Here is a 56,817-nt window from a genome sequence, read left to right as displayed (position 1 = left end):
GCACGCTCTTCGCCTCGATCGTCGCCTTCCCGCTGTCCTTCGTCGCCGCCCGCAACATCACCCACAACCGGCCGGTGAACCAGGTGACCAAGCGGTTCTTCGACTTCCAGCGCTGCGTCGACATGCTGATCTGGGCGCTGTTCTTCATCCGCGCCTTCGGCCCCGGCCCGCTCGCCGGCATCTTCGCGATCTTCTTCACCGACACCGGCACGCTCGGCAAGCTGTACTCCGAGGCGCTGGAGAACATCGACGACAAGCAGCGCGAAGGGCTGAAGTCCGTCGGGGCGGCGCCGGTGCTGGTGCAGCGCTTCGGCGTGCTGCCGCAGGTGCTGCCGATCTTCGTCTCGCAGTCCCTCTATTTCTGGGAATCGAACACCCGCTCGGCGACGATCATCGGCGCGGTCGGCGCCGGCGGCATCGGGCTGAAGCTCTGGGAGGCGATGCGCACCAACGCCAACTGGGAGAACGTCGCCTATATGGTGCTGCTGATCCTGATCGTGGTGTTCATCTTCGACGGCATCTCCAACGCCATCCGCAGCCGGCTGATCAAGCCGCAACGCTGAGCGCGGGCGGCCTTTCTCGGGAGCTTCGGCCGGCATGCGTGGACGCCGGCCGTCCGGAACGGACCGACAGGCATCGGCTGATCGGGGGCGCCCACGCGCCGACGACGACCCTTCGCGCCCAGACTCGCAACGTGGCCGGAACACTTCCGTCGAGCCTGCCGCAACCTTCGACCGCGACGGCCTCTGGTGCTGCGCCCGGCGATCGCATCCGCGCTTCGGACCACGTCGGCGCCAAGGTCTGATCCATCGGCGGCCGCTCCGATCTGCCGTCACAGGATCCGGCGAAGCAAGCCTGTCAGGACACCGGCCGAGCCTGGCCGAGGCGATCGATGAGGGTGTCGCTCGATATCGGGCCTCGATCGTGATCGACCAACCGTTTCACATTTGCCATTGCAACCGCGCGATGCACCATGCTCCACTGAGCTTCCCGGCTGAACGGAGGCGTCCGCGTGAATGGTTTCAGGCTCTTGATGCTCTTCTGCGTCTTCGCGGCGCTCATGCTCGGCCAGTCGGCCGGCGCGCTTGCCGCCACGCGGACCTTCGGCCCCTTCTCGACCGACAATGCCCAGCCCGACGTCATCACCATGCACGGCGCCATCGACGCCGGCGCCGCGCTGAACTTTCGCCGCGCCCTCGATGCCGCACCGAATGCCAAGCTCCTCGTCCTCGACAGTCCCGGCGGCCTCGTCGCGATGGGGCTGAACGACGCTCTACAACCGCTTCACGCGCTGGCGGGCCGCCGGCGTTTGGGATCGCCTTTTGGCAGCGGTCTCCGAAGCTTACGACGGCGACATCGTCATGATCGACTCATCCTGCGTTCGGGTCCACCAGCATGGTGCGGGCGGTAAAAAAAGGGATCTGCCGATCCTTGCATGGGACATTCCCGTGGCGGCCTGACCACGAAGATCCACGCCCTCGTCGATGCAGAGGGGCGCCCGGTCCGACTCGAACTGACGGCCGGACAGGCCGGCGACGCGCCGATGGCGACCAAGCTGCTCCACGCCGTCGCGCCGGGAGCGACCGTCATTGCCGACAAGGCTTACGACACGGACGGCATCCGTTCCTTCGTCGCCAGCCGCAAGGCCTGGGCGAACATCCCGCCGCGCTCGATCCGCAAGGCCACTTTCGCCTTCAGCCGCTGGGTCTACCGCCAGCGCAACCTCGTCGAGCGCTTCTTCAATCGCATCAAGCAGATGCGAGGCCTTGCGACACGCTATGACCGCCGCGCCGACAACTTCATGGCCGCCCTCAAGCTCGCTGCCATCCGCATCTGGATCAATGCACAATGAGTCCGCGCCCTAGGCTGGCGAGAATCCCGTCCGGTCTCGCAATGCCGCATTCTGGGGGCTCGTCAACAGCCGCACGAGGGAGAGGGCCGCTTCGGGATCGGCCGCGCGGGCCGCGACCGCGGCGGTGTAGGTGGTCACGAGACCGCACGGATCCGGAAGCGCGCCGCAATAGACGACGCCCGGCGTGTTCAGGATCTCAGTGACTTGGGTGCATCCGATCGGCTGCCGATCCGCCGCGGCCGCCATCTGTGCCATCGCCGTCTGGCCGTTCGGAAATGGCCGCAGCCGATCTTTCAGGGCTTCGGCTACTCCCAGACGTTCGAGCACGCGTGCGAAGTGGATGCCGGCCGTCGCCCTTCCCGGATCCGGGAGATAGACCGAATCAGCCTCCGCCAGTGCGGCCTTCAGCGCCTCCGGCGTGCTCACGTCGACCACGGGCATTCCCGCGCGAACGGCCACTCCTGTGACCACGTTGCCGACATCGGTGATGCTGTCGGCATCGACTGCCCCCTCCTCCGCCAGAGCTTCAATGACGCTCTTCGTGAGGATCAGGACGTCGACCGGCTCGCCTGAACGGACACGATCCCGCATGGCGCCGACCGCGCTGAACTCACCGGCGATGCCGTGACCGGTCAACGTCGTGAAATGCTGCGTCAGCGCGGAGACGAGCCCGTTCGCGGCCCCGCCGCTCAAAAGCTTGATGTCCATCATGTCTCTCCCATTCGATGCTATCTCTTGTCAGACGAGCGCGGCGATGATCCTGTCGCGCGTCAGCGGAAGATCGCGGACGGGAACGCCGACCGCCCGGTATACGGCATTGACCACTGCGGCCGCCGTCGGTCCTTGCGCCGCCTCCGCGCAGCCGAGAGGCGGCTCCTCGGGCCTGTCGACCAGCCGGACGATCACCTCCGGCACTTCGGAAAATGTCAGGATGGGATAGTCGTCCCAGGTCTGCGTGGCGACGGTTCGCCCGTCGAAGCGCACGGCCTCCTTCAGCGTCCAGCTGATCGACTGTAGGATGCCGCCCTCTGTCTGGTTGACCGCGCCGTCCGGATTGACAATCTCGCCCATGTCGACTGCGGCGTGGACATGCGTGACGCGGACGGCCTCCTCGACCTCGACCCGCACCAGGATGGCGCAGTAGGCCGCTGTGTTCTTGTAGCGGGCGAAGCCGAGGCCCCAACCGCCACCATCGGCCTCATTCGGCTTGGCGAATGGGTGTCCGGCGCTCTCGTCGGCAGCTTCGATGACCGCGCGTGCGCGTGCGTCGTCAAGATGCCGCAACCGGAAGGTCACAGGGTTCTCGTCCAGCGATCCCGCCATTTCGTCCATCAGGCTCTCGATGGCAATGACGTTGACGAAGCCCCCGAGCGCACGGAGCGACGAAGTCCGGTACGGCAGGTCGTGGACGATAAGCTTGCCGATCGAGAGGGCCGGGATCGCATAGCCGGGGACGGCGTTCCGGTCCGCGCCGCCGCCCGAAGACAGCGGAACGTCGCCGGACCTCGGGGGCGGAAACGGCGTCGACAGATAGGCCGCCGCCCGCAGGTTCGGACCGCCGCGACCCGGCCGGTTGCCGTGCGGGGCGCTGCTGGCCAGCACGTTCATCGCGCCGATGCGGCCGTCCGGCCCGAGAATCGCCTCGGCCGTCGTCACCATGGCCGGTCCGAGCGGGGCATAGCGGAATTCGTCCGCCCGGCTCCAGGTCACGAGCACCGGCCGGCCGGGCACGCTCTTCGCCATCAGCGCGGCATCCAGAGCCACGTCGTCGGCACCGTTGTGGCCATAGCATCCGGCGCCCGGACGATGATGCACGTCGATCGCCGAAGCGTCCATGGCGAAGACCTCGGCCAGCGCGGCGCGGAGCGGAAAGACGCCCTGGCTCTGGGTCCAGACCGTCAGGCGCCCTGCGTCCCAGCGGGCTGCGGCAGCGGATGGTCCGATCGACGCATGGCTGAGATAGGGGCGCGAAACTTTCGTGCTGAACCGTTCTCCCGTCACCGTTCCGGGCTCACCGGCCGCATGGACGATTTCGATATCCTCCTGCGACCGTTCGATGGCCTCGACGGGATCCGACGGCGCTTCCCCGGCCTCGGACCATTCGGCCCGGGCCGCAGCCCAGCGCGCCGCCCGGATCGCCTCGAACTCGCCGGCCGCGACGATGCCCACGAAGGACCCGTCTTGCGCGAGCGCGACGACGCCCGGCCTCGCTCGCAGCCCCTCCATGTCCAGCGAAAGAAGCCTTGCCGACATCGAAGGCGGGTGGATGGAGCGGCCGAAGAGAAGTCCCTCGAGCGCCAGATCCTGGACAAACGGGTGGGCCGCCACGCGTTCGCGAAGGTCGATGCGCGCCAGCGGGCGGCCGCCAAGCCGCCGCTCGCTCGCCGGCTTCGGCGCTGCATAGTCCACGACCGGAACCGCAAGGTCGACGCGTTCCGCGAGCCGCCACAGATCCAGGTCTGCATCCATTCCGCTCCGCACGATCCGCCCGGACTCGATCGAGAGAGCCGATGGATTCTCCTGCAGGAGCCGCGCGGCCTCGGCCAGAAGAATGTGGCGGGCGGCCGAGGCGGCGTAGCGCAGCGCAAGGCCGCCGACGGCGATGGACAGGCTACCCGATGTGAAGCCCTCGTCGGGCGTCAGCGTCGTATCGCCGCCGATGATCGAGCAGACGGCGGGATCGACGTCGAGTTCGTCCGCCGCGACCTGAAGCAGCGCCGTGAGATTTCCCTGGCCAAGTTCGACGCGGCCGGTCAGTACCTGGACGCGCCGGTCGGCAAAGCCGATCCAGTCGGACACGAGCGGCGCCTTCACGAGTGGCAGCGGAAGGTTCATCACTCGTCTCCCGCCAGCCGAGCCGCGGCCGTCTCGATCGCGCGCAAGATGCGCAGATGCGCCCCGCATCGGCACAGGTTGCCGTCCAGGGCTTCGGCGATCTCAGCCCGGCTGGGCCTCGGGCATTCGTCCAGCAGCGCCTTGGCGGACATCAGAATGCCCGGCAGGCAGTAGCCGCACTGCGCCGCCTGCTCTTCGACCACCGCTTCGATCAGCGGCGATCCGGCTTCGACGAGCCCCTCGAGCGTCACGACCGCCTTTCCGCCGACCGACCACACCGGCGCATCGCAGGAGCGGATGGCCTTGCCGTCGACGAGGACGGTGCAGGCCCCGCACATGCCGACGCCGCAGCCGAAGCGCGCCGAGCGCAAGCCGAGGTTGCCGCGCAGCGCGTAGAGCAGCGGCGTGTGGGGATCGGAGTCGATCGAGGCCGGGCGCCCATTCAGGGTCAGCTGGATCGGATCGCTCGCCATGGCCGTCCTCCTCTTCCCATTTCCTATCGTGCGAGAAACCAGATCGTCAGCGTCAGGCCGAGCCCGGCGACCGCCAGGCGCAAGAGCCAGTCCGGGACGAACCGCAGCAGGCGACCGCTCGCATAGCCGCCGATGAGCCCTCCCAGCAGGACCGTCGGCGCCGCCACCCAATCGACATGGTGCGAGAACGCCAGTGGAACGACCGCCGTCGAGTTGATGCAGAAGGCGAAGACGTTCTTGCGGGCGTTGGCATGGTGCAGATCGCCGGTGGTCGTGGCCGACAGCACCGCCAGGAGCATGAACCCCATGCCGGCGCCGAAATAGCCGCCGTAAAAGCCGATGCCGAAGAGAAGGACGACGGTCACCGGCATCATCGCGCCGCCCGGGAACAGGTGCCGCATCAGCTTCGGCAGCTGGCGGCCGAACAGGATCGCCGTAGCGGCGAGGGCAAGCAGCACGGGAACGGCCGAAAGAAACGACGCTGCCGGCAGGCTGACCAGGACAAGCGCGCCCGTCAGCGCGCCGAGCATGGCAGGCAGAAGCAGGACAAGCAGCGGGCCGCCGGCGGCAAGCTCGCGCCGGTAGAGCCAGGCCGCCGGAAGCGTCGCGGGCCAGAGCGCGACGGTGCCCGTCGCGTTGGCCGCGATCGCCGGAAGGCCCGACGCCAGCAGCAGCGGAAACACGAACAGCTTCGCACCGCCGGCTGCCGCGTTCACCACGCCTCCGGCTAGCCCGGCCAGGAAGAACAGCATCAGTTCGCGGAGCATCAGGACGGCCGGCTCCAGTTGGCGACGAGAGCCCGCTCCGTCCGCTGGAAATGGCCGCGCGTCAGGTCGCAGGCCCGATCCGCATCGCGCGCGAGCACCGCCTCGGCAATCTCGGCATGTTCGGTGTTCAGCTTCCGCTCGCCCCGATCGCTGCCGATCGAGGCGCGTCGATAGCGCTCGCACTGGTCCTGCAGGCTGTTGCGCGCGTGCAGGAGCCATCGCGATCCGCACGCCGCCACTGTTGCCGCATGGAAGGCCGCATTCGCCCGCTCCCAAGAATCCGTAACGCAGCCGTCCGGAGCGGCGAGCGCGGCATCCTCCTTCTTCATGATGTAGGCAGCGGCGACCACCGCCGCCTCCCATGCGTCGCCGCCGTGGGCGATCGAGCGCCGGAGCGCTGCGAGCTCGACCTCGGTGCGCGCGACGTTGAGGTCGCGGAACTCCTCCAGATCGAGGGGCGCGACGGTGAAACCGCGGTTGCCCTCCGTCATGACCAGCCGCTCCGCCGAGAGCTTCTGCAGAGCCTCGCGAATAGGTGTCGGCCCGATCCGGTAGATCTGCTTCAGCTTCTCGATCCGAAGTCTCTCGCCGGGCGGGCGCACGCCTCGGATTATGTCCACGCGCAGGGTCCGATACGCGAAGTCGGTCAGGGTGCCGCTGTCGCGCATCGCGTCGTCATCGACGTCCGGGTTTCGCATCCAGGTCTCCGCCAACCTCTCGTCTCCCCTGATCCGGCAGTCCTGCCTCGCGTCGTTTGACAGCCGGCTTTCGATATGTATTGTGCTTCTATCGATAAAAAGCGCGGATGTCGAGAACATGAAAATCGTAACCGGCCGGTCCGATGGCGAACTGATCGCCGGCTATGTGGACCACGACCAGGTCGTCGTCTGCGAAAGAGGCGATGACGCCGCCGAGGCGGTGCAGAAACTCGTTGCGTCCGGTTCGGGGGCCGATGCGTGGGCGCAGAAGGGCCGGACGGGAGCGCCGCGCCTGCCGCTCGCGGACGTGCGGCTGATGGCGCCCATCCCCAATCCGCGGCGCGACATCTTCTGCGTCGGCAAGAACTATTACGAACACGCGGCCGAGTTTCACTCGAGCGGCTTCGATTCGAGCGGCAAGGAGGCGACGCCGAAGGCCCCAATCATCTTCACCAAGGCGACGACCAGCGTCGTCGGTCCGGACGACACCGTGATGGGCTCGTACGATCCGACGGCGAGTGTCGACTACGAGGGCGAACTCGGCCTCGTGATCGGGCGCCGGGCGTTCCGGGTGAGCAAGGACGCGGCCTACGACCACGTCTTCGGCTATGTCGTCATGAACGACGTGACGTCGCGAGAGCTTCAGCGCAAGCACAACCAGTGGGTCATCGGAAAGGGCATCGACACCTTCTGCCCGATGGGCCCATGGCTGGTGACGGCCGACGAGGTCGGCGACGTGAATGCCCTGGAACTGGTGACGACGATCAACGGCGAGGTCCGCCAGTCGGCCAGGGTCGCCGACCTGATCTTCGACATACCGACCCTGATCGAGACGCTGTCGGCGACGATGACCCTTCTGCCCGGCGACATCATCGCGACCGGCACGCCGGCCGGCGTCGGCATCGGCTTCGACCCGCCGAAATATCTGGCGAAGGGCGACAGGATGAGCGTCGCGATCACCGGCCTCGGAGAACTCGCCAACACGATCGCCTGAGGCCGGTCGCGTCCGGGAGGCGGACGCGACCGGCCGGCAACCATGGAGGACCGGCCCTGCGGCCGGACATCAAAGGGAGGAGAACCCAATGTTCAGGACTGTGAAGCTGTCGCTGCTGGCTGCCGCGGCCGCACTGGCATTCGGCGCGCCGTCCGCCTCGGCGGTCGAGACGCTCAACACCGTGACCGCGCTGCCCACGCAGCACACGCTGTCGCAGAGCTACATCAAGCACTTCGTCGAGCCTCTGAACAAGGCCGGCAAGGGCGTGATCCAGATCAAGCTGCTCGGCGGCCCGGAGGTGACGCCCGCCGACCGTGCGCCGCAGGCCATGCAGCGCGGCGTCATCGACGTCCTGTTCACGCCCGCCGCCTATGTCGCGGGCGTCGTCCCCGAAGCCCAGGCGATGATGCTGCAGACGGTCGGGATCGACGCACTGCACGAGAACGGGGCGTTCAAGACATACGACGACGTCTTCTCGAAGCGGCTGAACGCGCATCTTCTGGCATGGTCGGAAACCGGCGAAGGCTCCGGCTATTACCTTTACACGACGAAGAAGCCGCCCATGAAGGACGGCGTCATCGACCTCAGCGGCATGTCGATGCGCACGACGGGCGCGTATCGGCCTCTGGAGGAGGCGCTGAACGCCACGACCGTTCAGATCCCGTCCGGCGACGTGCCGACCGGGCTGCAGCGCGGCGTCATCGACGGCTTCGGCTGGCCGACGGTCGGCCTGAAGTCGATCGGCCTGGCGGACTCGGTGAAGTATCGAGTCGAGCCGGCCTTCTATCATCTCGCCGACGTCGTCCTGATCTCCAACCGGACCTGGAACGGCCTTTCCGACAAGGCCAAGAAGATCCTGACCGACACGGCCCGCGAGTACGAGAAGACGTCGGTCCAGGAGATCATCGATCGCAACAAGGACGACATCGCGGCCGGCGACAAGGCCGGCGTGAAGCCGATCACCATGACCGGCGAGGCCGGCGACAAGTACCTCTCGATCGCAAACGACGCGATGTGGAACCGGGTCACCGACAAGATCGGCAAGGACGAGCTGAAGTCGCTTCGCGGGATGCTCGACAAGACCAAGTGATACCCGGCGGGCGAGGATGCCGCTGCATCCGCCCGCTGCAGACATTCCGGTTTTCGCAGCCCAGCCAAGGGCCTGACGAAAATCACGATGCGGAGCCAGGGGGCATGTCCACGCCTCCTGGCCTGATCCCCACAGCCTGACGAGGAACCGCCGTGATGCTCGCGTTGCTCTGGCGTCTTTACAACTTCATCCTCATCGGATGTCTCGTGCTCGCCGGCACGCTGATTGCGGCGGCCATCGCCTTGGTCGTCGTCGACGTCTCGATCCGGGCGCTCGGCTTTCGTCCCTTCGACTTCACCGTCGCCTTCGTCGAGTACATCCTCCTCTACTTCGTCCTTCTCGCCGCGCCGTATCTCGTCCGGGAAAAGGGCCATGTCTGCGCCGAGGTCGTGTTCTCGCGGCTGCGCGGAACACCGCGCTATGTCTGCGAAAAGTTCGTCTACATCCTGTGCATCGTCGTCTCGCTCGTCTTCGCCTGGACGGGCGGCGTGCTGTTCGTCGAGGCGATCCAGTACGGCTATGTCGACGAGCGCTCGGTCGATGTCCCGTACTGGGCGCTATACCTGTTCTATCCCCTCTCCTTCACGCTGATCGCGATCGAGTTCGCGCGGTACCTGATCGGCGTCGATTCGATGTACGCGCGCCACGAGCCGATGGAGTCCATGTAAGATGGCGTGGTACGATGCGCTCTTCCTGCTGATCGGCATGGTCATCGGCCTGATGGCCCTCGGCGTGCCCGTCGCCTTCGCCTTCATGGCGACCAATCTCGCCGGCGCCCTGATCTTCATCGGGGGTGAGAGCGCCATCCTGCAGGTCGTGGACAATTCCTCCTCGCTGATCACGCGGTTCCAGCTGGCCCCGGTACCGTTCTTCATCTTCATGGGATCGCTGTTCTTCCATTCGGGGCTGGCGATCCGGGTGTTCGACACCCTCGACAAGTTCTTCGGCCGGGTCCCCGGCCGGCTGTGCTACGTGACCGTCGCCGGCGGGACGATCTTCTCCACCCTGACGGGGTCTTCCATGGCCAATACGGCCATGCTGGGCTCGCTGATGGTTCCGGAGATGCAGCGCCGGGGCTATCACTGGCGCATGTCGCTCGGCCCGATCCTCGGCACCGGCGGCCTCGCCATGATCATACCTCCCTCGACGCTCGGGGTTCTCCTCGCCTCGCTCGCCGGCATCGACGTCGGCCGATTCCTGATCGCAGGCATCATCCCGGGGTTCATGCTCGCCTGCTTCTTCGCGGTGCTCATCACCGTGCAGATCTGGATGAACCCGAAGCTGACGCCGAACTACGAGATCGAGCGGGTGTCGCTGCGCCGCGGCCTGAAGCTCGCGGTGACGAACATCGCGCCGATGGGCCTCGTCGTGTTCATGGTGATCGGGCTGATCATCTTCGGTGTCGCGACCCCGACGGAGTCGGCGGCCTTCGGCGTCGCCGGCGTCCTGATCCTCAGCATCATCTTCCGCCTGTTCTCGATCAAGGTCGTCAAGGATTCCATGCTCTCGACCATCAAGGTCAGCGCGATGGTGTTCTTCATCATCCTGAATTCGAGCATCTTCAGCCAGCTCTTGGCCTACTCCGGAGCAAGCGCCGGCCTTCTCGGCTTCGCGACCTCGTTCGATGTCTCGGTCGGGGCCGTGCTCGTGATGATCTTCCTGGCGCTGCTCCTGCTCGGCATGTTCATGGATCCGGTGTCGATCATGCTGATCACCATTCCGATCTTCTTTCCCCTCGTCCATGCGCTCCACATCGATCCGCTCTGGTTCGGGATCCTGATGCTGATCTCCCTGGAGATGAGCCAGACGACGCCGCCCTTCGGACTGCTGCTCTTCGTCATGCTCGGCGTCGCCCCGAAAGGCACGACGCTCCGCCAGGTCGCCTTCGCAGCCGCGCCGTTCCTCGCGTGCGACCTGGTGCTCGTCGGCCTGATGACGCTTTTCCCCGCGATCGTGCTCTTCCTGCCGGGGCTGATGTGAGATCATCCACTCGCCGGGACGGCCCCCGGGCATCGTCGGCCGGCAGTCGGCGCCCTTTCAACTCCTGCCTGGCAGCCTAACGTAATCCCTCGCCTGCAAAGCCGCATGGGAAGCATACTACCCGGCGGCCTTCCCGGACGACGGGCTCCGGCGAGATGCGGTCACCCAGCGCCAGACCGTGAACCGATCGCGCCAGAGCTTGATCCGCGATCGTATCCGCCGTTGCTCTGGCATCTTCGTCGATCCGGCCGAAGACCTCCGATGCGTTGAAGGCGGGCGTGCATAGCTGGCTTCACCGCCAGCTGCAGATCGCCACGGCGAGCTACCGTGCGACCCGCTCGGCTTGCTTGTGCCCGCCGGATCGAGGAGGAGCGCCTTTGCGCAGGGGTCGGTCAGGGTGAACTCGAACTCGTCGGCGCGCAAAGCAGGATCGAGCGGAGCCGTCGTCGCGCAGGGCGCGGGCGTGCCGAACGTGATCGTCCCTCTCCGGGCCGTCGGGCGGAACGATCGCCCCGCGGCCGGCTGCCCTTCGTCGGTCGGAAGAGCAGTCAGCGCTCGTATGACGGATCAAAAGATCTCGTTCGCGGCGCGCAGGTTCACAGTTGATGCGCGGCGCTCGTGCCGCCGCGTCGACGCGAGGCCTTCAGCAACGGCGGCAGGATCAGTGTGGCGGCGAGCATCATCCAGAGGATAATCGCGATCGGGGAGGAGAATAAGATGCCCGGATCGTTACCGGATATCCGCATCGACAGCAGGAACGACTTCTCGATCAGCGGCCCGAGGATGACCCCGATCAGGATCGCGGCGACATGGTAGCCGGTCTTGCGGGCGACATAGCCGATGACCCCGAAGACGACGGCGATCGCGATGTCGGCGACGAAGCCGCGCGGCACGAAGGCTCCAAGAAGCGTGAAGGCGACGATCAGCGGCGCCATATAATAGTTCGGGACGACCGTGATCCGGGACAGGTAGCGGGTTAGCGGAAAGATGACGATCAGCATGAAGAGGTACGACACGAACATCGACATGATCACGCCGTAGGCGAGCAAAGGGTCGGCGGTGAAGAGGCGGGGCCCGAACGGCACCCCCTGGAACTGCAGCACGATCATCATCACGGCGGCGGATTCGCCGCCGGGCACGCCGATGGCGAGCAGCGGCACGAGAGTGCCGGTCGTGACGCCGTTGTTGGCGGCCTCCGGCGCAACGACGCCCTGTTCGTGCCCCTGCCCGGGACGTCAGCCCGTTCGAGATCATGGAGACACGCATTCTGGTGGAGCCCTGCCTGGCCACGCCGGTCGTCGCGCGGGCAAACAGCGCGGATCTTCCGATCATCCGGGGAGCGATGGACGAAGCCGCCGGGGCCCGGGAATTCACCGCCTTCGAGCACTGGGACGGCCAGTTCCATCAGGCGATCGCGAACGCGACTCACAATCACCCTCTGATCGAAATCTACCGCACGATCACGGCTTCGCGCGAATACGCCGAATGGGGAGAGATGAAGCGGAATTCGATCACCGAGGAGCGTCGGGCGAACTATGTCGCGGAGCACGCCGAGATCATGGCAGCGCTCCAGGCGCGGGACGCCGCCCGGGCCGAGGCCGCGATGCGCGCCCATCTGGTCACGGTGCGGCAGAACCTGCTCGGCGCCGGTTTCGGCAGCTCGGCCGAATGAGCCTGCCGGCGCTTCTGTTCTTCGTCTGCCTGGCGATCCTCACGTCTTTCCTCGCCGGCATCTTCGGCATGGCCGGCGGCATGATCTTGATGGGCGGCCTGCTCTATATCGTGCCGGTCGGCGACGCGATGATCCTCCACGGGATCACGCAGCTCACCTCGAACGGGTGGCGCGCCATCCTCTGGCGCCGCTACATCCGCTGGAGCATCGCGGCCCGATACGGCATCGGACTCGTGGCGGCAGGCGCACTGTTCTCCTCGCTGAGGATCATGCCGCACGCCTCTCTGGTATTCCTGCTGCTCGGGCTTCTGCCCTTCGTCGGCCGGGTGCTGCCAACGAGCTGGGCGCCTCCGGTGAACAAGCCCTGGGGCGGAGCTCTGCGGCTTCGTGAGCACTACGTTCCAGCTTCTCTCCGGCGCGTCGGGGCCGCTGCTGGACATCTTCTTCATCCGTTCGCCGCTCGACCGCCGCGCCATCGTGGCAACCAAGGCGACCTGTCAGGTCATGACTCACCTGTCCAAGCTTTTGTATTTCAGCCTGGTCGTCGTCACGGAAACGACCGGAGCGATCACTCCCGTGGTGCTGGGACTTGCCATTTTCGCCGCGATCACCGGAACGACCCTGAGCCGCGCAGTCCTCGATCGGCTGACGGACGCCAACTTTCGTCGCTACACGTGGTGGCTCCTGTACGCGATAGGTGGCCTCTACCTTTGCAAAGCCGTTGCGGGGGCTGCAGGCTGGTGAAGGACTTTTCGCCGGTCGATCCGGCACTCTGGGCCGAGCACAACCTGCTTGAGGGAGGCGGTGCGACCCCGGCTCCTTATCCGCTTCGCTCCGGCATGAATGCGGCGGACTTCGGTGAAGCCCGCCGCTCTGCGAAATCCGTCGTGCTCTTCGCCCTGCCTCAGTAGGCCGGGTTTTCCCGGAAAGACGGATCGTGGATGTCGTAGGTGAAGGCGTGCGCCGCCCGCTTCTTCATGTAGGCGTCATGGTCGAACGGCACGAGCTTCTCGACATTGATGTCGTCATGGTTGAACGGGATCACCGAGACGAACACCGCCTTCTTGTACTTCTCGCCGGCAAAATAGGCCTTGATCTGCTGGTAGGCGATGTCGGCTTCGAGCGTCGCGGTTTCGTTGACGTCCATCGTGGTGGTGCCGTCCTTCACCCACTTCCACGACTTCTCTTTGCCGTTGCTGGAGCCGAGCCAGTACTTGCTCGGGTCGAGTCCGGCTTCCTCCATCGCCTGCAGGGCACCGGCCATCATCTCGTCGTTTTCGACATAGGCGCCGTCGAAGCCATCCGGGCCGAGACTGGTGATCGCGTCCTGCATCACCTTCTTGGCGGGATCGGCGAACCATCCGCCCGAACCCCAGAAGACCACCTGCAGGTCCTTGCCCCCGGCGCCCTTTACACCGACACTGTCGGCGAGGTTGCCGATGTCCTTGCCCTTGTCCTTGTAGGCCTGGAGGAAGCCCTGGGTCTGGCCGGCGGCCGTTCCCTGCCCGAGCTTGCCCTCGATCATGATGACGCGCTTGACGTTGTGCTGCATGGCGGATTCGCCCGCGAGCCGGCCGATATAGACCCAGTCGTAGCCTGCGAAGCCGGCAAGGCCCGGCTCGTTCGGGGGATTGTGGGTCAGGTGGAACTCCGGAATGCCGGCGTCCTTGGCGAGCTTGAGCGTCCGCGACGTCGTCTCCGGCGAGTTCTGCACCACCAGCAGCGCGTCAACGCCCTGGGTGATGAAGTTCTCCACCGCCGAGATCTGGTCGGGCGCGGTGCCCTGCCCGACGACATCGAGAACCGTCCAGCCCTCGCGCCCGGCGAGCGTCTTGAACACCTCGAAGCCGGCTTTGTAGAAGTCGTCGGAATTGTCCATGTAGTATCCGATGACCTTGCCCTTGCTGCTGGCTGCCCAGCTGCCGCCGGTCAGCGCAAGCGACCCCAGTGCGGTCGCGGTCATCAGCATCATCGTGCGTCTGTTCACGGTCTTCCTCCCTTTTCGTTGTCCATGGTCCGGAGCGGTGCTTCGCTGTCAGGCCGACAGGTCCTGCAGATCCGCCCGGCCTCCTCCCTGTTCGCCCGCCTCCCGCCGCTCCTTCGGCGGCAAGACCGTGCGCATGTTCGCCCGCTCGCGTCTGAGAGCCAGGAACTCCGAGATCCGCGACGAGACGTCTCCGGCCGACACCGCGATGATCACGACGAGGCCCTTGGCGAGGAACTGCACCTCCGACGGCAGCCGCAGCATGTTCATCGCGTTGGCGATCGAGCCGAGGAAGAAGACGCCGATCAGCGTGCCGACGATGTTGCCTCGCCCGCCGCTGAGCGCCGTTCCTCCGATGACCACCATGGCGATCGTGTCGATCTCCAGCCCCTGGCCGAGCGTGATGATCCCGGTGTTGATGCGGGCGAGCAGCATCGTCGCGCCGATGCCGACGAACAGGCCCTGGATGACGTAGACCGACATCCGCATGTTCCTGACGTTGATGCCGGCGAGATAGGCGGCGCGGGGATTGGTGCCGACGGCGTAGATCCGCCGCCCGTATTTCGTGAAGGTGAGCAGGAGCCCGCCGATCAGCGCGATGACGAAGAACAGGATCACGTAGGGCGGCACCCGCAGGAGCAGCCCGGTGACCGGATCGCGCATCCGCTCGAAGAGGTTCGTGGTCAGGAAGTCGAGCTCGCCCTTCATCACAACTTCGCGCGAGTTGCACAGAAGCAGGGCGATCCCCTGGAACGAGATCATCCCGCCGAGAGTGATGATGAAGGGCTCGACGCTGGTCCGCGAGATGATGAAGCCCATGATCGCTTCGAGAACGACCGCCGAAGCGATGCCGAGGGCGATCGACGCGCCGACGCCGAGGCCCCATTGCGACACGCCGAGGGCGACGACGATCGAGACCAGCGAGGCGAGCATGCCCACCGACAGGTCGATGCCGCCGGAGATCATCACCATGGTCATGCTGACGGCGATGATCCCGGGCACCGCCACCTGCTGCAGGATGTTGAGGATGTTGACCGGGCTGATGAAGGTCGGAAACTTCGTGCCGCCGGTCGAGATCAGCTGCAGGACGACGATGATGACGACGAAGCTGACGAAGATCGAGAGCACCCTGAGGTTCGGGTACCGCCGAAACAAGGATTCCTCGCGCTTTGCCGGCACCGTGGCTTTCTCGGGCTCGTTCACTGCAGTGTGTCTCCGATCGACAGGCTGAGGATGTTCTCCTCGGTGATGTCCGCGCCGCTGAGTTCGCCGGCGACTTCGCCTTCCTTGAAGACCAGGATGCGATCGCTCATGGAGATCACCTCTGGCATGTCCGACGAGACCATCAGGATCGCCTTGCCCGCCCGCAGCAGTTCGACCATGACCCGGTAGATCTCCTGCTTGGCGCCGACATCGATGCCGTGCGAAGGCTCGTCGAAGATGAAGATCTCGCCGTCGGTGTTGAACCACTTGCCGAGCACCACCTTCTGCTGGTTGCCGCCCGACAGGTTGCCGACGCGGGCCTGCGTGCTTGGGGCCCTGATGTTCAGCCGCTCGACATAGGTCTCGGCCACGGCCGCATCCGCCGCGGGACGGGCGAGCAGCTGATGCGTGTTCACCATGTTCGCCACCGCGATGTTCTCGGCGATCGACTGGGTCAGAAACAGGCCTGTCGCCTGCCGATCCTCGGTGATGAAGCACATCTTGTTGAGGATCGCGCTCTTTGGGCTCGAATGCCTGACCGGTCGCCCGTCGATGCGGATCTCGCCGGAGACGAGCGGCGCGGCGCCGAACAGCACCTCCATCAGTTCCGACCGGCCGGATCCGACCATGCCGGCGAGACCGAGGATCTCGCCCCGGCGCAAGTCAAGCGAGACGTCGTGGACGCCGTTGCCGGACACGTGGCGCGCTTCAAGCACCACCTCGCCGGGCTCGACGCGTTCGCGATCGTAGAAGGTCGAGGGATCGCGGCCCACCATGTCCTTGATCAGAGTCGTCTTCGTCAGCCCCTCGATCGGATACATGCTGATCCTGCGGCCGTCCCGCAGCACCGTCGCGCGGTCGCCGATCTCGAATACTTCCTCGAGATGATGCGAGATGTAGATGATCCCGACTCCATCCGCCCTGATCCTGCGCAGGATGTCCAACAGCGTCTCCACCTCGCGCGACGAGAACGAAGCCGTCGGTTCGTCGAGGATGATGACGTTGCTCCGGAACTCCAGAGCCTTTGCGATCTCGACGATCTTCTGCTGACCGCTTGTCAGGTCGCCCATCGCGGCTTCCGGCGACAGATCGCTCTTCAGGTAGTCGAGGACGCGGCGGGTCCGCTCCCGCATCGCCTGCCGTTGCATAAGGCCGAAACGGGTGATCTCCGAACCGGCGAAGATGTTCTCGGTGATCGTCAGATCCGGAAACACCACGTGTTCCTGGTAGATGGTGTGGATGCCCAGCTTCAGGGCCGCGCGCGGCGTCAGCGACACCTCCTTGCCGTCGACGAGGATGCGGCCGCCTTCGTCCGGCTGGTACGCGCCTGCGAGGATCTTGATCAGTGTCGACTTGCCGGCGCCGTTCTCGCCGCACAGGCAGTGGATCTCGCCGCGCAGGAGGTCGAACGAGATGTCCTGCAACGCCTTGACGCCCGGAAAGGTCTTCGAAATGTGCGACAGGCGCAAGATCTCGCTCATAGTCTCCCCGCTCAGGCGGACGCGGCTCAGCGCCGGCCGAAATCCGGCACGGCGACAATCTCGCCACCCCGAAGCGCCGATTGATGGGCGCAGATGCCGACGGCGGTCCAGTTTGCCGACTGTTCGGCGTTCGGGAACGGGTCGCGGTCCTCGAAGAGCGCGCTCAGGAACTCGTTGACGAGATGCGGATGCGAGCCGCCGTGCCCCCCGCCTTGGATGAAGGACAGATGCCCCTCGTCGGCGACGCCCCGCGTGAACTTGCGGATCGGCTCCGGCAGGCGATGCGCGAAGTCGGGCACCTCGACCCGCTCGGCGATCTCCGGCTCCGGCCGCTTCGCCGTGTGGAGGACCGGGTTCTCGCCCTCGATCAGCGGCCACTCGAAGGACTTCTTGGAGCCGTAGACGTCGATGCTCTCACGATACTGCCGCGCGGTGTCCCAGAGGAAGCGCCAGACATGAGCGGCGACGTCAGAGTCCTTGATCTTGATGTGGCAGGATTCCACCGCGAAGCGCGAGCCCGACCGGCCGGCGCACTCATCATTGATCGTTCCCGATCCGAAGCAGCTGACATATTCCGCCATGCCGTCGACGATGGCCATCAGCGGGCTGACGACATGGGTGGCATAGTGCATCGGCACCATGTCCTTCCAGTATTCCGGCCAGCCTTCCATGTCCTGCGGATGCGAGGCCTGCAGGTACTGGATCTTGCCGAGTTCGCCCTTGTCGTAGAGGTCCTTGATGAAGAGGTATTCGCGGCTGTAGACGACCGTTTCGGCCATCATGTACTTCAAGCCCGTCTCGCGGACGAGGCGGACGATCTCCTGCGCCTCGTCCAGCGTCGTCGCCATCGGCACGGTGCAGATGACGTGCTTGCCGGCCTTCAGGGCCGCGATCGTCTGCGGCGCGTGGTCCGGGATCGGGCTGTTGATGTGGACAAAGTCGACGTCCGGATCGGCAAGCATGGCGTCGAAGTCGGTGTAGCGCTTGTCGATCCCGAAGCGGTCGCCCACCTCGTCCAGTCGGCTCTTCGTCCGCTGGCAGATCGCCGCAATCTCGGCTCGCGGATGCGCCTGGTAGATCGGTATGAACTCCGAGCCGAACCCCAGCCCGACGAGTCCCACTCGCGCCCGTTCCATGTGTCGTCCTCCCCAGAACTCCCAAAGCCACTATCGGAGGGCCCAAAGAACTTGAACATGAGGAATGACGCGGAATTTCTGAGATTTTTTCCCACCGCAGCGCAGCATTACATCTGCGGGGACAAGTACATCATGCGGCGCCTGCTCCTGCCGGCGCGCCCGCGCATGCCGCGCCGGCCGGCCGTCATGTGGCACGTCGAGGCAAGATGCCCTCGCCGAGGTCAGTCCTGCGTCCGCAGCAGCGCGCGCCCGCGCACCTGATCGCGATATTCCCGCGGCGTCAGGCCGGTCTCCTTCTTGAAGAAGACGCTGAGATATTCGGGATGCTCGATGCCGAGCGCCTCGCTGATCTCCGACAGCGACATGTCGGTTTCCAGGAGAAGCTCGCGCACCGCATTGGTGCGCGCCCGCAGGATCTCCTGGTGCGGCGTGCGGTTGAGCGCCTGCCGGAACCTTGCTTCCAGCACCCGGCGCGACAGCGGCACGACCTGCAGGACGTCCTCGACCCGGATGTTCTTGTGAGAGTGCTGGCGGATGAAGGCGACGGCCCGCGCAACATGCGGATCGGCCACCGTCAGGACGTCGGTCGAGACGCGCTTGCGCACGCCGAGCGGCGCGATCGAATGCTTGCGCCCCTCGATCTGGCCGCCCCGCATCATCCGGTCGAGCATCTCGGCGGCATACGCCCCGGTGCGGAGCGCGTTCGGAATGACGCTGGACATGGTCGGATTGGAGAGCTCGCAGAGGAGTTCGTCGTTGTCGACGCCGACGACCGCGATGTCCTCTGGAACCATGAACCCATAGTACCGACAAATGTCGAGAAGCTGCAGGCCGCAGGCGTCGTAGCAGGCGAAGATGCCGACCGGCTTCGGCAGGCTCTCCAGCCATTGGCGGATGGCATCGCGCTGTGTCCACCAGCGCACGGCCGGCTCCTTGCGGACCGGCAGATTGAAGATCCGGGAGGCGACGATGTCGGGCCGATCGAGCAGGCGTTCGAAATTCTGCTGCCGCCAAACCGACCAGTTGTAGAACGGATCGCCGAAGAAGGCGAAGTTCTGCAGGCCGCAGTCGCGCAGGTGATCGAGCGCCAGCTGGGTGATCGCCGCGTCGTCGGTCTCTACCCAGGGAATGCCCTCGATCAGCCGTGCCGCGCTGACGTCCACGGTCGGCACCTTCATCCCGCTGATGATCCGGGCCATCTGGTCGGTCTCGATCCGCGCGATCGCCCCGTCGAACGTCCAGTTGCCGGCGAAGGATTCGTCGATCTCGTGTCGCCCGTGTTCGGTGAGGTACAGCGTCCAGCCGTGGCGCGTGCGGGCGTATTCATGGATGCCACGCAGGACGCCCCGCGCATAGCTGTTGGAGGTCTCGACGATGACCGCGACGTTCTTCTCGTCCATGCTTCACCTGCTCGCTCCCCGCCTCGTCCGGCACGGCCTCGCGCCGGACGGGCGCCACAAGCGCTTATACGGGTGAAGCGCCGCCTTCCAACGTCGCCGCGTTCGGGCGGCAACGGGAGGGCGCGGGCATTTCGCTCCGGCGCGGCCGCCCCGGAGCGGTGGCGACGAGGCTTCCAGCGGCTCCGGATCGAGGTTCAGCCGAGCAATTCGCGCAGAAAGCGGCCGCCCTCGCTCGCCAGTTCGTCCTGCGAGGGGGCGAGCGGGCGCCAGATCGATGCCGCCTTCGCGATCTCGACCGCGCCGGGCGTGAAGGATTCAATCACCACGGCACCGTCATAGTCGACCTCGCGCAGGGCATCGCGGATCCCGATCCAGTCCTGATGGCCGGTGCCGGGCGCACCGCGATCGTTCTCGCAGGCGTGGAAATGTCCGAGCATCCCCTTCCCGAGCTTGCGGATCGCATCCGGAATGCTCTTCTCTTCGATATTGGCGTGGAATGTGTCGATGTGGACGCGAAAGGCCGGGCTGCCGACGTCCCGCACCAGTGCCGCCGCCTGCTCCGTCAGGTTGATCATGTCGGTCTCGAAGCGGTTCAGCGGCTCGACGCCGACCGTGACGCCGGCATCCGACGCCACCTTGCCGAGTTTTTGCAGGTTCTCGACGCACCAGGCCCATTCCCGCTGCTTCTGACCCGCGTCGACGAGACGGGTCTTGCCGACGGCGGAGTAGACCGGCCCCGAGAAGACCCGAGCACCCACCGCCTCGGCGAACCGAATGCCGTCCCGGATGTAGTCGACGCCTGTCTGGCGCACCGCCTGGTCGTCATGGCTGATGTCCCGCGACGGCCCGAATGCGCCGCAGACGGTCACCGCGAGCCCGTTGTCCTCGACAATCTTGCGCAGGAGAACAGCATCGACGAGCGCGGGATCGTCCAGCGCGACTTCCAGCACGTCGAAGCCCATCGCCTTGATCTTCGGGACCAGTCCGAAGTCGTTCGTCGTGAATGGAGACGTCCAAACCCACGTGTTGACGCCGATCTTCATCGCTTTCGCCCTCCCGGAGATGCCGGCCGGACGGTACCGAGAGCGGCCGACTGGCTTGATGATGGCGGTAAGTCTCCACGAGGGCCATGAGCATCGTAAAGGAGCAATCGCGTCAGAAAGTTGAGATTTTTAACCGGAAGAATGGTGTGCGAGGCCAGCACGAGCGTCAGAAGTGACACTCAAGGTTCACCGCCGCTCCTGTACCAGCCGTTCCGCGACGCGCCAGGCGTTGGCCATGATCGTCAGCGTCGGGTTGGCGCCCGTCGCAGTCGGGAAGGGCGAGCCATCGACCGCGTAGAGGTTGTCGACCTCGTGCGCTCGGCACCAGCGGTCCAGCACCGACGTCTGCGGGTCGTCTCCCATTCGGGCCGTACCGTGCTGATGCGAGCAATTGCCGGTGATGCGATCGGCATACACCTTGCGGATATTCGACGCGCCGCTCGCCTCCAGGATGTCGGCACCGCGGTCGATGAGAAAGCGCCCTTGGGCGATGTCGTTTTCGTGCGGCTTCAGCGTGATGCGCGCCACCGGCAGGCCCCAAGCGTCGACGACCGCTTCGTCGAGATCGACCCGGTTGTCGTGCTGCGGCATGTCATGGAGCACCATCGCCACGGCCAGCGAGTGGTTGAAGTAATCGCGGTCGATCCTCTTGGCCTCGGCACCCCAGGTCGGGGCGCCCGGCAGGTGCCAGTTGATTGGCAGCGGGATGCCCACCCCGGCGACCGCCAGATGTCCCCCGGAGACGAACCCGCGCGAGGCGTCGTGCTCGTAGTGCTGGAAGGTAGAGGCGCTGACATAGCCGCCGCCGGCCCAGGCATAGATGGGATCGTCATAGGTGCCGACTGCAGCGGAATATTCGTGGAAGGTGACGTTCCGCCCGACGAGGTCGCTGCCGTTGGCGAGCCCGTTCGGGAAGCGGCCGGACCGCGACAGGAGGAGGAGCCGCGCCGTTTCCACTGCGCCACAGGCGAGGATGAAGACGTCCGCCTCTTGCTCGACAACGTCGCCGTCGCCGTCCTCATAAACCGCAGCTCTAACGCGCCCGTGCCCATCGAGGACGAGTTCGCGCACGACACATTCCGGCCGGATCTCGTAGTTGCCGGTGGCCAGGGCATCCGGCACGAAGACGTTCAGCGCCGACGAGCGGGTGCCGCTGGGATCGCCGTGCTGCTGCGCGAAGGCGCTGACGACAGTGGCCTTGCGGCCGTTATAGGGGCGAGAAAGGGCCGCCTGCGGCATTGGGAAGGAGTTCCAGCCGAGCGCGGCGCAGCCCTTGTGGAACTTCTCGACATAGCGCGAGACCGGCATCGGCGGGCACGGATAGCCGCCGGAGCGAGGGGATTCGAAGCGGTTCGCCCCAGCCTCGCCGGAGACGCCGAACGCCCATTCCACCTTGAGGTAATACGGCTCCAGCTCGTCATAGGTGATCGGCCAGTCGGCAAGGCTCGCGCCCGGCAAATCGCCGGCGATCGTGCGCAGGCGAAAGTCGTTCTCGGTGAAGCGCGGTAGCCAGCCCTGCCAATGAACGGTGCCGCCGCCGACCATCTGCGGCACAGGGCAGAACAGGTTGGGCGTCGCCGCGTCGGCGGCCGTCTCCCGCCACGTCCGCGGATTGAGCAGCGGGTCGGGCCAGAGGTTGTAGCGGTTGATATTGGCGAGTTCGTCGCCGCCAAAGCTTTCGCGCTTACGCCACGGCCCCTTTTCCAGCGCGACGACCTTGATCCCGGCCTCGCACAGCACCTTGGCGGCAGCGGCGCCGGAGGCGCCTGCGCCGACGATGACGACGTCGGTACGCTCGGGCTTGCGCTTAGAGACCATCGTGGAACTCCCGGACCTTCTCAGCCTCGCCTTCGGCAAAATACTGAAGCGTGGTGTAGCGGCCTTCGTGCACCGCCTTCAGCGAGGTCGGGCCGTCGAAGCCGATCGTCGTCCAGCCGGCGCGATCCCGGTTGCCGCCGTAGATCGGGTCGCAGTAGTAGCCCTGCCGCGTGTGGGCGACGAGGAGCGGGAAGAAGTCGAGATCGATCTCCGTCGAGGTCTGCTGCAAAGCAGGCTCGGCCGCCTCGGCCGTCCGGTCCAGCGCCGCTGTCGTCTCGGCGGGAGACCGCCCCGCCTCGAGCGCGCGAAGGATCGTTTCCTGCTGCTCGGGGTGAAGCTCGCTGAAGGGCGCGGAGAACGTCGCTCGCGCGCGTTCGTCGAGATCCGCGACCCCGTCGACATAGCGCCGGCGCAGGATGTCGATCCGGCGTCGCCAAGCGTCCGCGGCTCGACCGGTCAAGGTCTCGAAGCCCGACCCGTCGGGCTTGGCATAGATGAAGCCGATACCGGAGAGATAGCGGTCGACGAAGTCGATGCAGCCCGCCTCGCGCGCCCCAGGCATGTCGTCGGTCGGGATGATCCGGGCCATCGCAGCCGCGATCGTGGCGCGCTGGTGCGGGTTGAAAAACGTCTCGTCCGCCATCTGGTCTCCTCCCGTGAATACTTGCCCGGTCGCTCCCCCCAGGCGGCGCCGCGTTCTATGCGCCCGCTCGCAGGCGCCTCAGTCCCCGGCCGCTTCTCCCGCGACGAAGGCGAAGCTCTCCCTTGCTCCGCCGGCGGGGTCCGGCCAGCTGTCCAGTTCGTTGCAGATCCAGCCCTCGTAGCCGATCTCCTTCAGGGTCCGGATCACCGCGGCGTTGTCGCAGTCGCCCTGCCCCACCGGCACAAAGGCGAAAGGGTCGCGCCGCAGCCCCTTCAGGTGCACGTAGGAAATGCGCTCGGCGTGTTCGCGCACCAGTTCCGCCGCGTTTCCGCCGGCGGCCGCCAGATGCGCGGTGTCGGGGCAGAAGCCGATCTCGGTCTTGGCGAAGATCCGGCGTACTTCCTCGGGATTTTCGACGATCGTCGACAGATGCGGGTGATAATGCGCCGCCAGCCCGCGCTCGGATGCGATCGCGTCGACGCGGTCGAGGGCGCGCGCCAGCGCGTCATAGTCGGCATCGCGCGTCCCGCCGAGGCGCCGCGCGCCGCCGCCGACGACGAGATGCTCGGCCTCGAGCGCCTGTGCCGCGTCCGCCGCCTGTTCGACACGCGCGAGTTCTTCCTCGAGAATGTCCGGGAAGATGAAGTTGCCGCCGGAGTAGACAGCGACGAGCGCAAGCTTGGTCTCGCCGAGCAGCCTACGCATGGCCGCATAGCCGTCGTCGTGCCCGTCGAGGACGTTCCCGTCGAAGAACTCGATGCCTTCGTAGCCGGCCGCAGCGATGTCGCGTGCCGCCTGCCTCATGTCGCCGAAGGTACGATAGGTCAGGCGACCGATCGAGGTAACGCCCACAGGGTCGCCGCCGAGCGGTCCCCAGCAATTGGCATGGTAAGCCATCCTCCACTTCGCCATGGCTCTCCTCCCGTCTGTCCTATCGCCGCGCCAGTGCGACCGCGCCGATGATGATGGCGCCCTTGATGATCTCCTGGATCGAGGTCGAGAAGCCCATCACCAGCAGGCCGAAGCCAACGATTCCGATGAAGATCGCCCCGACGACGGACCCGACGATGCTGCCGCGGCCGCCGAACAGGCTGGTGCCGCCGATGATCACCGCGGCGATGACGTCGAGCTCGAGTCCGGACCCGAGGCTGGGATTGCCCGCGGTGCTGCGGGCCGCGAGCATCAGGCCGGACAGCGAGGCCGTGAAGCCCGACACGGTGAAGGCGAGTAGCTTGATGCGGTCGGTGCGGACGCCCGAGAAGCGGGCTGCCGTGACGTTGCCGCCGGTCGCGAAGACCCGCTTGCCGAGCGGCGTCAGGTGCAGAACGTAGAAGCCGACGATGGCGATGGCGATCGTCCACACGATCGGCACCGGCACGCCCGCCACCGATCCGTCCCACAGGGAGCCGGTGAAGTGGTCAGACACGATCGGCACCGAGCGTGTTCCGGTGATCGTCAGCGCGACGCCCGACAGGATCGACAGCATGCCGAGCGTGACGAGAAAGGAGGGAATGCGCAGCCACGTCACCAGAAGGCCGGAGAACGCCCCGACCGCGGCCCCGAAGAGCAGCGTCAGCAGGATCGCGGAAATCCAGCCGTAATCGGCCTGCAGCAGGAGCGCGCCGATCATGCCGGAGAGGCTGGCCATCGATCCGACCGAGAGGTCGATCTCCGCGGTGATGATGACGAAGGTCATGCCGACCGCCATGATCGAGACAATCGCGGTGATCCTGAGGATCGCCTCGGCCGTGCCGAGCGTGGCGAAGCTCGGCGCTGTGAATACGAAGTAGAGCGTGACCAGGCCGAAGATGAGGTAGGTGATGTGGTCCCGCAGGAACCCCGTCACGGCCAGATGTCTCGGCTGCAGGCCGGACCTCGATGCGTCGCTCATTGTGCTGTCCGTCGTTCGATGGTCTCGATGTTGCCGCCGAGAAGCAGCGCCTGGAGCTGGGCCGGATCGACCCCGTCCGGCGCGGTTCCGACGATGCGCCCCCGCTCGAGGAGAAGGATGCGGTCGCAGAGCGAGACCAGTTCATCGAGTTCCGAGTTGATCAGGAGAATGCTCAGGCCGTCTTCGCGGACAGCCTTGCGCAGCGCCGCGCCCATGTCCGCCTTGGCGCGGATGTCGACGCCTGCGGTCGGCTCGTCGAGGATCAGGAGGCGCGGCCGGCTGGCCAGCCATTTCGCGACCACGACCTTCTGCTGATTGCCGCCACTGAGCTGGGCTGCCGGCTGCGACGGCCCGCGCGCGACCAGCGCGAGACCTTCGGTGCCGCGCGTGAAGAGCTCGCGCACGCGGCTGTGCCAGACCATCCCAAGCGGACCGCCCGTCGAGGCGTGGCGCAGATTGGGCAGGGCGACGTTGGCCTCCAGCGCATGATCGATCACCAGGCCTTCGAGCCGCCGGTCCTCCGGCACGAAGCCGAGACCCTTGCCGAGGACGGCGTGGGGCCGTCCAGGGCGGATGCGCGTGCCGCCGAGCTCGATCGTGCCGTGAACGTCCGGGACGAGACCGGCGATCGCCTTGCAGAGGGTCGAGCGGCCGGAACCCACCAGACCGGCGATCCCAACGATCTCCCCCTGCATGACGGAAAGGTCGATGTCCTTCAGCGTCCGGGCCGTCGTGACGTTCTGGAGGCGCAGGACCGGGGGTTGCGCCGAATCGATCGCGCGTTTCTGCCCCAGCGGCTGATCGGCCTCCGGAAGCGCGCGCGACGTGCTGCTGAGTTGCGCGGAAATGTCGTCGATCCGGGCGTCGGCGATCGGGATCGGCGCGCCGCTGAGGCCGTCGCGCAGGATGGTGATGCGGTCGGCGATCCGCATGATCTCGCCCATGCGGTGGCTGATGTAGACGATGCCGTTGCCGCGCCGGGTGAGATCCTCGATCAGCTCGAAGAGCTTTTCTTCCTCGCGCGCAGTCAGCGCCGAGGTCGGCTCGTCCATGATCAGGACGCGGGCGCCGAACGAGGCGGCGCGCACGATTTCGACCACCTGCCGCTGGGCGAAGGGCAGGCTCTCCACGCGGGCATCCACCGGAATGGTGAAACCGTACTCCGCCAGAAGGTCGCGGGCCTTCGCCCGCACGGCACGGCGGTCGATCCGGAAGCCGGCGCGCAGTGGCTCGCGGCCGAAGAAGATGTTCTCGGCGACCGTCAGGTTCGGCAGCAGGCTGAGCTCCTGGAAGATCATCGCGACGCCGCGGCTGAGGGAGCCGCGGACGCCGGCGGGCGCGACCTCTTCCCCGTCGACCCGGATCTGCCCGGAATCGGCGCGGTGCACGCCCATCAGGATCTTCATCAGCGTCGACTTGCCGGCGCCGTTGCCGCCGAGGAGCGCGTGCACCTCGCCCGGGCGTACGTCGAAGCCGACTCCGCGCAGGACCTCGTTCTCGCCGAAGCGTTTGCCGATGTTGCACATCTCGACCAGTGGCGGCGCATTTGCAGCGACGACCGGCCGTTCAGAAACGGGAGTTGCCATGTTCATCGACCTGGACGCGACGGCGGAGATCCCCCGCCGCCGCGCGACCTCTTAGTAGCATTCGCCGTTGCAGAGCTTGACCACCGATTTCGGAGGCGGCTCCTTGGTGACGATCTTGAGGGCGCTGAGGAGGTCGAGTTTCTGAACGCGAAGGGTCGGGACCTCGATGTAGGGGGGCACTTTCTTGCCGAGCAGACCGAGAGCGGCGGCCTTCGCCTCGGCAACGCCCTGATCGTAGGGGCGCTGCGCACCGACGGCGTAGAAGTCGCCGCGAGCAACGTTCAGCGCGCTGTCCTGCGCGAGGTCGTTGGTCGTCACGACGATCTTTCGGCCGAGCGTCTTGGCCGCCGCAACCACCTGCTGGGCAGGCGTATCCCAGGCGACGAAGATGCCCTTGAGGTTCGGGTGGGCGGTGAGCATGGCGGTCGCGACACTGTAGGCCTTTTCCGGCGCAGTGAAGGTGCCGACGTCCACCAGCTTGATGTCCGGATGCTCCTTGAAAGCCTTCTCGGCGCCGACCTTCCGCGCTGCGACGGAGTAATAGTAGTCGTAGACCAGCGTGATGATGCCGACCTCGCCCTTGCCGCCGATCGCCTTCACCAGTTCCTGAGCGGCGTAGTAGGCGTTCTTCTCATTGTCCGACGCGACGACGGTGAGGTAATCCTTGCCGGGCGCGAGACCCTTCGGCACGTTGTCCATGAACACCAGCTTGATGCCGGCATCCGCCGCCTTCTTGTAGGCGGCCGCTTCGCTCTGCGGGTCGATCGGGATCGAGAAAATCACGTCCGGCTTGCGGGCGATCATCTGCTCCAGATCGCTGATCTGCGTGCCCGGCTCGAACTTCGCGTCAGTTACGCCGACGACCTTGATGCCGTACTTCTCCAGCGTCGTCTTGATGCCCGCGACCTGCAGTGTCGGCCAGCCGGCGTCCATGGTGTGCATGACGATGCCGGCCGTGAAGTTCTTCGACTTCAAGGTGGCGATTTCCTGGTCGGTGAGCTTCAGTACGTCCGGTGAGGACGCTGGCGCACCGTCTGGATAGCCCGGCACGACCTGACCGGTCGGCGAGATCGGCAGCGGCTCCAGAAGCTTGGCGGCTTCCGGCGGGATGGTCTTGGAATCCTGGGCCAGGGCCGGGGCTGCGAGCATGGCCGTCAGAGCCGTCGCAAGTCCGAGCGAATGCAGCATTTTCATCGTTGGTCTCCTCCCATAGCGATGATGATGAAGCGGTACGGCTAGCCGCCGTAGGGCATCAGGGCGCTTGTCGGCGCACCGGAATAGTTCACGTAGACGGTCTTCTTGCGCAGATACGTCTCCAGACCGTGGCTGCCGTCGTCTCCCCCCAAGCCACTGTCGTGGTAGCCGACGTGGAAGCCCTGCAGGCTCTCCGGGCCGACCCGATTGACGTAGATCTCGCCGAAGGCCACCTCGTTGACCGTCCGCATGATCTTGGCGATATCGTTGGTGAACAGGTAGGCGGACAGCCCATAGCGGCCGTCATTGGCGTGGCTCACCGCCTCGTCGAAGCTGTCGAACGGCATGATCGGGACCACCGGGCCGAAGACCTCGCTCTTCAGGATCCCCATGCCCGGCCGCACGCCGGTGATGACCGTCGGACTGTAGTAGAAGCCGCCGGGATGCGGCGGGTTCTCCGGCCGGCCGCCCCCGATGACGATCTCGGCGCCCTCCCCCACGGCTTCGGCGACGCGTGCCTCGACCTTCTCAAGTTCGGCCCGGCTGATCTTCGGCCCAAGGTCGGTGCTGTCCTCCATCGGATCGCCGATCCGCAGCGCCTTGCTGGCTGCGACGAACTTCTCGACGAATTCGTCGTAGACCGAGCGCTCGACATAGGTCCGCTCGTTGCAGATGCAGACCTGCCCGCAATTCATGTAGCGAGAGGTGACGGCCGAGCGCACCGCCATGTCGACATCGCTGTCGGCCATAACGATGAAGGGTGCCTTGCCGCCGAGTTCCAGTGAGACCGGCGTCAGGTTCTTCGCGGCATTGCCCATGATCCGCTTGCCGGTCGGCACGCTGCCGGTCATGGTGATGAGGTCGAGGTCGGCGCTGTTGCACAAGGCCTCGCCGACTACGGCGCCGGTGCCGGTCAGGATGTTGACGACGCCCGCGGGAAGGCCCGCCGCCTGGAAGATCCGCGCCATGGCGAGCGCCGATAGCGGCGTGTCTTCGTGGCTCTTCAGGACGATCGTATCCCCCGCGATGAGGGCCGGCGCGACCTTCCGCGCGACGAGCGCAAAGGGATAATTCCACGGGATGATCGCGCCGACGACGCCGATCGGCACACGCTGGATCCAGATCTGCTCGCCGGCATGATCGGAAGGCAGGATTTCGCCCTGGATCCGCCGGGCATACTCTGCGAAGAAATCGAAGAAGCCGGCCGCGCCGTCCACCTCGCCGCGCGCCTCGTTGATCGGCTTGCCCTGCTCGCGCACGATCAGGCGGGCATAGGCCTCAGCCTCCGAGCGGATGGCGGCGGCGATCCTGCGCATGTAGCCGGCGCGTTCGAGCGGGGCGAGCGCCCCCCAGGCCGGCTGTGCCCGGCGCGCCGCAGCGATCGCCTCGGCGGTCATCGCGGCATCGGCGAGCGCCACCTCGGCGAAGGCTTCGCCCGTCGCAGGATTAATGACCGGCCGGGTCTCCCCGGCGTCACGGAACCGGCCGTCGATAAGCATTTCGCGCGACGGAATCGTGTCGTTCATCATCGTCCTCCCCAATTCTTCAGTCTTCCGCCGTGCTTCAGACTGCTGCCGCGGCGCCGTGTCGCGAACCCGCCAGCGCCACGGCGTAGTCGATGGCCTCGACGAGGCTGTCGGCGTTGGCAATGCCGGTGCCCGCGATGTCGAAGGCCGTTCCGTGGTCGACGGAGGTGCGGATGATCGGCAGGCCGAGCGTCACGTTGACGCCGTTCAGCGCCTCCCAGGCGCCGGTCTCCGGATTCGTGTGGAAGCCGAGCAGCTTGACCGGGATGTGCCCCTGGTCGTGGTACATCGCGACGACGGCATCGTAGCGCCCGCCGCGAAGCTTCACGAACACCGTGTCGCCCGGCAACGGCCCAGAAACGTCCTCGCCCTGGTCGCGGTAGCGCGCCACGATGGGGGTCGTCACATCGATGTCCTGGCGGCCGAAGATGCCGCCCTCCCCGGCATGCGGATTGAGCGCCGCGACGCCGACGCGCGGCTTCTCGATCCCGAGTCGGCGAAGCGCGTCCAGCGTCAGGCCGATGGTGTGGGACAGCCGCTCGGGCGTCAGCAGCTTCGGCACGTCGGCCAGCGCGACGTGGGTGGTCAGATGCGTCACCCGGAAGCCGCCATGCGCGAGCATCATGACCGAGCCCTTCACGCCGGTCAGATGCGCCAGCATGTCGGTGTGGCCGGCGTAGGCGTAGCCGGCAAGGTTCAGCGCTTCCTTGTTCAGCGGCGCTGTGACGATCCCGTCGATTTTGCCCGCGAGCGCGAGTTCCACGGCCTTCTCGATCGCGAGATAGGCATGCCGGCCCGCCGCCGCGCTCACGACGCCGATCTGAGGGACTTCGCCGCCCGGCTCGATCGGAATGACGGCAGCGCCGGAGACGGCGTCAAGGTCGTCCGCACGCGGAAGGCGCGGCTCGCCGAGGGTGTCCGCCGCGATGTCCAGCGCCTCCGCGCAGCCGATGGCCAGAAGTCGCAGCGAGCCGTCGTCCAGGCGATCGCGGCAACGCGCGACAGCCTTGATGACGATCTCCGGACCGATGCCGGCGGGATCGCCGACTGTGATGGCGAAAGCGGCCACGTCGCCTCCTCGACTCTGCGCGACCGCGGTCGCGGTCTCATGACGTGACACGACACTCGCAGAAACTTTCAGAAGCTGTCAATACGCATCAAACGAATTCAAACCTCGTCAATCACCAACTGAACGAGGAGATCGACCGCCCCAAAGCCCCCGGACTTGGAGATGACCGGCAGCCCGTCCCAGACTCCGCCCAGGAAGCGGCTTGCCGGTACACCGGCGGCAACCTGGCCTTCGACCAGGAGCCCTTTCGCGCCGAGAGCCTGCGTCAGCACATCGAGGGTCTCGCCGCCGGTGACGAACAGACTGCCCGGGCGCGGCAGTTCGTGGACGGCGCGGCCGATCCAGAGGGCGATTGCCGCCGCGATCGCCTCCGCCTCAAGCCCGGCGGGCAGGCGCGGCGTAATCAGCTGGCTTCGCCCGTCGGCAAGCGCCATCGCCACATCTGCAAAGGTCGCCGCATCGGTCGCGACCGGCCGGTGGATGCCCGCGGCGCGCGACGAAACCCGTGCCACCTGGCGCAGGGTCTGCGGGTGTGCCGTTCCCGCGATCAGCAGCATCGGCGGTGTGAAATCGGCTATGCGGGGCGGCTGTGATATGCCGAGCGCGCGGGCCAGCGCCGCCGCGAGCCCCGAAGATCCGCAGAGGATGGCACCGGGACGCGCCAGTGCAGCCGCAGCGATCCGGTCGAGATCGGCGTCGATTTCGGCATCCCACAGGCTGATGCCTTCGGGAACTGCCGCGCAAGCCGACGAACATAATTCAACCGTCTCGCCCAGCGCTGCCAGTTGTCGGCTGATGTCGGCTGGTTCTAACGCCCAAGCCATGGCGGCGCTATCACGGGAGTAGAGGCGCCCGGATCGCATGATCCGCTGCTGGACCGGAAGTGCCGGCGCAACGACGATCGGTCGGTCTGGCGCCGCCCGGCGGACGGCGGCAATCTCGTGTGCCGCATAGCCGCGCAGCCGGCTGTCCAGCTTGTGGAACGGATGACCGACTGAGAGCAGCCACGGCAGGCTCTGCACGAAGACTTTTGCAGCGGCCTCGGCGGCCAGATCCCGTGCGCCGCTGGAACAGCCGAACACCCCGTCGACCGGGCTGGACCGTGTCACCAGCAAAGCCTTGTGGCCGCCGGAAAAGCAGACCGCCGTGTCGAGCGCGCCGGACAGGTCGTCCGCAAGGATCCGCAGATCGTCCACGCGCGGCGCTATTCGGACGGCGCGAGGGTCAGCTTGACGCCCATCGCCTCGTATTCCCGTCGTGTCGCGTCTGGCAGCCGGTCGTCGGTGACGATCTCGTCTACAGCGCCGACGGCGCAGATTTCGCAGAAGCTCTGGCCCCCGAACTTGCTGGAGTCGGCCAGAACGATGACCTTGTGGGCCGCAGCGATCATGCGCTTCTTCATCGCGGCGACCTCCAGCGAGGTCTCCGTAAAGGTGTCGCCGGAGATCGCATGGACGCCGATGAAAGCGATGTCGACGTGGATGCCGTGGAGAAATTCCTGCCCGGGGGAACCGACCAGCGTCGTCGATCCGGGACGGATGGCGCCGCCGGCCACGATCGTGTGGATGGCCGGAGCATTCGACAGAAGCAGGGCACAGGCGATGTCGTTGGTGACGGCTGTCAGCGGGATGTCGAGACCGCTGATCACCCGCGCCGTCTCGCGCACCGTGGAGCTCGCATCGAACAGGACGCTCTGCCCCGGCGACAGCCGCCGGGCCGCGATAGTGGCTATAGCGGCCTTCTGCCCCCGCGCGGTCTCCGCGGCAATCGACGCCTCCGGTTCGAAGCGCGTCGTCGGCACGCTCGGAATGACGGCACCGCCATGCGTCCGCTCGATATAGCCGCGCTCGGTCAGGTAATCGAGGTCGCGCCGCACGGTGGACGACGACGCGCCGAGCACAGCCGCCAGATCCTGAATCGAGGCGGCGCTGGCGATGCGCAGGCGCTCGAGGATCAGGGCCCGCCGCTGTGCCGGCAGAATCTCGACCCGCGAATTGCTGGACCGGTCGCTCATCCGACCATCGCAAGGTTGTTGATCATGGTTCCATGCATGGCACAGTCTTACATCCTTTGCCAAGATTTGCAGCTTTCTGACGCATACCTGTTGCTGCGGGGGAAAGCCGAAGGGACAAGCGGCGGCGCGCAAGGCGTTTGGTCAAATGGCTGTCGGCTGGCAACATGGCGGATTGCCGACTAATGGAGTTGTCCGGAATCCCATGACGGCGGCCATCGACCGAGCACGATCGATGGATCAACGCAGCGATCGGTGTCGAGCCCCTTCTTTGATCCAGGAAAGAATCGAGGCATCGATGACAGGCCACGCCCGTCACCACCTGGGGAAGGACGTCGGCATCCGGCGCGCAGGCTTGGGCTGACACCGGGTTCACGAAAAACTGCAGGCGGTCCAGCCCTGCTGCTTCGGAGCCTGTCGACAGACGGTGTTTCGGCGCGGCGGCATGCCCCCGGTCGATGACTCCCTCCGCTGCGCTTTCAGAGGTTTGTCAGCGTGACCCCACGCCGATCGGCGCCGGGACCCCGTTCCGATTCACAATGGCCTGGGATCACGGGCGGCAATGAAAAACAGCCCGTCCGGTAGCCGCCTCCAGCACGCGTTCCGATGTGCGATCTTCCACCATTTCATCGGACATACCGAAAGTCTTCACGGCATTCCGTTCCAGTCAGCTTGCACTTGTTCCTGGTGGCGGGCTATCAGCCTGTTTCTCTTATAAATGAGGTCCGAGGACCGCGATATGAAGCCGCCGAAAGACTCCGCGGACCGCGTCAACCGGATCTGCTCGGCCATCCGCCGCGCCATCATCGAGCGGGCGCTCTCCCCCGGCGACAAGCTGCCGGAAGACACGCTGGGCGAGCGCTTCGGCGTCAGCCGCACGATCGCCCGGCAGGCACTCGGCCAGCTTGCCTCGGAAGGACTCGTCGACCTCCGGCGCAACCGCATCGCGATCGTGGCAACCCCCACCTTCGAGGAGGCGCGCGACGTCTTCGACATCCGGGTGGAACTGGAACGGCTGGTCGTCAGGCATCTGGCGGGACGGCTGACAAAGGATCAGATCGCCGCCCTGCGCGCCCATGTCGACGAGCAGGAAAAGGCCTCGGCCGGGCCGGAGGCGACCTCGATCCGGCTCGCCACCGATTTCCATGTGGTCCTCGCCGAGATGACCGGCAAGCCGATCCTGATCCGCTACGTCAGTGAGGTCGCCTATCGCAGCGGACTCTCGCTGTCGGCCTATGGCAGGCCGCATTCGCCGGAATGTGCGGTCAGCGAGCATCGTCAGCTGCTGAAGGCGCTGGAGCGGGGGGATGCCGAGGCGTCTATCAAGCTGATGTCCTCGCATCTGGCCTCCGTCGCCGAACGCGCCTCGCTCGCGAACGGCGATTCGAAAAGCCGCGATCTGCTCGCGATCCTCGCGCCCTACGTCGAGGAATAGCGACGGGCCCGGAGTGTGAAGGCTCACGTCCGGCGGCCCCCTCTTCGCCCGATGCCGCTCGCGGCGTGGCTTTCGCATTCTCCGCTATCAATCAGTACCGCGCGTATGGAGACGCCGGGTGGCCGTGCGCGGTGCACGGCCGGCGAGCGTGCCGGCCGGCGGAGCGGACGCCGCGGCCGCGCGTGGGCGGCGCAAGAACGACAAAATCGTCGATCGGGCTTTCCCTGCCGACCCGGATCGCATACAGTTTCACTATAAAAGTGCATGCACTTTTTATCGGCACTTGCATGCCGACTTCTTGGGCGCCGTCGGGGAGAACGGGGGCGGCCGGCCGGGGCAGTTCGAACGCATCCGCATGACCTATCCGAACCCACACGACAGGAGATCTGGAATGTTTCGATCGACACTCATCGCAGCGGCTGCCGCCCTGTTGCTCGGCGCTGCGCCGACCATGGCGAAGACGTTGACCGCAGGCGCCAATATCGGCAACGTCCCGTGGGAGTTTCAGGATCAGAACGGCGATACGGTCGGCTTCGAGGTCGATCTCCTCAAGGAGGTCGCGAACCGGCTCGGCTACGACAAGGTCGACATCCAGAACATCCCCTTCAACGGGCTGTTTTCGGCCGTCCAGTCCGGCCGCATCGACGTCGCGATCTCGTCCATCACGATCACCGACGAGCGGCTGAAGTCGGTCTCCTTCGCGCAGCCCTACTACGACAGCGACCAGTCGCTTTCGACCAAGACCGATTCCGGCATCAAGAGCACCAAGGACCTGAAGGGCAAGGTCGTCGGCGTCGACACCGGTTCGACGGGCGACATGTATGCCACCCAGCGCAAGGACGAGTGGGGCCTGTCCGACATCCGTCGCTACGAGGGCCTGAACCCGGCCATGCTCGATTTGGCCGCGGGCCGCATCGACGCCTACGTCTCCGACATCCCGGCCGTCGCCTACTATCTCAAGGACAAGCCGCAGATGAAGGTGGTCGAGCGGCTGAAGACCGGCGAGCAGTATTCGATGATGTTTGCGAAGGACAGCCCGCTTGCTTTGAAGGTCAACGACGTCCTGACCACGTTGAAGAAGGAAGGCTTCATCGCCAACCTCCACAAGAAGTGGTTCGGCTCGATGCCGGAAGACACGACCAGCAGCGTCGCGGTCATGGACATGCCGAAGCCGAAGTCCTGACGCCTTGAGACCTTCAGAAGGATCCGCGCGCCCGCGCGGATCCTTCGCCTAACAAGCGAAGCTCCAGCGGACCGCGATGGACATCGTCTCGACCTTCTTCAACATCGACGTCCTGTGGCGCTACTATCCGCTGCTGCTGGAAGGGCTGTGGCGCACCCTCGCGCTCGGCGCCCTGTCGATCGTGCTCGGGCTCTTGGGTGGGCTGCTGCTCGCTCTTGTCCGTCTTTACGGAACGTCGGTGCTGCGCTTCCTGGCGACCGCCTATATCGACGTCTTTCGGGCCATCCCGGTGCTGGTCTGGCTGGTCATCGTCTATTACGCGCTGCCCTTCGTCGGCATCAGCCTGTCCGCCTTTGCATCGGCGACCGCGGCGCTGACGATGATCTCCAGCGCCTATACGGCGGAAATCTACCGGGCCGGCATCGAGGCGATCCCGCGCGGGCAGTTCGAGGCGGCGCAGTCGATCGGGCTCGGGCAATGGTGGCTGATGCGCGACGTCGTGCTCCCGCAGGCGATCCGCATCGTCATCCCGCCGCTCACCAACAACTCGATCAACGTGCTGAAGGATACCGCCCTTGCCTCGGTGGTGGCGCTGCCGGACCTTCTGAAGCAGGCGACACAGGCACAGGCCCTGGCGGCCAATCCGACGCCGCTGATCGGCGCGGCGGTACTCTATCTCGTCATCCTGTTGCCGCTGGTGCGGCTGGTGGCGCTGTTCGAGCGCCGTTACGCACGCCGGAGTGGACGCTGATGACGGCGGAGCGGCCCCTGATCGAAATGCGCGGCGTCGGCAAGCGCTACGGCGAGTTCGAGGCGCTGAGGGGCATCGACCTCACGGTGCAACAGGGCGAGGTGGTCGTCCTGCTCGGGCCGTCCGGCTCCGGCAAGTCGACGCTGATCCGCTGTATCAACCTTCTGGAAGAATACGACTCCGGCGACGTCGTGGTCGACGGGATCCGCGTCGAGAAGGGCAAGCGGCTCCTCAGCGTTCGCCAGGAGGTCGGCATGGTGTTCCAGGCCTTCAACCTCTTTCCCAATCACACCGTCCTCGACAATGTCGCGCTCGGCCCGGTCCGCGTCCGCAAGCTCTCCTGGGAAGAGGGCCGCAGCCGTGCCCGCACGCTGCTGGCCCGGGTGGGCATTGCCGAACAGGCGGACAAGTATCCGATCCAGCTCTCTGGCGGCCAGCAGCAGCGGGTTGGGATCGCCCGGGCGCTGGCGATGGAGCCGCGCATCCTGCTCTTCGATGAGCCGACGTCGGCGCTCGACCCGGAGATGGTCGGCGAGGTCCTCGACGTCATCAAGACGCTCGCCGGCGGGGGCGTCACCATGCTGCTCGTCACCCACGAAATGGGCTTTGCGCGGCAGGTGGCGGATCGCATCGTCTTCATGGAGGCCGGCGTGATCAAGGAGATCGCGACGCCTGACGTCTTCTTCACGAATCCGCAGAACGAGCGCGCCCGCGCCTTCCTCGATGCGGTTCTCAATCACTGACGCGCCGCGCACCGGCTGCAGCGGCCATTATTTTCTGAAAGGCACGACATGACCCTCGATCTCGACTTCGTCCGACGGCAGTTTCCCGCGCTCTCCGGCGACTGGGTGTTCATGGACAATGCCGGCGGCAGCCAGGTTCTCAGCCGCGTCGCCGATCGCATTTCCGACTATCTTCTCACCTCGAACGTCCAGACCGGCGCGACCTACGAGCCGAGCCAGCGCTCGACGGAGCGCGTGCGGAAGGCGCGCCGGGCCTTCGCGGGCTTCGTCAATGCGGCCGATGCCGGCGAGATCGTCATGGGCGCCTCGACCACGATGCTGATCCGGCTCCTGTCGGAGGCGATGACCGGACGCCTGCAGCCCGGCGACGAGATCATCGTCACCAACACCGATCACGAGTCCAATATCGGCCCGTGGCTGAAGCACGAGGCGCGGGGCGTCGCCATCAAGGTCTGGCGCTGCAATCCCGAGACGCTCGAACTCGAACTCGACGATCTCCGCGGCCTCCTCACCGAGCGCACGCGGCTGGTGGCTGTCACCCATGCCTCGAACATCCTCGGCACGATCAACGACATTCCGGCGATCGCGGACGTCGTGCACCAGGCCGGGGCCGAACTCTGCGTCGATGCGGTCGCCTATGCGCCGCACCGCGCGATCGACGTACGGGCGCTCGGCTGCGACTACTACATCTTCAGCGCCTACAAGGTCTTCGGGCCGCACTTCGCGGTGATGTGGGGGCGGAAGGAAAAGCTCGCCGGTCTCGACAACATCTACCACTACTTCTTCAGCAAGGACTCGGTGCCGCACAAGCTCGAGCCGGGGAACATCAACTACGAACTCGCGCATGGCTCGGTCGGCGCCATCGACTACGTCGCCGAACTCGGCCGGATGGCCGGAGCAAACGAGGGAAGGCCGGCGATCGAGGCCGGATTTGCGGATATCGCCGAGCAGGAGAGGGCACTCACCGAGCGGCTTCTTGATTTCCTGAAAAGCCGCAATTCGATCCGCATCTGGGGCCGTCCGGGAAGCGGCATCGCCGAGCGTGTCGCGACCGTCAGCTTCACCGCGGGCGAGCGGAACTCCAAGGAGATCGTCGACCGGGTTGACCCGCACAAGATCGGCATCCGGCACGGAGACTTCTATGCGCGCCGGCTGGTCGAGGATCTCGGCCTGATGCAGCAGGCGGGCGTCGTCCGGGTCTCGATGGTCCATTACAACACGTTGGACGAAGTCGACCGGCTGATCGCCGCGCTCGAGCCGGCGCTCTGACCGCGCCCCAGGGCTCTCGCTCGACCTTTCCCCCGCTGCTCAGCCTTTCGAGGTGTCCATGCCCTTCGACCTCCTGATCCGGAACGGCACCGTTGCGACTGCGTCGGACGTCTTTGCGGCCGATGTCGGTATCAAGGACGGCGTCGTCGTCCAGATCGGCCGCGACCTCGGCGAGGCCGCGGAGACGATCGACGCCTCAGGTCGTTACGTCCTGCCCGGCGGCATCGACAGCCATGTGCACCTGTCGCAGCCCCAGGCACCGGGCATCGTCATGGCCGACGACTTCGAGAGCGGCACCCGCTCGGCCCTTTACGGCGGCAACACCACCGTCCTGCCCTTCTGCCTGCAGGAAAAAGGCCAGTCGCTGCGCGCGGCGCTGACCGCCTATCACGCACTCGCAGCGGGCAACTGCTACACCGATGTCTCCTTCCACATGATTGTCTCGGACCCGACCGAGGCGGTGCTCGGCCAGGAACTGCCGGCGCTGGTCGAGGACGGCTACACCTCGTTCAAGATCTTCATGACCTATGAGGGGCTTCGGCTGAACGATGCCGAGATCCTCGCCACCATGGACTGCGCCCGGCGCACCGGGGCGCTCGTCATGGTCCACTGCGAGAACGAGGACGCGATCCGCTACCTCATCGGCCGCCACGAGGCGGAGGGCGACGTCGCGCCGCGGGCGCATGCGACGACCCGGCCGGTCGCGGTGGAGCGTGAGGCGACGCACCGGGCGGTCTCGCTCGCCGAGGTCGTCGACGTGCCCGTCGTGATCGTCCACGTCTCGAACCGCGAGGCGATGGAGGAGATCGAGCGGGCGCGCCGGCGCGGCCGCAAGGTGATCGGCGAGACCTGCCCGCAATATCTGATGCTGACCGCCGACGACCTCGGCGGCATGGACTGGGAGGGGGCGAAGTTCGTCTGCTCGCCGCCGCCGCGCGACGCCGCGAGCCAGGCCGCCTGCTGGGAGGGGATCGAGCGGGGCGTCTTCGACCTCTACTCCTCCGACCACTGCCCGTTCCGCTACGACGACCCGCAGGGCAAGCTGAACCCGAAGGGCCGCACGAGCTTCCGGCACATTCCGAACGGCATTCCCGGCGTCGAGACGCGGCTGCCGATCCTGTTCTCCGAAGGCGTCATGAAGGGCCGGATCGATCTGCCCCGCTTCGTCGCGCTGACCGCGACAAATCACGCCAAGACCTACGGCCTCTACCCCCGCAAGGGCACGATCGCGATCGGAGCCGACGCCGACATCGCAATCTGGGACCCCAACGAGACCCGCACGATTCGTCACGCCGACCTCCACGACGCCTCGGACTATTCGCCCTATGAGGGGCTGGTCGTGACAGGCTGGCCGACGACGGTCGTTCTCGGCGGCGCCGTGGCGATGCGTGACGGCGCCCTGACGGCCGGCGCGCGCGGCGGTCGCCACGTGGCGCGCGAGCGCTCCCCCCTGGCGGTGCCGTCTTCGATGGCCTGAGATATCGAATACCTCAACCGTTTTGACGAGACCGCGTCTCCTCTCCATCCGAACATCCGCAACACGGCGAGCGGCCACCGGCGTCTCGCGTCCGCTCGACCGACAAGGATCACAACATGACCAAGCTCAGGATCACCGCCGGTCCGTTCACCTTCGACGCCCGGCTGGAAACTGACCGGGCGCCGCAGACGTGCGCCGCCTTCGAGAAGATGCTGCCCTTCGAGAGCCAGATCGTCCACGTGCGCTGGAGCGGCGAAGGCGTCTGGATTCCGCTCGGCGACACCGACTTCTCCGTCGGCTACGAGAACCACACGAGCTATCCGGTGCCCGGCCAGATCATTCTCTATCCCGGCGGCATCAGCGAGACCGAAATCCTGCTCGCCTATGGCGGCGTCCATTTCGCCTCGAAGATGGGGCAGCTGGCCGGCAACCACTTCATCACGCTGACGTCGAACCTCGACAAGCTCGCGGAACTCGGCCCCTACGTCCTCTACAAGGGCGCCCAGCCGATCCGTTTCGAGCTGGCCAGCGACGAGGCTTGACGCGGGTGGGCCGGCGGATCCTCTCGGAGCAGCCGGAGCAGCACCTCAGCCCGGAAGACCCGGGTCCAGCGGGCGCCGGCCGCCTCACCGGGCCGGCCCTCAACGGGCATCCTGTTCCATCGCCTTTCGGGAATAGGCGCGGCCGAAATGCGCCTCGATTCGCGTCTGGACAAGATGCCAGACCGTCGTCATCTGTCATTCGACGCGGCGTGGTTACCCTACTCGATCTTGCTGAAACAACAGCTTATCGCGCCGATCGGCGTCGAGCCCCCCACGCCGATCCACAGAAGGTCCAGCCCGGTTTCTCGGCAGGGCCCGCAGAGCGGACTGACGACACGCCTGCCGGCGCCAAAATCGGGTGCCGATCTATGACAGCTGAATCCCAACCATCGTTCGTTTGGATCAGGGTGACTGGGCAGGCGTATTCTGCCGGCGCTCCGCGATCCCGCCGATGAAGGCTCGGAGGAAACCCTGCAGCTGTGGTTCGGCAGGGGACAATCGCTCAAGCGAGTCATGGCTCTCGTCGGACCGAGATGGCTCTCAGGCCACGATCTCGATCTTCAGCATGCGGGCGATGTTCTGCAAGTGAAGCCGCATCGTCTCCATGGCGGCATCGGGATCTCTGCTCTGCAGTGCTGCAAGGATTTGTCGATGATCATCGGCCGATTGGCGCCGCAGTTCCTTGTCCACCTGGGCGCGGCGGATATCACCCCACGCCTGCTGCCGACGGGCAGCGATGAGGGTTTCGGTGAGCGCCAGACTGATCGGGTTGCGCGTCGCTGAGCCCACCGCCCGATGGAACGCGCTGTCCCAGCGGCTCCAGCTGTCATCGTCCGTGGCCTCGGCGTTCTTGCGCACGCAATTCTCGATGACCGAGAGATCGTAAGGCGTCGCGCGGACTGCCGCCGTGGCCGCGATCACCGGCTCGAAGCGAAGGCGGGCGTCGAGGATCACGTGCGGGCTGAATTGCGAGGGGTCGGCGACCAGTCCGGTTTCCGAGCCGATCGGTTTCAAGCCAAGAAACGTTCCCTGCCCGACGCCTCTCCAGATCCGGCCGTCGAGTTCCAGCGCCAGGAGTTGCTGCCGCAAAGCCCGGCGGCTGATTCCGAGTCGCGCCGCCAGTTCGCGCTCGGGCGGCAGTCGATCGCCGTCCTGCAAGCCACTAGCTCCCAGGAACTCCAGCAACGGATCCATCGGGGCTCCGCCTCCACAATTTCTCGAACCAATAAACATTGGTTCCAACAAGTGATAGCCCTTCGGAGACAAAAGCGCAAATTCTAAGCAGTTTTCGTTTTACTATTGACATCAAGGCTGGATCGAACGGAAATTGGTCCCACGCAATCTCCCATAAGGATCAGCGATGGACAGAAGAACATTCCTCTCCCTGACGGCCGGATTGTCGGCAGCCTCGGTTCTTCCAGGAACGATCGGAGCGTCCTTCGCCGAGACAAAGCCCGATCATCTGACGGTGATGACCTGGGGCGGCCTGTGGGGCGACGCCATCCAGAAGAGTGTCGCCGATCCCTTTACGCAGAAGACCGGCGTTCCGGTCATCGAGGACCGCGGTTCAAGTCCGGTCCAGCGGATCACGAAACTGAAGGTCGGCCTCGATGAGCAGGCCTTCGATCTCGTCCAGCTTCATGACGGCCTATTCCCGCTGGCCGAGGCGCAGGGCGTTCTGGAGCCCATCGACAAATCGTCGCCGCGGCTGACCAACCTGCCCCATGTTTATCCGCAGTTCGTCCACGACCAATGGGTGGCGCAGATCTACTCGGCGATCGGCATCGCCTACAACTCCAAAGAGATCGAGACGCCGCCCACTTCGTTTGCCGACCTTTGGAAGGAAGAATACCGGGGACGGATCGTGCTGCCGGAAATCGCCCATTCGATCGGCACCTATATCATCCCGATCGGAGCGATCGCTGGCGGCAAGAAGCCGACCGATCTCGAAGCCGGCTTCCAACAGTTCCGCAAGATGGTCGACCTCGAGCCGATCTTCGTGGGCGACACCGATTCCATCATGAACGCCTTCGCGACCGGTGAGGCGGTGATCGGCCTTTTGTACAAATCGCAGACGATGACGGTGCAGCGGCGCAACAAGGCCGTTGAGTGGGTCTTCCCCGAAGAGGGCGCGATCGCGATCTCCTGGGGAACGGGCATCGCCAAGAACACGCCGAACAAGGCGCTGGCGGAAGAGTTTCTCAATCTGACACTGGCGCCGCAGGGTCAGATCGCGCTGACCCAAGCGTTCAACTATCCCGGCACCAACAAGAAGGCGCTCGATCTCCTCGATCCCGACCAGCGGCAGGCCGTCGAACTCACCGATGCACAGCGCGACAGCCTGATCCAGCTCGACCACAAGTTCATGAACGACCATCGGACGGAGATCGTCGACCGCTGGAACCGGATCGTCGCCGGCCAGTAGCGATGCGAGTCCTGCAACAGGGGAACGGCCGCCCGGCCTTCCCCATCGAATCGCATGCCGTGCGAATGGCCGCCGCGGGCTACGGGCTGCGCGTGCTCGCGACGAATGATGCGGCATTGCCGGCAGGGACCCTTCTTGCCGAGGATGCCGCCGCGCACCTCCTTCCCCCCGATGCGCCGCGTGTCGAAGCCGGCGAGGCGCATGACATTTCGCTTCCGAAGATCGCGCTGCTCCGGGGGCGCGGCTCTGCCTATCCGTATTGCGGCTACTACGCGCATGCTCTTGCCGCGCTCGGATATGTCTTCGACGTCGTGAACGGTCCCGACATAGCGTCGGGCGCGCTGGACGGCGTCGATCTCTTCGTGCTGCCGGGCGGCTTTTCGACCTGGGGCATCGATCGTTGCGAGAACGTCGCGGGCGCGGATGCCGCGGTCCGGCGCTTTCTGTCCGCCGGCGGGAGCGCGATCGGTTCATGCGGCGGCGCGTTCTACCTGTCTTCGGGACGGCCAGGATGGCTCGCACTCGCAGAGGCGAGTCCGCGCTACTCGCACGAATATCTCAAGAGCGGCGCCGGTATTGTCTCGATCGCCATGCAGGACGACGGCCTCGGCGCCGGAGTCGCCCCCTTGGTCGAGATGCCCTACTACCACGGCCCGATCTACGAGGCTGTGCGTGCACCGGTAACGGTACACGGCCGGTTCCGGTCGCTGTCAATGCCGGCCAGAATCCCGATCGACAATCCGCTCAGCGAGTCGCGCTTCGATCAAGAGATGGCAGGACGCACAGCGATCCTGTCGACGGCCGGCCCGAACGGACGCGCGGTTCTGTTTTCGGCCCATCCGGAAATGGGCGATCTCGTCCGGAAATATGTCTCTTTCGCCAGCTACATCGAACGGTATCTTCCGATCCGCGGCAGCACGGTCATGGAGGAGACGCTCGACTTTTACGTGCCGAACGCCGCACCATCCTTCCGCCTGATCTTCAACGCCGTTCAATGGTGCGCATCGGCCGGCGGTTCGCGGCGCTCCACCGGCGGGCAGGCGCTCGACAGGCAGCCGACGGACGTGTCCGAGCGCGTCAAGACGGCGGTGCTCGATGCGCTGCCCGCGATCGACTGCGGGTCCGGACCGCTGCAAGCGCTCTTCGAGCGCGAACGGATGCGCCTGACGAATATCATGCGATGCTTCGAGGCCGGTGAGCTGAATCCGGATCGCGGCATGACGATCATGCTCGAGGACGCAGCCGCCTCCCTAGCGACGCCGGCGCCGCTGTCCGGGACCGCCCAGCGCCTCCTCGACGCCGAACTTGCCCTACGGCTGCTGGAGGTGACGCGCCATCGCGACGCACTGGCCGCGGCTTTCCATGAGGATGGACGAACCGAATGACCGACGACACCAGCGATGTGCGCTTCGCGAGCGCCAGCAAGCGCTTCGGCCGGACGATGGCAGTCCGCGATCTCTCGCTGGCAATTCCGAGGGGCGCGTTCTTTGCCCTACTGGGGCCGAGCGGATGCGGCAAGACGACGACCTTGCGCATGATTGCCGGGTTCGAGACGCCGACTTCGGGCAACATCTTCATCCGCGGAGAGAACGTCACCCGAGTCGCGCCCTATCGGCGCAGCTTCGGCATGGTGTTCCAGAACTACGCCCTGTTCCCGCACATGTCGGTGGCCGAGAACGTCGCCTTCGGGCTCAAGATGCGGCACATCTCACGGAGCGAGCGCGAGGAGCGTGTCCGGGAGGCCCTGGCGATCGTCCAGCTGAACCAGATGGCCGACCGTTACCCCAAACAGTTGTCGGGCGGCCAGCAACAACGGGTCGCTCTCGCCCGCGCGATCGTCATCAAGCCCGCCGTTCTGCTTCTGGACGAACCGCTCGGCGCGCTGGACAAGCTGCTGCGCGAAGAGATGCAGGTCGAGCTGCGAAGCCTGCAGAAATCGCTCGGCATAACCACGGTCTTCGTGACGCATGATCAGGAGGAAGCCCTGGCCATGGCCGATCAGGTCGCGGTCATGCGCGCCGGCGAGATCGAACAGATCGACGCGCCCGGCGCGATCTACGAACGCCCGGCGACCGAGTTCGTCGCCAGCTTTCTCGGAGCGAGCAACTTTTTCGACGGTGAAATTCAGAGCGTCTCGGGGGATCGGGTGCGGATCGACATCGGCGGGTCGGTCATCGAGCTCCCCGCGGTCGGGGTTCCCCGGTCCGGGCGGGTGAAGCTCGCGATAAGGCCCGAGAAGATCAAGCTCGCACCAGCCGGCCAGGGACGCCCCGGCCAGACCATCGCGGCGGTCATTCGGGAAGTCGTCTACAAGGGGCCGACGACGCATGTGATCATGGATCGTTCCGGCACCGCGTTCTCCGGACTGCTGCAAAACGACGCCACCCGCGACTGGTCGCCGGCGCCCGGCATGGTGGTGGACTGCGCCTGGGCCGAGAGCAGCCTCGTTCCGATGAAGAGCGCCTGAGGATGCGGGAGAGTTCGGGAATGCGAATGCTGCGACCGACGCTCGTCGTCCTCGCCCTTCCTCCGCTGCTGATGATCTGCGCCTTCTTCGTGGCGCCGCTGGCCTTCCTCTTCGTCATCAGTTTCATGACACCCTCCCCGGAGGAGCTCTTTCAGTACCAGGTGACCATCGGAAACTATCTCGCCCTTGCGCAGGACAGTTTCTACTGGCTCATCCTGCAGCGCACGCTCGTCACGGCGCTGATCGTCCTCGGCACCTGCCTGCTGCTTGGCTATCCCGTCGCCGTGGTGGTCTCGCGCATGACGCCGCGCAAACGCCTCGTCATGCTGATGGTGCTCCTGTTCCCGCTGATGGTCAGCAATGTCGTGCGGGCCTATGGCTGGATCACGATCCTCGGACGCGAAGGACTGATCAACGTCACGCTCGTCGACATGTCGTTGATCCCCTACCCGCTGCGGATGTTGAACAGCGCCGGCGCGGTCGGCGCGGGGCTCCTGACCATCCTTCTGCCCTACATGATCATCTCCGTCGCCAATACGCTGGCGGGCCTCGACAAATCCTATCAGGAGGCGGCCCAATCCCTGGGGGCGGGCCCGGTTCGCAGCTTCATTCATGTCACATGGCCGCTGTCCAGCCCGGGCGTCGCAGCCGGGTTGTCGCTGGTGTTTTTCCTGACGCTGAGCGCCTATGTGACGATCACGCTGCTCGGCGGGCCGCGATTCAAGCTCCTCGTCAGTCTCGTCTACGATTCGGTCACCACGCTACAATGGCCGAAGGCGGCGTCTCTGTCATTCGTCCTCCTGGCGTTCGCGCTGATTGTCGGCGCCCTCATCCAAGCCGGGCTCCGGCCCCAGCGCGTGCAGGGAAAAGGCTGATGCGGGCGATCAACGCAATCCTCTATGCCGTCACCGGCGTGGTCCTGCTGCTGATCATCGGACCGCTGGCGCTGGTCGTCCTCGCCTCCTTCTCGTCCGGCGACTACTTCAGCTTTCCCCCGCCAGGCCTGTCGCTTCGCTGGTTCCAGGAGTTCTTCTCGCTGCCCAACATGCGGAGCGCCTTTCTCCTCAGCCTGGAGCTCGCCGTCGGCACGTCGGTTGTCTCGATCGTGCTCGGCGTCATGGCCGCGCTCTACGTCTCCCGCCGACGCGGCCGCATGTCGGGGATCATGCAGTCGCTCTTCATGGCGCCGCTGGTGTTCCCGACGATCATTCTCGGCCTGGCCCTCCTCCTCTGCTACAGGCTGGTCGGCATGCCGATCCTGCCTGGCCTGGCGCTGGCCCATATCGTCGTCGGGCTGCCCTACTGCTTCCGCGCGACGCTCTCCAGCCTGCAGAGCTTCGATGTCTCGCTGGAAGAGGCGGGCAGCAGTCTCGGCGCCTCGCCCATGCGCGGCTTCCTCCTCATCACCCTGCCGCTGATCTGGCCCGGCGTCGTCTCGGGCTGGCTCTTCGCATTCATCGTGTCCTTCGGCGAATTGAACACCGCGCTCTTCCTGACCGGCCCGGGCGTCACCACGCTTCCGATCGAGATCTTCAGCTACCTGCAGTTCCAGGGAAGCCAGCTGGTGATTGCCGCGGCATCGACGCTTCAGGTCGCCATGATCTTGCTTCTGGTCCTCCTCGTCGAGCGCGCCATCGGCCTCGGGCGGATCGTCCGCTCCTAGAACCCAGCAGCCATCGGAGAATGTCACCATGAATTTCACCACCCGTCCGGAGTTGGTGGGCACGTTCGGCATGGTATCGACCACCCACTGGCTCGCCAGTTCGTCGGCCATGGCCGTTCTGGAGAAAGGCGGCAACGCGTTCGATGCCGCAGGCGCCGCGGGTTTCGTCCTTCAGATCGTCGAGCCGCACCTCAACGGCCCCGGCGGCGAAGTTCCGATTCTTCTCCGCAGCGCGCAGGAGGGCAAAGTTCGCGTCGTCTGCGGGCAAGGCGTCGCGCCACGGGGCCTTTCGATCGCGCACATTCGCGGACTCGGCCTCGATGTCGTGCCCGGGACGGGCCTTCTGCCGGCGGTCGTGCCGGGCGCCTTCGGCGCCTGGATGTTGATGCTGCGCGATTATGGCAGCCTGCCCCTTGGCGACATCCTCAGCTATGCCATCGGATACGCGGCCTCCGGTTTCCCGGCAGTGCCGCGGATGTGCGCCTCCATCCTGTCGGGGCGCGACTTCTTCCTTTCCGAATGGCCGACGTCGGCGGAGGCCTGGTTGGTCGACGGCGACGCGCCGCGCCCGGGCCATCTCTTCCGCAGTCCGAAGATCGCGGCGACGTTCCAGCGCATCGTCGATGAAGCGCAGGCGTGCGGTCCAGACGTTGCGGCGCAGATGACGCGCGCGACGGAGGTTTTCTACAAGGGCTTCGTCGCCGAAGCAGTCCACCGGTTCTTTCAGCAGGAGGCGGTGCTCGACACGTCCGGCAGGCGCAATCGCGGCGTCATGGATGCCGACGATCTGGCGTCCTGGCAGGCGACATACGAAGAGCCGGTCAGCTATCGCTATGCCGGCCACGAGGTGCACAAGACCGGTCCGTGGGGGCAAGGGCCGGTGTTTCTCCAGCAGCTCGCTCTGCTGAAAGGCTTCGATCTGGAGGCCATGCCGCCGACGAGCCCCGATTTCGTCCACGTCGTGACGGAATGCGCCAAGCTCGCCTTCGCCGACCGGGAAATCTTTTACGGCGATCCAGATTTCAACGAAGTTCCGATCGAGACGTTGCTGAGCGATGCCTACAACGACGCGCGCCGCAAGCATGTGGACATGGCGAGCGCCTCCCATGAACTCCAGCCGGGACGCATCGAGGGGATGGAGAGCCGGCTGGAATTTCTCCTGGCGAATGCCGGCAAGGGAGACGTGTCGACATTCGGCACGGGCGAGCCGACTTTCGCCGTCCTGCCGGAGATGCGCGGCGACACCGTGCATGTCGATGTCGTCGACAGGTGGGGCAACATGGTGTCGGCGACGCCTTCGGGCGGCTGGCTGCAGGCCTCTCCGACCATACCGGATCTCGGCTTCTGCATGACGACGCGCGGCCAGATGTTTTGGCTGGATGAGGCGATGCCGTCCGGTCTTGCCCCCGGCAGACGCCCGCGCACGACCTTGACGCCGACCCTTGTGACACGCGACGGCGAGGCGGCGATCGCCCTCGGCACGCCGGGCGGTGATCAACAGGACCAATGGTCGGTTCAGCTGCTTCTGCGTCACCTCCATCACCGGATGAATCTGCAGGAAGCCATCGACGCGCCCACGTTCCAGACGGCGCATTTTCCCGCCAGCTTCTATCCCCGCGGGATGCGGCCAGGCCATCTCGCGGTCGAAGCGCGCTTCCCTGCCGAAACCATCGAAGCTTTGCGCGATCGAGGTCATCTCATGGACGTAAAGGGCCCGTGGGATCTCGGACGCCTATGCGCCGTGGGACTGCGTGACGGTCGGATGTTCGGTGCAGCATCCCCGCGATACATGCAGGGCTATGCGATCGGGCGATGAACTGTCACGGGAAATCCGGAGCGGCTCCCCGCCCATCCCTCACGCTCCGAATACGTGATGATGGCACCGCGCAATCGTGCCGGGCCAGCGCTACGATTGCCGCGGGCTGGTGATGTTGGGCGTGGAGCGGCGGCTTGGGATCTCAGCGCCGATCGGCGCGCCTAGCCTTCGCTCCCACTTGGGCGGATGGGGGCGTCATGTGGTGCCGAAAGACAGTCGATTTCAGCGAGCGCATATCAGACTGCCGCGGCGGCGGCGGCTCTTGTGGCCGAACTGCGCAGCATCGTGGCGGCGTCGCCGGTGGGTGGCGCCGAAGACCTTGGCGTGCAGTCGCCAAGGCCCTCGTGGTTGTGAGCGACGACCATTGGACTTGCCTCGGAAAACTGGAGAGCTCTTCTGAGTGTGTGAATCGGCGCTGGGGTTCGACGCCGATCGGCGCAGGGTCACACCGATAAATATCTGGATCAGCAGCAGAGCGGATTATGAACCGGGGTCATAAAGGGGATCTGACTCACATAGGCGACCCGCAGCCGGCGCTCGACCAATTCCTGGTCCACGGTCTCGGCGACGCTGATGCGCGCCCCGAGACCCAGGCGCCCTTCCAGCAGAGCGACCAGCTTCGTCGCCTGCCCGAGGTCCGATGCATCCACGCCTCCGGCGCCCGCCGAGACCGCACCGAGAACGATTTCTTCCGCCGCCCGGCCGGCCAGATGAACAGCAAGCTGCGCGCGCAGCTCGGACAGGACGAGTTCGGTTTGCTCGCGCTCGTGCACCACCCTTCCCCCACCGGCGCAGGCGATCGAAAGGCTGTTTGGAACCCTGCCCTGGCGCAGGACCGCGGTAGCATGGCCGGCCTCGTGAACAGCGATCCGCCTGCGCACCGCTTCAGGCCGTGTGTCGGGTGGAACGGCGGCCGCCATCAGGTCGGCGGCCGACACGTCACGGCTCGCCGCTCGTGCGGCATGACGTGCATCGCGAGCGATCCGAGCAGCGTCAGCACCGGATGCCGTGCCGGCGAGAAAGGTCGCGACCGGCTGCACATCATCGTCCGCCAACTCCGGAAGGTGATGACGCAGAATTCGGCCGAGATCGTCGCTCGACGGCAACCCGACGTAGAAGCGTCTGTCGAGCCGCCCCGAACGAACCAAGGCGGCGTCGAGATTTCTGTCTTCGTTGCATGCGGCGAGAACGATGACGCCCGCTCGCCGGTCGGTGCCGTCCATACATTCGAGCAGCGCATTGATGATCGACCGCCACCAGTCGTCGTAGCGCCCGGTCGAGCCACGGGCCTGCAGCGTGTCGATCTCGTCGATGAAGATCAACGCCGGCGCGACTGCCGAGGCTGCCGAAAAGATGCGCCTCATTTCCTTCAGGACATTGCCGAGATGCCCCTCACCGGCACTTTGCCAGGCGGCGTAGGAGGTCGGGAAGAACGGAACATCCGCCGACCTCGCAAGCGAGCTGGCAAGCAACGTCTTGCCGGTTCCAGGGGGCCCTGCCAAAAGTGCGCCACCGTCGATGTCGGCCGCCGAGATCCGGCCGGCCCGAAAATCTTCGAGGGATTGCACGAGGCGCAAACCCCATTCCTTCGCGGCGCCGTACCCGTGAAGGTCTTCCAGGCGAGGGCCCTGCGAGACGTCTTGTGCGACGAGAGTCGGCACTGCGAGGCTGGCCGCCGCCGCACCCGAAGTCGCTGCTCGCGCGACAAGCGCATCGATGAGCATCGGCGAGAGGCGGAGCGGATCGACGGTGAGCGGCCATCCACCCGCTTCCTCGCCGAAGCGTCGCCTCCATGCTTGGCCCAGGCAATCCAACGGAATGGCCGACAGGTCGACTACGAGATCCACCATAGCCTCCAGTGCTGGATGGACGGTGTCGCGGCCGAAAGCGACCAGCAGCACGGAGGCGGTCATCAGTCGGGCCAGGACGCCCTCGACCCTGTCTTCCGGGTCCGAGCGCTTCCACTTTTCGGTCGAGATCTCCGGTAGCGTAATGAACCCCCTCGCCAGGGATTGTTCGGAGCCGAGAATGGCCTCCAGGGCGCGCGCGAAGCCATGTTCCGCAGCATCCCGCCATCGTTCGCTCGGCAGTCGCATGAGCACAAGCGTGCCCGCCTGCCTTCCCAGAAGTCGTGGATCGACCGCTTGAAGGGCCCGCTTGATCGCGAGATGAAGCGTGTATTCGGTGAAGCGCGCCCGCTGCAGGCGATCCGCGATCTCGTCCGCAATGTACTGCGCCAAATCCTGATCGTCGTCCAAAGTCTCAATCGGCTCCGCGGGAAGCGACCCGGACGTGTTCTTCGGCCCGAACTTGCTGATCTTCGCAGCTGCCATCTCAGATCTCCCCGTCTGCCGGTCCGCCGCGATCGGGCCTGCAGGCCAGCCAGGCCAGCACCATCCGGGCCGTCGGCTCGGCCGATGCCCGAGCCTCGAGGTGGCGGATCAGCCGCATTCGTTCCGACGCCGGGAGCCGCCGCTTGCCCAGCCGGAGGGCGGCCGCGACCAGAACGGAGATGCTGACCGGCAGGACGGTCGCGGAGCGTGAGGTTTCGACCCTGCTGGAGCCGAGCGGAGGGGAGTCGGTGGAGGACATATGGAAGTCTCCTCGATTTTGGGAGGATGAGCGCGGAGCGCATTTCGCGAAGCACAAGACGTCGGCGGGACGAGCCGAGGACGCAGACCCGAGACCAGCTGCACGCAGCGACCTCGGATCTTGGTCTCGGCGTGATTAATGCAGGCGATCCTGCCCGCCGCCGCGCCGTCGACGGGCTGCCGCACTACGGCGCACTTCCGCCGGTCCGATCAGGCGCGAGAGCGATAACCGGCCCTCTACCTTTCGACCGATGCCGAAGTTGGTGGGCGGCTTGTCGTCAACATCAGTTTCGACGGAGGTGCCCCAAGCCGACTTGTCTGCCTCGGTCGACCGATCGTGGAGCGAACAAGACTGGGGGATCGGCCCCAGTCGATGTTCGAGTTCTTCGCGGATGCGGGCGTCGAGACGATCGAGGTATGGAAGAACGGGAATTTCGAAGAGAGAGTCGAGTTCCTCCGGCCCGACCGTCATGGCCGCATCGTACCCAGCCCGTCCGTAGCGATCGATTACGCCACAACTGACAGTGGCGACTCTGAAGCCGTCTGCCTCCAACCGGCTCCGCGCGGAAAGCGCGGCGACGCGCAGCGTCCGCAGCGTCGACGCGATCTTGGGGGACGAGAACGGGACGCTCCCGCGTCGGCATTCCAAGATCGTGGCATGACGGGTCGTCGTGTCGATGACGATCAAGTCGGCCGTATAGGAGCCGACAGGGTGAAGGTCGTGAGCGAGGTCGATCTCGACAAGATGCCGGTTTTTTTCGACGACTTCGGTGGCGGCGCGCGTCAGCGGAAGCTCGAATTCCTGCAGCACCGTCAGATCGGGATCGTAAGAAAGGGCCTTCGCGATGACGGCGGGGATGGCTTGCCCAGCTCGCGTGACGATGGAGCGGAGCGCCGTCGCCAGGAACGAGTAGATCCCGAGCATGCTGCTCGGGTCCAGCACTTCTGCCGCAGCGACTGCGCCAGCCACGATGCTGACCGCAACCTCGTCGACATAGAGGGAGATGCCGTCAGTCGACGCGGCGCCTGCCGCTCTGTCGGGCGATGGATGACTGTCGTGGGGGCGGATTCCGAACGTGCGGGCGTGATTCTCGCGCGACAGGCGGCGCTTGGGCATGACTATTCTCCTGCTAGCCTCGGCCAGTCTTGAAAGGTGGGAAATGGACAGGGGCGCCGCCGCGAGCTGGCGGTGATCTAGATCAGAACTCTGGCGGCGCGACCGGTCGGCCTCAGGCGCTCGTGCCGACGTTCTCGGGGGCTGCGATCCGGACGAACGACCGATGCCCGCGGCTGGACTCATCGATCGTCACGAGCCCCAGCGCGCACAGCCGGCGGCAGAGATCCCGGGTGATCAGGTTGCCGGAGATCTCACGACCGGCATCTCCAACCGTGAGGAGCGTCTGGCGGATCAAGAGCGCGATCAGTTGGCGGGCGGCCCGGATTTCCGGTCCCGTGAACACGGGGCCGAAGGCGTCTTCCGGCGAGCTGGTTGCCGCGACCGACGCGGTGCTCTGCCCGCTTGCGATCACAGCCGCGCCTTCGCCGGCAGCGGCATCGCCCCCCGCCACGCACCGCCGGACGCTCAGATCAGCGTCCGCGTCGCTCTCGCGCTCCTGGAGCGCGCGCAGCGCGAGTTCGCTCTTGAGGTCATCCGGCAGGTCGGGGATGTCGTCGATCCGCATGATCGGAGCGAGTCCCGTCACGTAGGGCATGCCGCCGATGATCCGCGTGCCGATGGGGCGGGGGAACTCGTCCGACCAAGTCTCGCCGGGGGGGCAGTCATGCGGCGAGGGTCCGGGATGCACCGGCTTCCTCTCAGAAGTGGAAAAAACGTTGCGCAGCTCCGCTGCGCGCGCGAAAAGCGCGTTAGCCATCGAGACTCCTCCTACGAGTCGTTGGTGGTCAGGCTGCTGGTCGGGACTGCAATCCCACCAGCGGCCGCTCGGCCGCCTGCATCATGACCTGGTTGTCGAACGGGAATTCCCGCCGATACTCGCAACATAATCGGCAGGAGATCAAAGTAAAGTTCTGTCGCGAAGTTTCGCTGATCGTGCTTAATACGAATAATTTCAATAAAATTTTATCGGATACTCCGAATCCTATTAGCGGTCTTTTTAATCTGATTTCGCGCTTTCGTGGGAAAAGTGAACGCCCCTTGGGCAGCCACTGTCCGCGCGAGTTTGCAGGACGAGCGGCGCATCCAAAGTCGCGCATCATCGTTTGAACATCTTGGATCTTGCCAAGGAGCGGCAAGACGTCGCCGGACTTCACACGCGATCCGACTTGTCTCACCGCCTACCCCTCGCGGTAGTCTGTCGGCTCCTGAGGATCAACGTCAGCATTGTCAATCAGACGTGGCGGATCGAAGCTGTTACGGATCGGGCTTGACAGTCGAAAACCCTTCGCCGCTGTAACGGCGGTCGGGTCAACCCGCGAAGCCCCCATTTTCACGTGGGTTTCCGTGAAGTGACCTGTGACGAGGCCGTCCCGGGCTGCGTCCGCTCCTCCCTTAAGCCCTGCATCCTCCCGATGCTCGCAAACTGCATCGTTCGAAGCATCCGAAGCATTGCCGACGGATTCGGCCGCGATCGTAGCAACGGGTCCCTCCATCACCTCCGGGCGGTTGGGCACAAGCGAGACCATCCGCTCCCGAACGAGCTCCACAGCGTCCGCATCTCTCGGCCCGGCGTCGGCCTGGACCCTCATCACGATCGCGTCACTGGTGAGGCTTTCCCCAGCCTGCACGATCATCGTCACCGATTTTGCGATCAGGGCTTCCGCGCGCTTCGCCGTCTTTGCGGACAGCAGCCTCATTTCCCTGTGAAGATGAGCCTTGCGGGCCTTAAGTTGACGGATCTCGCTATCGATCCGCTCGATTTCACACGCGCATTTTGCTCGTTTGGACATCGTCATCAGCCTCCGCCGCTTCGTCGGAGGTTATCGTCGAAAGCCCTGAAAGTTGGAAATCTTCGTCTGGGTCTGTTCCTGTATCGAAGCGATCAACCACCTGCAGAGCGCGTCCCGCTTGCAGCGCCCATACATCGGAGAGCTCAGCTTCGACACCCAACTTGTAGCGTGCCCAAGAGTTCGGAGGCTCCCTGTCGTTAAGGATGCCGACAATTTCATCTTGCGAGGGTGCTGGAGCTCCCATCGACTGAAGAGCACCAAGCTCATCCACAATCGCTGCCAGCGCTTCTGATCGATCAAGCCGCAGTCCTTCTCGCCACGAAAGCAGAACCTCGCTCCAGTCGGACCGTCCTAGAATCCCGACGAGAAGAGTCGCTGTTCGATAAAAGCTCGACGGCGCAAGGCCGAGCAAGGTTGCCGGCGTGGAGGAAGTGTAGAGGGATGTCTTGGCGACGATCATGAAGTCGACGTGGTCCCAGCCCTTCGATCGTGCCAGGGCGCACACAAGTCGCGTGGCTGAGAACGTCACCCGGTCGACCCGGATTGCGCTGCCGTCGTCCCAGACAAGGTCATCGCCTTCTGCCGGATATGCCGTCCCCGCATCGCCTGGAAAGGTAACGGCTGCGGGCAGCGGACAAGTCCTCCAGCGCTCCACCGCCGCACGGTAGCCGGGCTTCTCACGAAATGCCGGCTGTTGCTCGACAACAGCAGCTTGCTCGGCGCGCCGCTTCGCGAGTGCTGCTTCAGAATTTGCCATTTCCCTCGCCGCCTCATCATACATCTGCCGAAGGCCGCGCTGACGCTTCCGAACGTCAAGAAGATGCCGCGCCTTCGCTCCCTCGGGATTTCGAAGCGCCCATTTCGGAACGGGATCCTCCCCCGGCGGCAAGTCTCTCGCGGAATTCGACTTCCCGTCGAACGTGACCGCGATACCGTACCTAGTAGCCGCATCGTTCAAGACTTTGGCAACATGAAATCGCGGCCCAAAGCCACCGGCCAGCCGGAACCACGTATTTAAGCGCCTGCACTTATGCGTGGCGAAGCCGCCCGATCCGAGGGGACGTGTCGAGATCAGCCCGTGGACGTGCGGATTCTCTCCTCCGCCTTCAGCCGTGGTCATCTCCAAGTCCGTCTGCGCGACCAGACCAAGATCACGGAACTGCCCATAGATCCCTTCGGCAACCTCCTCGAAAAGATCCAGCGGAAGCTCGCGAGGCCACTGGATATCCAGAAACCAAGCTTCCAAGGCATCGCGTCGGCGCTCCGCACTCGCGACGGCTGACCAAAGCTTCTCAGGATCGAAAACCCATGAAGGCGCATCGGGTGGAGCCAGAATCTTTTGGCGCAAGTGGACACCTTTATCCCGGTCCCCTACGCCCAAACCCATCTGGTACCGGCTACGAGTCAAAGCTGTATATCCGGTGCGGCGCGACACGCGGCTGTAGCTGACGTGGACACCCTTGGCTTTCATCACCCACCGATGTGTTAGTGAATTCATCCTCTCGATGATCATTCTCTCCCACGGCCGCTTGAAAGTTCCGAGGAGCCGGGGGCGAATCGGCTCTACTCGAACCTGCTTTCCGATCCTGCGGCTTTCTGAGAGCTGCCTGCCAGCAGGCGTGTGGGAAAGAACGATACCTGGCTGCGAGAGCCGCAGCTCCGGTGGTTCTGGCGCGGCGACGCCTCTCACGCGACCTGCTGCTGCATGGAAGGAAGGATTATCCTACGGTGTGGAGAATCACGCGACACAACCGATTCGGTGATCGATGCCCGCCGCGGCGCAGACCTTCTTCGAACAGCCCATCCTTAACTCCCCGTACCGGAAGCCGTCCCGTCAGTGGGAGCTGGATCTGCAGGGGCGGCCGACAGACCGGATTCTCGACACCCGCCGCCGGGCCGAGCTGATCTCCGCCATCCCGGCGCCGAAGAAGCGGTCGCGCGCGGAGCAGGCCGAGATGGTCTACGAAGCCGGCCACGGGCTCTCGACGGACGTCCAGGAATCCAACCCGACGCCGATCATCAACGAGCTCCGGCAGGAGATCGAGACCTGGCGAAGCCTGCCGACCCCCGAACAGTGGCGGGTCTCGCCCGTGACGGCGAACCTCCTTAGACATTGGCGGGCCCTGCAGCAGGACGCGAGCCGACCGATCCGCCCGTTCTTCTGCCAGTTGGAAGCGGTCGAGACGGCGATCTGGCTGGCCGAGGTGGCGCCGAAGGCCGGCGGGCGCGGCAGGCGCTTCCTCGATTGGCTAAGCGAGGCGAATGCCAGCGCGACGACGCCCGGGGCTCCCGATCTCTTCCGCGTCGCCCTGAAGCTCGCAACCGGCGCGGGCAAGACCACCGTGATGGCGATGTTGATCGCCTGGCAGGCGATCAACATCGCCCGAAGCCGGAACTCGAAGCTCTTATCCCGCAGCTTCCTGCGGATCGCCCCGGGAATCACCATCCGCGATCGGCTGCGGGTGCTCCTGCCGAACGATCCAGATATGGTGCGACGCATAAACTGCGACAAACACTCATAATAAGCGACTTTTCCTCGCAACAGAGTGGAATCGGGCGGACGGCGCGAGCCACCGCCCGGCGACGGGCGCATGCAGATCTCGATGTCATAGAACATGATTCGCGGCGAGCGGACGGACGAGCACGTCTCGCCCGCAGTCCAGCCGCACCGGTCCCTTAGCTCAGCGGATAGAGCAACGGTCTTCTAAACCGTAGGTCCCTGGTTCGAGCCCAGGAGGGGTCACCATTTGTCACGCGACGCATAGTTTGCGAATTTCCACCCAAAGAACTCAATTATTCCGCATCGCGAGCATTTTCTTGCTCTGAATGCGCATCGCGCGCTCGCTGCGCCGTCCTGCTTAGACGGTCTTTCCGGGCGCGGCTGTCGGCGGCGCCGCGAACCCTAAAGAGCGCCGCCGATCCTCTAGGCGTGGGTCCCAAGGCGGGCTTCCATGACTCCACCACAGACGCCGCAGATTACGGCCCGCGACCCGCAGGGCGCCGAATACCTCCGGCGTGATCGTCCCGGCAGCCTTCAGATTATCGTTGGACTGCATCCGGCGGTTCCTGAGGGGCTCTCCATGCCTAGGTGTTTAGTCCCGGTATGTGATGGGTCGGATCGTTTGTGAATCGTTCGGGCTCTTCTGTCCAGCATCGGACGACATGCTCGAACGGCGTGAGGCCTCTTAGGGTCTTCAGTCGT

Annotated in this window: 51 protein-coding genes, 1 tRNA gene and 3 pseudogenes (1 of these 55 only partly in view); 23 read left to right on the top strand and 32 right to left on the bottom strand. The window is 65.5% G+C overall.

What is annotated here, in order from left to right:
• Positions 1-563 carry the end of a phosphonate ABC transporter, permease protein PhnE gene (phnE, locus tag AB5S17_RS20230; protein WP_369242804.1) on the top strand. 1,105 nt of this gene lie to the left of the window's left edge, so 563 of the gene's 1,668 nt are visible here — the last part of the coding sequence; its start codon lies beyond the left edge, outside the window; its stop codon occupies positions 561-563.
• Positions 564-858: 295 nt separating this feature from the next.
• On the opposite strand, the gene AB5S17_RS20225 is transcribed toward phnE, so the two are convergent.
• Positions 859-1,149 carry a hypothetical protein gene (locus AB5S17_RS20225; RefSeq protein WP_369242802.1) on the bottom strand — a complete coding sequence of 97 codons (291 nt, stop codon included), beginning with the start codon at positions 1,147-1,149 and terminating at the stop codon, positions 859-861.
• Between the two features lie 104 nt (positions 1,150-1,253).
• Between AB5S17_RS20225 and AB5S17_RS20220 the strand changes: the two are divergent.
• Positions 1,254-1,852: pseudogene (locus tag AB5S17_RS20220) on the top strand (IS5 family transposase); the annotation flags it as partial.
• A gap of 9 nt (positions 1,853-1,861) precedes the next feature.
• Here the strand turns inward: AB5S17_RS20220 and AB5S17_RS20215 are convergent.
• The 5 genes from AB5S17_RS20215 to AB5S17_RS20195 are packed head-to-tail and all read right to left on the bottom strand — an operon-like array spanning position 1,862 to position 6,625.
• Positions 1,862-2,563, bottom strand: a complete 702-nt coding sequence (locus AB5S17_RS20215) for a molybdate ABC transporter substrate-binding protein (protein WP_369242800.1) — start codon at positions 2,561-2,563, stop codon at positions 1,862-1,864.
• 27 nt (positions 2,564-2,590) lie between these two features.
• Complete coding sequence (locus tag AB5S17_RS20210) at positions 2,591-4,687, bottom strand: molybdopterin cofactor-binding domain-containing protein (RefSeq protein WP_369242798.1); 2,097 nt, start codon at positions 4,685-4,687, stop codon at positions 2,591-2,593.
• Positions 4,687-5,160, bottom strand: coding sequence for a (2Fe-2S)-binding protein (locus tag AB5S17_RS20205; RefSeq protein WP_369242796.1), 474 nt, complete (start codon positions 5,158-5,160; stop codon positions 4,687-4,689). The genes AB5S17_RS20210 and AB5S17_RS20205 overlap by 1 nt, the downstream gene beginning before the upstream one ends.
• Before the next feature lie 23 nt (positions 5,161-5,183).
• On the bottom strand, positions 5,184-5,927 hold the full coding sequence (locus AB5S17_RS20200) for a sulfite exporter TauE/SafE family protein (protein WP_369242794.1): 744 nt from the start codon (positions 5,925-5,927) through the stop codon (positions 5,184-5,186).
• The gene (locus tag AB5S17_RS20195) at positions 5,927-6,625 is read right to left on the bottom strand and encodes a GntR family transcriptional regulator (protein WP_369242792.1); all 699 of its coding nucleotides are present in this window, start codon (positions 6,623-6,625) and stop codon (positions 5,927-5,929) included. The genes AB5S17_RS20200 and AB5S17_RS20195 overlap by 1 nt, the downstream gene beginning before the upstream one ends.
• A 118-nt stretch (positions 6,626-6,743) precedes the next feature.
• Here AB5S17_RS20195 and AB5S17_RS20190 point away from each other — a divergent pair, with 118 nt between their 5' ends.
• The 4 genes from AB5S17_RS20190 (at position 6,744) to AB5S17_RS20175 (ending at position 10,689) form a co-directional block, all read left to right on the top strand.
• Entirely contained in the window at positions 6,744-7,619 is an 876-nt protein-coding gene (locus AB5S17_RS20190) for a fumarylacetoacetate hydrolase family protein (protein WP_369242790.1), read from the top strand.
• Positions 7,620-7,707: 88 nt separating this feature from the next.
• Entirely contained in the window at positions 7,708-8,709 is a 1,002-nt protein-coding gene (gene dctP, locus AB5S17_RS20185) for a TRAP transporter substrate-binding protein DctP (RefSeq protein ID WP_369242788.1), read from the top strand.
• Positions 8,710-8,864: 155 nt separating this feature from the next.
• Positions 8,865-9,377: a TRAP transporter small permease gene (locus tag AB5S17_RS20180; RefSeq protein ID WP_369242786.1), complete on the top strand. Its 513-nt coding sequence runs from the start codon at positions 8,865-8,867 to the stop codon at positions 9,375-9,377.
• Between the two features lies 1 nt (position 9,378).
• The gene (locus AB5S17_RS20175; protein WP_369242784.1) at positions 9,379-10,689 is read left to right on the top strand and encodes a TRAP transporter large permease subunit; all 1,311 of its coding nucleotides are present in this window, start codon (positions 9,379-9,381) and stop codon (positions 10,687-10,689) included.
• Positions 10,690-11,285: 596 nt separating this feature from the next.
• On the opposite strand, the pseudogene AB5S17_RS20170 reads toward AB5S17_RS20175, so the two are convergent.
• Positions 11,286-11,906, bottom strand: a pseudogene (locus AB5S17_RS20170) (tripartite tricarboxylate transporter permease); the annotation flags it as partial.
• Between the two features lie 35 nt (positions 11,907-11,941).
• Between AB5S17_RS20170 and AB5S17_RS20165 the strand changes: the two are divergent.
• Positions 11,942-12,361, top strand: coding sequence for a FadR/GntR family transcriptional regulator (locus tag AB5S17_RS20165; RefSeq protein ID WP_369242782.1), 420 nt, complete (start codon positions 11,942-11,944; stop codon positions 12,359-12,361).
• Positions 12,358-13,272 (top strand): sulfite exporter TauE/SafE family protein, encoded by a 915-nt coding sequence (locus tag AB5S17_RS20160; protein WP_369242780.1) that lies wholly within the window; start codon positions 12,358-12,360, stop codon positions 13,270-13,272. Before AB5S17_RS20165 ends, AB5S17_RS20160 begins: the two co-directional genes overlap by 4 nt.
• On the opposite strand, the gene AB5S17_RS20155 is transcribed toward AB5S17_RS20160, so the two are convergent.
• The 16 genes from AB5S17_RS20155 to AB5S17_RS20080 all read right to left on the bottom strand — a co-directional run bounded on the left by AB5S17_RS20155 (position 13,266) and on the right by AB5S17_RS20080 (position 32,481).
• A complete protein-coding gene (locus tag AB5S17_RS20155; protein WP_369242778.1) occupies positions 13,266-14,348 on the bottom strand; it encodes a sugar ABC transporter substrate-binding protein in 1,083 nt (360 codons plus the stop codon). The genes AB5S17_RS20160 and AB5S17_RS20155 overlap by 7 nt on opposite strands.
• Positions 14,349-14,396: 48 nt before the next feature.
• On the bottom strand, positions 14,397-15,548 hold the full coding sequence (locus AB5S17_RS20150; RefSeq protein ID WP_369242776.1) for an ABC transporter permease: 1,152 nt from the start codon (positions 15,546-15,548) through the stop codon (positions 14,397-14,399).
• Positions 15,545-17,029: a sugar ABC transporter ATP-binding protein gene (locus tag AB5S17_RS20145; protein WP_369242774.1), complete on the bottom strand. Its 1,485-nt coding sequence runs from the start codon at positions 17,027-17,029 to the stop codon at positions 15,545-15,547. The genes AB5S17_RS20150 and AB5S17_RS20145 overlap by 4 nt, the downstream gene beginning before the upstream one ends.
• Positions 17,030-17,055: 26 nt before the next feature.
• Complete coding sequence (locus AB5S17_RS20140) at positions 17,056-18,165, bottom strand: Gfo/Idh/MocA family protein (RefSeq protein WP_369242772.1); 1,110 nt, start codon at positions 18,163-18,165, stop codon at positions 17,056-17,058.
• Positions 18,166-18,386: 221 nt separating this feature from the next.
• On the bottom strand, positions 18,387-19,565 hold the full coding sequence (locus AB5S17_RS20135) for a substrate-binding domain-containing protein (RefSeq protein WP_369242770.1): 1,179 nt from the start codon (positions 19,563-19,565) through the stop codon (positions 18,387-18,389).
• Positions 19,566-19,759: 194 nt separating this feature from the next.
• Positions 19,760-20,608 (bottom strand): sugar phosphate isomerase/epimerase family protein, encoded by an 849-nt coding sequence (locus tag AB5S17_RS20130; protein ID WP_369242768.1) that lies wholly within the window; start codon positions 20,606-20,608, stop codon positions 19,760-19,762.
• Between the two features lie 186 nt (positions 20,609-20,794).
• Complete coding sequence (locus AB5S17_RS20125) at positions 20,795-22,426, bottom strand: GMC family oxidoreductase (protein WP_369242766.1); 1,632 nt, start codon at positions 22,424-22,426, stop codon at positions 20,795-20,797.
• The gene (locus tag AB5S17_RS20120) at positions 22,416-23,069 is read right to left on the bottom strand and encodes a gluconate 2-dehydrogenase subunit 3 family protein (protein ID WP_369242764.1); all 654 of its coding nucleotides are present in this window, start codon (positions 23,067-23,069) and stop codon (positions 22,416-22,418) included. The genes AB5S17_RS20125 and AB5S17_RS20120 overlap by 11 nt, the downstream gene beginning before the upstream one ends.
• Positions 23,070-23,147: 78 nt before the next feature.
• A complete protein-coding gene (locus AB5S17_RS20115; protein WP_369242762.1) occupies positions 23,148-23,981 on the bottom strand; it encodes a sugar phosphate isomerase/epimerase family protein in 834 nt (277 codons plus the stop codon).
• Between the two features lie 19 nt (positions 23,982-24,000).
• A complete protein-coding gene (locus tag AB5S17_RS20110) occupies positions 24,001-24,960 on the bottom strand; it encodes an ABC transporter permease (RefSeq protein ID WP_369242760.1) in 960 nt (319 codons plus the stop codon).
• Entirely contained in the window at positions 24,957-26,546 is a 1,590-nt protein-coding gene (locus tag AB5S17_RS20105; RefSeq protein ID WP_369242758.1) for a sugar ABC transporter ATP-binding protein, read from the bottom strand. Before AB5S17_RS20105 ends, AB5S17_RS20110 begins: the two co-directional genes overlap by 4 nt.
• A 51-nt stretch (positions 26,547-26,597) precedes the next feature.
• Positions 26,598-27,740 carry a substrate-binding domain-containing protein gene (locus AB5S17_RS20100; RefSeq protein WP_369242756.1) on the bottom strand — a complete coding sequence of 381 codons (1,143 nt, stop codon included), beginning with the start codon at positions 27,738-27,740 and terminating at the stop codon, positions 26,598-26,600.
• Between the two features lie 41 nt (positions 27,741-27,781).
• The gene (gene aldA / locus AB5S17_RS20095; protein ID WP_369242754.1) at positions 27,782-29,266 is read right to left on the bottom strand and encodes an aldehyde dehydrogenase; all 1,485 of its coding nucleotides are present in this window, start codon (positions 29,264-29,266) and stop codon (positions 27,782-27,784) included.
• Between the two features lie 37 nt (positions 29,267-29,303).
• Complete coding sequence (pdxA, locus tag AB5S17_RS20090) at positions 29,304-30,335, bottom strand: 4-hydroxythreonine-4-phosphate dehydrogenase PdxA (RefSeq protein WP_369242752.1); 1,032 nt, start codon at positions 30,333-30,335, stop codon at positions 29,304-29,306.
• Positions 30,336-30,433: 98 nt separating this feature from the next.
• The gene (locus tag AB5S17_RS20085) at positions 30,434-31,531 is read right to left on the bottom strand and encodes a four-carbon acid sugar kinase family protein (protein WP_369242750.1); all 1,098 of its coding nucleotides are present in this window, start codon (positions 31,529-31,531) and stop codon (positions 30,434-30,436) included.
• A gap of 8 nt (positions 31,532-31,539) precedes the next feature.
• Positions 31,540-32,481, bottom strand: a complete 942-nt coding sequence (locus AB5S17_RS20080; protein ID WP_369242748.1) for a DeoR/GlpR family DNA-binding transcription regulator — start codon at positions 32,479-32,481, stop codon at positions 31,540-31,542.
• 604 nt (positions 32,482-33,085) lie between these two features.
• Between AB5S17_RS20080 and AB5S17_RS20075 the strand changes: the two genes are divergently transcribed.
• The 7 genes from AB5S17_RS20075 to AB5S17_RS20045 all read left to right on the top strand — a co-directional run bounded on the left by AB5S17_RS20075 (position 33,086) and on the right by AB5S17_RS20045 (position 39,746).
• Positions 33,086-33,781, top strand: a complete 696-nt coding sequence (locus tag AB5S17_RS20075; RefSeq protein ID WP_369242746.1) for a GntR family transcriptional regulator — start codon at positions 33,086-33,088, stop codon at positions 33,779-33,781.
• A 391-nt stretch (positions 33,782-34,172) separates the two neighbouring features.
• Complete coding sequence (locus AB5S17_RS20070; RefSeq protein WP_369242744.1) at positions 34,173-34,964, top strand: transporter substrate-binding domain-containing protein; 792 nt, start codon at positions 34,173-34,175, stop codon at positions 34,962-34,964.
• 76 nt (positions 34,965-35,040) lie between these two features.
• Complete coding sequence (locus AB5S17_RS20065) at positions 35,041-35,715, top strand: amino acid ABC transporter permease (protein ID WP_369242742.1); 675 nt, start codon at positions 35,041-35,043, stop codon at positions 35,713-35,715.
• Complete coding sequence (locus tag AB5S17_RS20060; RefSeq protein ID WP_369242740.1) at positions 35,715-36,458, top strand: amino acid ABC transporter ATP-binding protein; 744 nt, start codon at positions 35,715-35,717, stop codon at positions 36,456-36,458. The genes AB5S17_RS20065 and AB5S17_RS20060 overlap by 1 nt, the downstream gene beginning before the upstream one ends.
• A 48-nt stretch (positions 36,459-36,506) precedes the next feature.
• Positions 36,507-37,727, top strand: coding sequence for a cysteine desulfurase-like protein (locus AB5S17_RS20055; RefSeq protein WP_369242738.1), 1,221 nt, complete (start codon positions 36,507-36,509; stop codon positions 37,725-37,727).
• A gap of 58 nt (positions 37,728-37,785) precedes the next feature.
• Complete coding sequence (gene hydA / locus AB5S17_RS20050) at positions 37,786-39,204, top strand: dihydropyrimidinase (protein WP_369242736.1); 1,419 nt, start codon at positions 37,786-37,788, stop codon at positions 39,202-39,204.
• Positions 39,205-39,320: 116 nt separating this feature from the next.
• Positions 39,321-39,746 (top strand): DUF3830 family protein, encoded by a 426-nt coding sequence (locus AB5S17_RS20045; RefSeq protein ID WP_369242734.1) that lies wholly within the window; start codon positions 39,321-39,323, stop codon positions 39,744-39,746.
• A 540-nt stretch (positions 39,747-40,286) separates the two neighbouring features.
• Here AB5S17_RS20045 and AB5S17_RS20040 read toward each other — a convergent pair.
• A complete protein-coding gene (locus tag AB5S17_RS20040; RefSeq protein WP_369242732.1) occupies positions 40,287-40,940 on the bottom strand; it encodes a FadR/GntR family transcriptional regulator in 654 nt (217 codons plus the stop codon).
• 166 nt (positions 40,941-41,106) lie between these two features.
• Here AB5S17_RS20040 and AB5S17_RS20035 point away from each other — a divergent pair, with 166 nt between their 5' ends.
• The 6 genes from AB5S17_RS20035 (at position 41,107) to AB5S17_RS20010 (ending at position 48,117) form a co-directional block, all read left to right on the top strand.
• Entirely contained in the window at positions 41,107-42,171 is a 1,065-nt protein-coding gene (locus tag AB5S17_RS20035; protein ID WP_369242730.1) for a PotD/PotF family extracellular solute-binding protein, read from the top strand.
• Between the two features lie 65 nt (positions 42,172-42,236).
• Positions 42,237-43,556 (top strand): hypothetical protein, encoded by a 1,320-nt coding sequence (locus AB5S17_RS20030; RefSeq protein ID WP_369242728.1) that lies wholly within the window; start codon positions 42,237-42,239, stop codon positions 43,554-43,556.
• Entirely contained in the window at positions 43,553-44,638 is a 1,086-nt protein-coding gene (locus AB5S17_RS20025; protein WP_369242726.1) for an ABC transporter ATP-binding protein, read from the top strand. The genes AB5S17_RS20030 and AB5S17_RS20025 overlap by 4 nt, the downstream gene beginning before the upstream one ends.
• A gap of 20 nt (positions 44,639-44,658) precedes the next feature.
• Positions 44,659-45,513: an ABC transporter permease gene (locus AB5S17_RS20020; RefSeq protein ID WP_369242723.1), complete on the top strand. Its 855-nt coding sequence runs from the start codon at positions 44,659-44,661 to the stop codon at positions 45,511-45,513.
• Entirely contained in the window at positions 45,513-46,301 is a 789-nt protein-coding gene (locus AB5S17_RS20015; protein ID WP_369242721.1) for an ABC transporter permease, read from the top strand. The genes AB5S17_RS20020 and AB5S17_RS20015 overlap by 1 nt, the downstream gene beginning before the upstream one ends.
• Positions 46,302-46,329: 28 nt before the next feature.
• The gene (locus AB5S17_RS20010) at positions 46,330-48,117 is read left to right on the top strand and encodes a gamma-glutamyltransferase family protein (protein WP_369242719.1); all 1,788 of its coding nucleotides are present in this window, start codon (positions 46,330-46,332) and stop codon (positions 48,115-48,117) included.
• A 464-nt stretch (positions 48,118-48,581) separates the two neighbouring features.
• On the opposite strand, the gene AB5S17_RS20005 is transcribed toward AB5S17_RS20010, so the two are convergent.
• The 7 genes from AB5S17_RS20005 to AB5S17_RS19975 form a co-directional block, all read right to left on the bottom strand.
• Positions 48,582-50,450: an AAA family ATPase gene (locus AB5S17_RS20005; RefSeq protein ID WP_369242717.1), complete on the bottom strand. Its 1,869-nt coding sequence runs from the start codon at positions 50,448-50,450 to the stop codon at positions 48,582-48,584.
• A gap of 1 nt (position 50,451) precedes the next feature.
• Complete coding sequence (locus AB5S17_RS20000) at positions 50,452-50,709, bottom strand: hypothetical protein (RefSeq protein ID WP_369242715.1); 258 nt, start codon at positions 50,707-50,709, stop codon at positions 50,452-50,454.
• Between the two features lie 135 nt (positions 50,710-50,844).
• Positions 50,845-51,825: a hypothetical protein gene (locus tag AB5S17_RS19995; protein ID WP_369242713.1), complete on the bottom strand. Its 981-nt coding sequence runs from the start codon at positions 51,823-51,825 to the stop codon at positions 50,845-50,847.
• 112 nt (positions 51,826-51,937) lie between these two features.
• Positions 51,938-52,582: a hypothetical protein gene (locus tag AB5S17_RS19990; protein ID WP_369242711.1), complete on the bottom strand. Its 645-nt coding sequence runs from the start codon at positions 52,580-52,582 to the stop codon at positions 51,938-51,940.
• 28 nt (positions 52,583-52,610) lie between these two features.
• A complete protein-coding gene (locus tag AB5S17_RS19985) occupies positions 52,611-52,979 on the bottom strand; it encodes a hypothetical protein (RefSeq protein ID WP_369242709.1) in 369 nt (122 codons plus the stop codon).
• A 24-nt stretch (positions 52,980-53,003) separates the two neighbouring features.
• Positions 53,004-53,621, bottom strand: coding sequence for a hypothetical protein (locus tag AB5S17_RS19980; RefSeq protein WP_369242707.1), 618 nt, complete (start codon positions 53,619-53,621; stop codon positions 53,004-53,006).
• The gene (locus AB5S17_RS19975; protein ID WP_369242705.1) at positions 53,587-55,128 is read right to left on the bottom strand and encodes a MobA/MobL family protein; all 1,542 of its coding nucleotides are present in this window, start codon (positions 55,126-55,128) and stop codon (positions 53,587-53,589) included. The genes AB5S17_RS19980 and AB5S17_RS19975 overlap by 35 nt, the downstream gene beginning before the upstream one ends.
• A 253-nt stretch (positions 55,129-55,381) precedes the next feature.
• Between AB5S17_RS19975 and AB5S17_RS19970 the strand changes: the two genes are divergently transcribed.
• Together AB5S17_RS19970 and AB5S17_RS19965 are read left to right on the top strand one after the other, a co-directional pair.
• A complete protein-coding gene (locus AB5S17_RS19970; protein WP_369242703.1) occupies positions 55,382-56,137 on the top strand; it encodes a hypothetical protein in 756 nt (251 codons plus the stop codon).
• A 148-nt stretch (positions 56,138-56,285) separates the two neighbouring features.
• Positions 56,286-56,361: transfer RNA gene (locus AB5S17_RS19965), tRNA-Arg, on the top strand.
• 338 nt (positions 56,362-56,699) lie between these two features.
• On the opposite strand, the pseudogene AB5S17_RS19960 reads toward AB5S17_RS19965, so the two are convergent.
• Positions 56,700-56,817, bottom strand: a pseudogene (locus AB5S17_RS19960) (IS481 family transposase); the annotation flags it as partial.

This window comes from Jiella sp. M17.18, assembly GCF_041027365.1.
GTDB lineage: Bacteria > Pseudomonadota > Alphaproteobacteria > Rhizobiales > Rhizobiaceae > VKMB-3413.
Note: the sequence above shows the minus strand (reverse complement) of the source record. Positions and strands in the feature narration are given on the sequence as shown.

Coding starts and splice junctions, on each gene's coding strand:
- AB5S17_RS20210 (WP_369242798.1), bottom strand. CDS start 4,687: ATGAACCTTCCGCTGCCACTCGTGAAGGCGCCGCTCGTGTCCGACTGG.
- AB5S17_RS20225 (WP_369242802.1), bottom strand. CDS start 1,149: ATGGTGATGACGTCGGGCTGGGCATTGTCGGTCGAGAAGGGGCCGAAG.
- AB5S17_RS20105 (WP_369242758.1), bottom strand. CDS start 26,546: ATGGCAACTCCCGTTTCTGAACGGCCGGTCGTCGCTGCAAATGCGCCG.
- AB5S17_RS20205 (WP_369242796.1), bottom strand. CDS start 5,160: ATGGCGAGCGATCCGATCCAGCTGACCCTGAATGGGCGCCCGGCCTCG.
- AB5S17_RS20065 (WP_369242742.1), top strand. CDS start 35,041: ATGGACATCGTCTCGACCTTCTTCAACATCGACGTCCTGTGGCGCTAC.
- AB5S17_RS19995 (WP_369242713.1), bottom strand. CDS start 51,825: ATGCCCAAGCGCCGCCTGTCGCGCGAGAATCACGCCCGCACGTTCGGA.
- dctP (WP_369242788.1), top strand. CDS start 7,708: ATGTTCAGGACTGTGAAGCTGTCGCTGCTGGCTGCCGCGGCCGCACTG.
- AB5S17_RS20195 (WP_369242792.1), bottom strand. CDS start 6,625: ATGCGAAACCCGGACGTCGATGACGACGCGATGCGCGACAGCGGCACC.
- AB5S17_RS20075 (WP_369242746.1), top strand. CDS start 33,086: ATGAAGCCGCCGAAAGACTCCGCGGACCGCGTCAACCGGATCTGCTCG.
- AB5S17_RS19975 (WP_369242705.1), bottom strand. CDS start 55,128: ATGATCATCGAGAGGATGAATTCACTAACACATCGGTGGGTGATGAAA.
- AB5S17_RS20055 (WP_369242738.1), top strand. CDS start 36,507: ATGACCCTCGATCTCGACTTCGTCCGACGGCAGTTTCCCGCGCTCTCC.
- AB5S17_RS19970 (WP_369242703.1), top strand. CDS start 55,382: ATGCCCGCCGCGGCGCAGACCTTCTTCGAACAGCCCATCCTTAACTCC.
- AB5S17_RS20120 (WP_369242764.1), bottom strand. CDS start 23,069: ATGGCGGACGAGACGTTTTTCAACCCGCACCAGCGCGCCACGATCGCG.
- AB5S17_RS19980 (WP_369242707.1), bottom strand. CDS start 53,621: ATGACGATGTCCAAACGAGCAAAATGCGCGTGTGAAATCGAGCGGATC.
- AB5S17_RS20035 (WP_369242730.1), top strand. CDS start 41,107: ATGGACAGAAGAACATTCCTCTCCCTGACGGCCGGATTGTCGGCAGCC.
- AB5S17_RS20190 (WP_369242790.1), top strand. CDS start 6,744: ATGAAAATCGTAACCGGCCGGTCCGATGGCGAACTGATCGCCGGCTAT.
- AB5S17_RS20070 (WP_369242744.1), top strand. CDS start 34,173: ATGTTTCGATCGACACTCATCGCAGCGGCTGCCGCCCTGTTGCTCGGC.
- AB5S17_RS20040 (WP_369242732.1), bottom strand. CDS start 40,940: ATGGATCCGTTGCTGGAGTTCCTGGGAGCTAGTGGCTTGCAGGACGGC.
- aldA (WP_369242754.1), bottom strand. CDS start 29,266: ATGAACGACACGATTCCGTCGCGCGAAATGCTTATCGACGGCCGGTTC.
- AB5S17_RS20010 (WP_369242719.1), top strand. CDS start 46,330: ATGAATTTCACCACCCGTCCGGAGTTGGTGGGCACGTTCGGCATGGTA.
- AB5S17_RS20145 (WP_369242774.1), bottom strand. CDS start 17,029: ATGAGCGAGATCTTGCGCCTGTCGCACATTTCGAAGACCTTTCCGGGC.
- AB5S17_RS20180 (WP_369242786.1), top strand. CDS start 8,865: ATGCTCGCGTTGCTCTGGCGTCTTTACAACTTCATCCTCATCGGATGT.
- AB5S17_RS20200 (WP_369242794.1), bottom strand. CDS start 5,927: ATGCTCCGCGAACTGATGCTGTTCTTCCTGGCCGGGCTAGCCGGAGGC.
- AB5S17_RS20130 (WP_369242768.1), bottom strand. CDS start 20,608: ATGAAGATCGGCGTCAACACGTGGGTTTGGACGTCTCCATTCACGACG.
- AB5S17_RS20135 (WP_369242770.1), bottom strand. CDS start 19,565: ATGGACGAGAAGAACGTCGCGGTCATCGTCGAGACCTCCAACAGCTAT.
- AB5S17_RS20015 (WP_369242721.1), top strand. CDS start 45,513: ATGCGGGCGATCAACGCAATCCTCTATGCCGTCACCGGCGTGGTCCTG.
- AB5S17_RS20030 (WP_369242728.1), top strand. CDS start 42,237: ATGGCCGCCGCGGGCTACGGGCTGCGCGTGCTCGCGACGAATGATGCG.
- AB5S17_RS20125 (WP_369242766.1), bottom strand. CDS start 22,426: ATGGTCTCTAAGCGCAAGCCCGAGCGTACCGACGTCGTCATCGTCGGC.
- AB5S17_RS20060 (WP_369242740.1), top strand. CDS start 35,715: ATGACGGCGGAGCGGCCCCTGATCGAAATGCGCGGCGTCGGCAAGCGC.
- AB5S17_RS20165 (WP_369242782.1), top strand. CDS start 11,942: ATGGAGACACGCATTCTGGTGGAGCCCTGCCTGGCCACGCCGGTCGTC.
- AB5S17_RS20175 (WP_369242784.1), top strand. CDS start 9,379: ATGGCGTGGTACGATGCGCTCTTCCTGCTGATCGGCATGGTCATCGGC.
- AB5S17_RS20025 (WP_369242726.1), top strand. CDS start 43,553: ATGACCGACGACACCAGCGATGTGCGCTTCGCGAGCGCCAGCAAGCGC.
- AB5S17_RS20160 (WP_369242780.1), top strand. CDS start 12,358: ATGAGCCTGCCGGCGCTTCTGTTCTTCGTCTGCCTGGCGATCCTCACG.
- AB5S17_RS20020 (WP_369242723.1), top strand. CDS start 44,659: ATGCGAATGCTGCGACCGACGCTCGTCGTCCTCGCCCTTCCTCCGCTG.
- AB5S17_RS19990 (WP_369242711.1), bottom strand. CDS start 52,582: ATGGCTAACGCGCTTTTCGCGCGCGCAGCGGAGCTGCGCAACGTTTTT.
- AB5S17_RS20045 (WP_369242734.1), top strand. CDS start 39,321: ATGACCAAGCTCAGGATCACCGCCGGTCCGTTCACCTTCGACGCCCGG.
- hydA (WP_369242736.1), top strand. CDS start 37,786: ATGCCCTTCGACCTCCTGATCCGGAACGGCACCGTTGCGACTGCGTCG.
- AB5S17_RS20100 (WP_369242756.1), bottom strand. CDS start 27,740: ATGAAAATGCTGCATTCGCTCGGACTTGCGACGGCTCTGACGGCCATG.
- AB5S17_RS20140 (WP_369242772.1), bottom strand. CDS start 18,165: ATGGAACGGGCGCGAGTGGGACTCGTCGGGCTGGGGTTCGGCTCGGAG.
- AB5S17_RS20215 (WP_369242800.1), bottom strand. CDS start 2,563: ATGATGGACATCAAGCTTTTGAGCGGCGGGGCCGCGAACGGGCTCGTC.
- AB5S17_RS20005 (WP_369242717.1), bottom strand. CDS start 50,450: ATGGCAGCTGCGAAGATCAGCAAGTTCGGGCCGAAGAACACGTCCGGG.
- AB5S17_RS20110 (WP_369242760.1), bottom strand. CDS start 24,960: ATGAGCGACGCATCGAGGTCCGGCCTGCAGCCGAGACATCTGGCCGTG.
- AB5S17_RS20000 (WP_369242715.1), bottom strand. CDS start 50,709: ATGTCCTCCACCGACTCCCCTCCGCTCGGCTCCAGCAGGGTCGAAACC.
- AB5S17_RS20115 (WP_369242762.1), bottom strand. CDS start 23,981: ATGGCGAAGTGGAGGATGGCTTACCATGCCAATTGCTGGGGACCGCTC.